55 protein-coding genes and 2 tRNA genes (2 of these 57 cut by a window edge) are annotated in these 55643 nt (G+C 62.5%); 23 read left to right on the top strand and 34 right to left on the bottom strand.

Going from position 1 to position 55643, the window contains the following annotated elements; genetic code table 11:
* Nucleotides 1-99: the final stretch of an ABC transporter ATP-binding protein gene (locus tag V6765_RS16435; protein WP_448430658.1), read on the top strand. Its footprint begins 996 nt before the window's first position; the window shows 99 of its 1095 coding nt (coding positions 997-1095); its start codon lies off the left edge, out of view; it ends in the stop codon at nucleotides 97-99.
* 23 nt (nucleotides 100-122) lie between these two features.
* On the opposite strand, the gene ampH is transcribed toward V6765_RS16435, so the two are convergent.
* Nucleotides 123-1226 carry a D-alanyl-D-alanine-carboxypeptidase/endopeptidase AmpH gene (ampH, locus tag V6765_RS16430; RefSeq protein WP_448430656.1) on the bottom strand — a complete coding sequence of 368 codons (1104 nt, stop codon included), beginning with the start codon at nucleotides 1224-1226 and terminating at the stop codon, nucleotides 123-125.
* Between the two features lie 260 nt (nucleotides 1227-1486).
* Here ampH and V6765_RS16425 point away from each other — a divergent pair, with 260 nt between their 5' ends.
* Nucleotides 1487-2347 carry an SDR family oxidoreductase gene (locus V6765_RS16425; RefSeq protein ID WP_448430654.1) on the top strand — a complete coding sequence of 287 codons (861 nt, stop codon included), beginning with the start codon at nucleotides 1487-1489 and terminating at the stop codon, nucleotides 2345-2347.
* An 8-nt stretch (nucleotides 2348-2355) separates the two neighbouring features.
* On the opposite strand, the gene V6765_RS16420 is transcribed toward V6765_RS16425, so the two are convergent.
* Nucleotides 2356-2970, bottom strand: coding sequence for a TetR/AcrR family transcriptional regulator (locus V6765_RS16420; protein ID WP_448430652.1), 615 nt, complete (start codon nucleotides 2968-2970; stop codon nucleotides 2356-2358).
* A gap of 92 nt (nucleotides 2971-3062) precedes the next feature.
* On the opposite strand from V6765_RS16420, the gene V6765_RS16415 reads away from it, so the two are divergent.
* Entirely contained in the window at nucleotides 3063-3671 is a 609-nt protein-coding gene (locus V6765_RS16415; protein ID WP_448430650.1) for an NAD(P)H-dependent oxidoreductase, read from the top strand.
* 3 nt (nucleotides 3672-3674) lie between these two features.
* On the opposite strand, the gene V6765_RS16410 is transcribed toward V6765_RS16415, so the two are convergent.
* From V6765_RS16410 to V6765_RS16380, 7 genes are all read right to left on the bottom strand, one after another.
* Nucleotides 3675-4097 carry a secondary thiamine-phosphate synthase enzyme YjbQ gene (locus V6765_RS16410; RefSeq protein ID WP_448430648.1) on the bottom strand — a complete coding sequence of 141 codons (423 nt, stop codon included), beginning with the start codon at nucleotides 4095-4097 and terminating at the stop codon, nucleotides 3675-3677.
* Nucleotides 4098-4179: 82 nt separating this feature from the next.
* Nucleotides 4180-5109 carry an electron transfer flavoprotein subunit alpha/FixB family protein gene (locus V6765_RS16405; RefSeq protein ID WP_448430646.1) on the bottom strand — a complete coding sequence of 310 codons (930 nt, stop codon included), beginning with the start codon at nucleotides 5107-5109 and terminating at the stop codon, nucleotides 4180-4182.
* A 14-nt stretch (nucleotides 5110-5123) separates the two neighbouring features.
* Nucleotides 5124-5873: an electron transfer flavoprotein subunit beta/FixA family protein gene (locus tag V6765_RS16400; RefSeq protein WP_448430644.1), complete on the bottom strand. Its 750-nt coding sequence runs from the start codon at nucleotides 5871-5873 to the stop codon at nucleotides 5124-5126.
* A 189-nt stretch (nucleotides 5874-6062) separates the two neighbouring features.
* Nucleotides 6063-6629, bottom strand: coding sequence for a cob(I)yrinic acid a,c-diamide adenosyltransferase (locus V6765_RS16395; RefSeq protein ID WP_448430642.1), 567 nt, complete (start codon nucleotides 6627-6629; stop codon nucleotides 6063-6065).
* A 93-nt stretch (nucleotides 6630-6722) separates the two neighbouring features.
* A complete protein-coding gene (locus V6765_RS16390) occupies nucleotides 6723-6920 on the bottom strand; it encodes a twin transmembrane helix small protein (protein WP_018064827.1) in 198 nt (65 codons plus the stop codon).
* 144 nt (nucleotides 6921-7064) lie between these two features.
* Nucleotides 7065-7574, bottom strand: coding sequence for an O-acetyl-ADP-ribose deacetylase (locus V6765_RS16385; protein ID WP_448430640.1), 510 nt, complete (start codon nucleotides 7572-7574; stop codon nucleotides 7065-7067).
* An 11-nt stretch (nucleotides 7575-7585) separates the two neighbouring features.
* Nucleotides 7586-8419, bottom strand: coding sequence for an SDR family oxidoreductase (locus tag V6765_RS16380; protein ID WP_448430638.1), 834 nt, complete (start codon nucleotides 8417-8419; stop codon nucleotides 7586-7588).
* Between the two features lie 80 nt (nucleotides 8420-8499).
* Here V6765_RS16380 and V6765_RS16375 point away from each other — a divergent pair, with 80 nt between their 5' ends.
* On the top strand, nucleotides 8500-9414 hold the full coding sequence (locus V6765_RS16375) for a YihY/virulence factor BrkB family protein (protein ID WP_448430636.1): 915 nt from the start codon (nucleotides 8500-8502) through the stop codon (nucleotides 9412-9414).
* On the opposite strand, the gene gluQRS is transcribed toward V6765_RS16375, so the two are convergent.
* Nucleotides 9379-10257, bottom strand: a complete 879-nt coding sequence (gluQRS, locus tag V6765_RS16370; protein ID WP_448430634.1) for a tRNA glutamyl-Q(34) synthetase GluQRS — start codon at nucleotides 10255-10257, stop codon at nucleotides 9379-9381. The two genes, V6765_RS16375 and gluQRS, sit on opposite strands and share 36 nt — an antisense overlap.
* A 41-nt stretch (nucleotides 10258-10298) precedes the next feature.
* Between gluQRS and V6765_RS16365 the strand changes: the two genes are divergently transcribed.
* Both V6765_RS16365 and V6765_RS16360 read left to right on the top strand, forming a co-directional pair.
* On the top strand, nucleotides 10299-10943 hold the full coding sequence (locus V6765_RS16365) for a DNA-3-methyladenine glycosylase family protein (protein WP_448430632.1): 645 nt from the start codon (nucleotides 10299-10301) through the stop codon (nucleotides 10941-10943).
* Nucleotides 10944-11058: 115 nt separating this feature from the next.
* Entirely contained in the window at nucleotides 11059-11616 is a 558-nt protein-coding gene (locus V6765_RS16360; protein ID WP_448430630.1) for an HNH endonuclease, read from the top strand.
* A 960-nt stretch (nucleotides 11617-12576) separates the two neighbouring features.
* On the opposite strand, the gene V6765_RS16355 is transcribed toward V6765_RS16360, so the two are convergent.
* The 3 genes from V6765_RS16355 to tesB all read right to left on the bottom strand — a co-directional run bounded on the left by V6765_RS16355 (nucleotide 12577) and on the right by tesB (nucleotide 15512).
* A complete protein-coding gene (locus V6765_RS16355) occupies nucleotides 12577-13911 on the bottom strand; it encodes an ammonium transporter (protein ID WP_448430628.1) in 1335 nt (444 codons plus the stop codon).
* Nucleotides 13912-13933: 22 nt separating this feature from the next.
* Complete coding sequence (locus V6765_RS16350) at nucleotides 13934-14284, bottom strand: P-II family nitrogen regulator (RefSeq protein ID WP_018064835.1); 351 nt, start codon at nucleotides 14282-14284, stop codon at nucleotides 13934-13936.
* Between the two features lie 331 nt (nucleotides 14285-14615).
* Nucleotides 14616-15512, bottom strand: a complete 897-nt coding sequence (gene tesB, locus V6765_RS16345) for an acyl-CoA thioesterase II (RefSeq protein WP_448430626.1) — start codon at nucleotides 15510-15512, stop codon at nucleotides 14616-14618.
* 99 nt (nucleotides 15513-15611) lie between these two features.
* Between tesB and V6765_RS16340 the strand changes: the two genes are divergently transcribed.
* Together V6765_RS16340 and V6765_RS16335 are read left to right on the top strand one after the other, a co-directional pair.
* On the top strand, nucleotides 15612-16826 hold the full coding sequence (locus V6765_RS16340) for a ubiquinone biosynthesis hydroxylase (protein WP_448430624.1): 1215 nt from the start codon (nucleotides 15612-15614) through the stop codon (nucleotides 16824-16826).
* A gap of 55 nt (nucleotides 16827-16881) precedes the next feature.
* Nucleotides 16882-17874: a KpsF/GutQ family sugar-phosphate isomerase gene (locus tag V6765_RS16335; RefSeq protein WP_448430622.1), complete on the top strand. Its 993-nt coding sequence runs from the start codon at nucleotides 16882-16884 to the stop codon at nucleotides 17872-17874.
* A gap of 6 nt (nucleotides 17875-17880) precedes the next feature.
* Here the strand turns inward: V6765_RS16335 and V6765_RS16330 are convergent, their stop codons facing one another.
* Together V6765_RS16330 and V6765_RS16325 are read right to left on the bottom strand one after the other, a co-directional pair.
* Nucleotides 17881-18384: a disulfide bond formation protein B gene (locus V6765_RS16330; RefSeq protein ID WP_448430620.1), complete on the bottom strand. Its 504-nt coding sequence runs from the start codon at nucleotides 18382-18384 to the stop codon at nucleotides 17881-17883.
* 51 nt (nucleotides 18385-18435) lie between these two features.
* Complete coding sequence (locus tag V6765_RS16325) at nucleotides 18436-19017, bottom strand: YqaA family protein (RefSeq protein ID WP_448430618.1); 582 nt, start codon at nucleotides 19015-19017, stop codon at nucleotides 18436-18438.
* A gap of 171 nt (nucleotides 19018-19188) precedes the next feature.
* Here V6765_RS16325 and V6765_RS16320 point away from each other — a divergent pair.
* Nucleotides 19189-19273, top strand: a tRNA-Leu gene (locus V6765_RS16320).
* 63 nt (nucleotides 19274-19336) lie between these two features.
* Here the strand turns inward: V6765_RS16320 and V6765_RS16315 are convergent.
* Nucleotides 19337-21064 carry a CHASE domain-containing protein gene (locus tag V6765_RS16315; protein WP_448430616.1) on the bottom strand — a complete coding sequence of 576 codons (1728 nt, stop codon included), beginning with the start codon at nucleotides 21062-21064 and terminating at the stop codon, nucleotides 19337-19339.
* 277 nt (nucleotides 21065-21341) lie between these two features.
* Here V6765_RS16315 and V6765_RS16310 point away from each other — a divergent pair, with 277 nt between their 5' ends.
* Nucleotides 21342-21542: a CsbD family protein gene (locus V6765_RS16310; RefSeq protein WP_230721127.1), complete on the top strand. Its 201-nt coding sequence runs from the start codon at nucleotides 21342-21344 to the stop codon at nucleotides 21540-21542.
* 127 nt (nucleotides 21543-21669) lie between these two features.
* Here the strand turns inward: V6765_RS16310 and V6765_RS16305 are convergent, their stop codons facing one another.
* Nucleotides 21670-21834 (bottom strand): DUF1328 domain-containing protein, encoded by a 165-nt coding sequence (locus V6765_RS16305; RefSeq protein WP_174802119.1) that lies wholly within the window; start codon nucleotides 21832-21834, stop codon nucleotides 21670-21672.
* Nucleotides 21835-21946: 112 nt separating this feature from the next.
* Complete coding sequence (locus V6765_RS16300; protein ID WP_230721128.1) at nucleotides 21947-22741, bottom strand: response regulator; 795 nt, start codon at nucleotides 22739-22741, stop codon at nucleotides 21947-21949.
* A gap of 206 nt (nucleotides 22742-22947) precedes the next feature.
* On the opposite strand from V6765_RS16300, the gene V6765_RS16295 reads away from it, so the two are divergent.
* Together V6765_RS16295 and V6765_RS16290 are read left to right on the top strand one after the other, a co-directional pair.
* Nucleotides 22948-23106, top strand: a complete 159-nt coding sequence (locus V6765_RS16295; RefSeq protein WP_230721132.1) for a NepR family anti-sigma factor — start codon at nucleotides 22948-22950, stop codon at nucleotides 23104-23106.
* Nucleotides 23107-23111: 5 nt separating this feature from the next.
* A complete protein-coding gene (locus tag V6765_RS16290; protein ID WP_330166013.1) occupies nucleotides 23112-23678 on the top strand; it encodes an RNA polymerase sigma factor in 567 nt (188 codons plus the stop codon).
* A gap of 100 nt (nucleotides 23679-23778) precedes the next feature.
* On the opposite strand, the gene galU is transcribed toward V6765_RS16290, so the two are convergent.
* The 6 genes from galU to gltB all read right to left on the bottom strand — a co-directional run bounded on the left by galU (nucleotide 23779) and on the right by gltB (nucleotide 32101).
* Nucleotides 23779-24666, bottom strand: a complete 888-nt coding sequence (gene galU / locus V6765_RS16285) for a UTP--glucose-1-phosphate uridylyltransferase GalU (protein WP_448430612.1) — start codon at nucleotides 24664-24666, stop codon at nucleotides 23779-23781.
* 152 nt (nucleotides 24667-24818) lie between these two features.
* Nucleotides 24819-26273: a glutamate synthase subunit beta gene (locus tag V6765_RS16280; RefSeq protein WP_448430610.1), complete on the bottom strand. Its 1455-nt coding sequence runs from the start codon at nucleotides 26271-26273 to the stop codon at nucleotides 24819-24821.
* Between the two features lie 13 nt (nucleotides 26274-26286).
* The gene (locus V6765_RS16275; protein ID WP_448430608.1) at nucleotides 26287-26610 is read right to left on the bottom strand and encodes a heavy metal-binding domain-containing protein; all 324 of its coding nucleotides are present in this window, start codon (nucleotides 26608-26610) and stop codon (nucleotides 26287-26289) included.
* A 37-nt stretch (nucleotides 26611-26647) separates the two neighbouring features.
* Complete coding sequence (locus V6765_RS16270; protein ID WP_448430606.1) at nucleotides 26648-27055, bottom strand: PIN domain-containing protein; 408 nt, start codon at nucleotides 27053-27055, stop codon at nucleotides 26648-26650.
* Nucleotides 27052-27318 carry an antitoxin gene (locus tag V6765_RS16265; RefSeq protein ID WP_448430604.1) on the bottom strand — a complete coding sequence of 89 codons (267 nt, stop codon included), beginning with the start codon at nucleotides 27316-27318 and terminating at the stop codon, nucleotides 27052-27054. Before V6765_RS16265 ends, V6765_RS16270 begins: the two co-directional genes overlap by 4 nt.
* A 58-nt stretch (nucleotides 27319-27376) precedes the next feature.
* Nucleotides 27377-32101 (bottom strand): glutamate synthase large subunit, encoded by a 4725-nt coding sequence (gene gltB / locus V6765_RS16260; protein ID WP_448430602.1) that lies wholly within the window; start codon nucleotides 32099-32101, stop codon nucleotides 27377-27379.
* Nucleotides 32102-32677: 576 nt separating this feature from the next.
* Between gltB and V6765_RS16255 the strand changes: the two genes are divergently transcribed.
* The 5 genes from V6765_RS16255 (at nucleotide 32678) to V6765_RS16235 (ending at nucleotide 36474) form a co-directional block, all read left to right on the top strand.
* Nucleotides 32678-33724 carry a threonine aldolase family protein gene (locus tag V6765_RS16255; RefSeq protein ID WP_448430600.1) on the top strand — a complete coding sequence of 349 codons (1047 nt, stop codon included), beginning with the start codon at nucleotides 32678-32680 and terminating at the stop codon, nucleotides 33722-33724.
* A gap of 151 nt (nucleotides 33725-33875) precedes the next feature.
* The gene (locus V6765_RS16250) at nucleotides 33876-34175 is read left to right on the top strand and encodes a BufA1 family periplasmic bufferin-type metallophore (protein WP_448430598.1); all 300 of its coding nucleotides are present in this window, start codon (nucleotides 33876-33878) and stop codon (nucleotides 34173-34175) included.
* Between the two features lie 52 nt (nucleotides 34176-34227).
* Complete coding sequence (gene bufB / locus V6765_RS16245) at nucleotides 34228-35121, top strand: MNIO family bufferin maturase (protein ID WP_448430596.1); 894 nt, start codon at nucleotides 34228-34230, stop codon at nucleotides 35119-35121.
* The gene (locus V6765_RS16240; RefSeq protein ID WP_448430594.1) at nucleotides 35114-35908 is read left to right on the top strand and encodes an HvfC/BufC family peptide modification chaperone; all 795 of its coding nucleotides are present in this window, start codon (nucleotides 35114-35116) and stop codon (nucleotides 35906-35908) included. Before bufB ends, V6765_RS16240 begins: the two co-directional genes overlap by 8 nt.
* Nucleotides 35905-36474 carry a DoxX family protein gene (locus V6765_RS16235; protein ID WP_448430592.1) on the top strand — a complete coding sequence of 190 codons (570 nt, stop codon included), beginning with the start codon at nucleotides 35905-35907 and terminating at the stop codon, nucleotides 36472-36474. Before V6765_RS16240 ends, V6765_RS16235 begins: the two co-directional genes overlap by 4 nt.
* Nucleotides 36475-36532: 58 nt before the next feature.
* On the opposite strand, the gene V6765_RS16230 is transcribed toward V6765_RS16235, so the two are convergent.
* The 3 genes from V6765_RS16230 to V6765_RS16220 all read right to left on the bottom strand — a co-directional run bounded on the left by V6765_RS16230 (nucleotide 36533) and on the right by V6765_RS16220 (nucleotide 39455).
* The gene (locus V6765_RS16230) at nucleotides 36533-37024 is read right to left on the bottom strand and encodes an Hsp20 family protein (RefSeq protein ID WP_448430590.1); all 492 of its coding nucleotides are present in this window, start codon (nucleotides 37022-37024) and stop codon (nucleotides 36533-36535) included.
* Between the two features lie 428 nt (nucleotides 37025-37452).
* Nucleotides 37453-38226 (bottom strand): histidinol-phosphatase, encoded by a 774-nt coding sequence (hisN, locus tag V6765_RS16225; RefSeq protein ID WP_448430588.1) that lies wholly within the window; start codon nucleotides 38224-38226, stop codon nucleotides 37453-37455.
* 317 nt (nucleotides 38227-38543) lie between these two features.
* The gene (locus V6765_RS16220) at nucleotides 38544-39455 is read right to left on the bottom strand and encodes an N-formylglutamate amidohydrolase (RefSeq protein ID WP_448430586.1); all 912 of its coding nucleotides are present in this window, start codon (nucleotides 39453-39455) and stop codon (nucleotides 38544-38546) included.
* 158 nt (nucleotides 39456-39613) lie between these two features.
* Here V6765_RS16220 and cpdR point away from each other — a divergent pair, with 158 nt between their 5' ends.
* From cpdR to V6765_RS16205, 3 genes are all read left to right on the top strand, one after another.
* The gene (gene cpdR / locus V6765_RS16215; protein ID WP_018064862.1) at nucleotides 39614-39976 is read left to right on the top strand and encodes a cell cycle two-component system response regulator CpdR; all 363 of its coding nucleotides are present in this window, start codon (nucleotides 39614-39616) and stop codon (nucleotides 39974-39976) included.
* A gap of 81 nt (nucleotides 39977-40057) precedes the next feature.
* Nucleotides 40058-40132: transfer RNA gene (locus tag V6765_RS16210), tRNA-Val, on the top strand.
* Between the two features lie 193 nt (nucleotides 40133-40325).
* Complete coding sequence (locus tag V6765_RS16205; protein WP_448430584.1) at nucleotides 40326-41252, top strand: ROK family protein; 927 nt, start codon at nucleotides 40326-40328, stop codon at nucleotides 41250-41252.
* On the opposite strand, the gene V6765_RS16200 is transcribed toward V6765_RS16205, so the two are convergent.
* From V6765_RS16200 to bcsN, 3 genes are all read right to left on the bottom strand, one after another.
* Nucleotides 41240-43594 (bottom strand): cellulose biosynthesis cyclic di-GMP-binding regulatory protein BcsB, encoded by a 2355-nt coding sequence (locus V6765_RS16200; RefSeq protein ID WP_448430582.1) that lies wholly within the window; start codon nucleotides 43592-43594, stop codon nucleotides 41240-41242. The two genes, V6765_RS16205 and V6765_RS16200, sit on opposite strands and share 13 nt — an antisense overlap.
* Nucleotides 43594-45783, bottom strand: a complete 2190-nt coding sequence (bcsA, locus tag V6765_RS16195) for a UDP-forming cellulose synthase catalytic subunit (protein WP_448430580.1) — start codon at nucleotides 45781-45783, stop codon at nucleotides 43594-43596. The genes V6765_RS16200 and bcsA overlap by 1 nt, the downstream gene beginning before the upstream one ends.
* A gap of 207 nt (nucleotides 45784-45990) precedes the next feature.
* A complete protein-coding gene (gene bcsN / locus V6765_RS16190; RefSeq protein ID WP_448430578.1) occupies nucleotides 45991-47202 on the bottom strand; it encodes a cellulose biosynthesis protein BcsN in 1212 nt (403 codons plus the stop codon).
* Nucleotides 47203-47609: 407 nt separating this feature from the next.
* Here bcsN and V6765_RS16185 point away from each other — a divergent pair, with 407 nt between their 5' ends.
* Nucleotides 47610-49097, top strand: coding sequence for a hypothetical protein (locus V6765_RS16185; protein ID WP_448430576.1), 1488 nt, complete (start codon nucleotides 47610-47612; stop codon nucleotides 49095-49097).
* Nucleotides 49094-50503 carry a hypothetical protein gene (locus V6765_RS16180; RefSeq protein ID WP_448430574.1) on the top strand — a complete coding sequence of 470 codons (1410 nt, stop codon included), beginning with the start codon at nucleotides 49094-49096 and terminating at the stop codon, nucleotides 50501-50503. Before V6765_RS16185 ends, V6765_RS16180 begins: the two co-directional genes overlap by 4 nt.
* A 30-nt stretch (nucleotides 50504-50533) precedes the next feature.
* On the opposite strand, the gene V6765_RS16175 is transcribed toward V6765_RS16180, so the two are convergent.
* Genes V6765_RS16175 through V6765_RS16165 form a run of 3 tightly spaced genes read right to left on the bottom strand, consistent with a single transcriptional unit; the run spans nucleotide 50534 to nucleotide 53588 of the window.
* Complete coding sequence (locus tag V6765_RS16175) at nucleotides 50534-50764, bottom strand: DUF2093 domain-containing protein (protein ID WP_347446124.1); 231 nt, start codon at nucleotides 50762-50764, stop codon at nucleotides 50534-50536.
* Between the two features lie 34 nt (nucleotides 50765-50798).
* Nucleotides 50799-52652, bottom strand: a complete 1854-nt coding sequence (mutL, locus tag V6765_RS16170; RefSeq protein WP_448430572.1) for a DNA mismatch repair endonuclease MutL — start codon at nucleotides 52650-52652, stop codon at nucleotides 50799-50801.
* Between the two features lie 51 nt (nucleotides 52653-52703).
* Nucleotides 52704-53588, bottom strand: coding sequence for an SMP-30/gluconolactonase/LRE family protein (locus tag V6765_RS16165; protein WP_448430570.1), 885 nt, complete (start codon nucleotides 53586-53588; stop codon nucleotides 52704-52706).
* Between the two features lie 649 nt (nucleotides 53589-54237).
* On the opposite strand from V6765_RS16165, the gene apbC reads away from it, so the two are divergent.
* Nucleotides 54238-55344: an iron-sulfur cluster carrier protein ApbC gene (apbC, locus tag V6765_RS16160; RefSeq protein WP_448430568.1), complete on the top strand. Its 1107-nt coding sequence runs from the start codon at nucleotides 54238-54240 to the stop codon at nucleotides 55342-55344.
* A gap of 50 nt (nucleotides 55345-55394) precedes the next feature.
* Here the strand turns inward: apbC and V6765_RS16155 are convergent, their stop codons facing one another.
* Nucleotides 55395-55643 carry the end of a GntR family transcriptional regulator gene (locus tag V6765_RS16155; protein WP_448430566.1) on the bottom strand. It continues 474 nt past the right edge of the window, so 249 of the gene's 723 nt are visible here — the last part of the coding sequence; its start codon lies off the right edge, out of view — the gene reads right to left on this strand; its stop codon occupies nucleotides 55395-55397.

Here is a 55643-nt window from a genome sequence, read left to right as displayed (position 1 = left end):
CGCCCGCTTGCGACCGGCAGCGAGATCACGCTGGTGTTCGATCCGGAAAAGGCGCATCTGTTTCCAGTGGAAAGCGAGACGCGCAAGGCTTCAGCTTGACGCACCTCGTCGGTTTGCCGCGATCAACGCGGCGCGAGCGTGCCGATCAGATCATTGACCATGTGCGCCATTTCCATGCCCGCCGCGAAATTGAACTGGTTGATGGCGATGAACACGCCAACATCGCGCGATGGCGCAAACGCCAAATAGCTGAACACGCCATTTGTGCCGCCGGCCTTCTGGATGATCAGCGGGCGGTCGCCCTCGGGCATCATGATCACCCAGCCGAGCCCCATGGCGTTCATATGGCCTGATTCATCCAGGCCGATAACCGGATTGAGGCCGTCGCGCATCAGCCAGGCCGCATGGCTGATGGCGCGGACTTCGGCGTCATCCTTTCCGAAACGGTCGAGATTCCATTGCAGATAGCGCACCATGTCATTGGCCGTGGTGTAAAGGCCCGATGCCCCCTCGCGGTTCACAATCGGTTCGCCGGGATCGATTTCGTTTCCGTTCCAGTCATAGCCGGTCATGGCGTTTTCGCCCGTGGGCCGGTCGTAACCTGTCGACGTCAGACCGATCCGGTCGAGGACCCGGGACTTGAGCAGAGCCGCATAGTCCTGCCCGCCAATGTCGGCTAGCGCCATCGCCAGCACGTCGAAGCCGACATTGGAATAGGCCATGCCGCTGCCCGGCGCGAACAGGAGGGGATTTTCGGAAAGATTGGCGGCGAAGGATTCATCGCTATATTTCTCGACGCCGTCGACGCCTGAAAGTTCGCGCGGCAAGCCGCTCGAATGGGTAGCAAGGTCGACCAGCCGGATTTCCCGGCCGTCCTTCCCGGGCAGCGCATCGACGACACCGGCATGCGGACCGACCGGCTCTGTGAGCGAAACGGCGCCATCCGCGGCAAGCGCAGCGAGGGAAAGGCCGGTAAAGGTCTTGGTCACCGACCCGACGCCGATCCTGGTGTCGCCATCCGGCTCCCGCCCGCTGCCCTTGGCGATCTCCCCGAAGCCGAAGACGGCGCTCTCGCCGCCGCGAACCGCTGCGATGACGAGGCCAGGTACGCCGGTATCGAGCTGGAAGATCTGACCCGTAAACTCGACGGCCTCATCAATTATCGGATCGCTGGCGGCCGCGGGCGTTGCCGCCAGAAGTGCGATTGCTGCAAGGGCATATCTCATTTGAGCTCCAATCTTCTGCTTTGAAAAAGTCGCGCTGTCGCAGAGGCCCCCTCCCGGACCTCCTCCTTCATCAGGCATATAAGCTTAAGCTAACACACTTCGCGAAGAAATGCCGGGAAAACCGAGCGGTACACGCCGTTTATGAAAACTCCAACACGTCTTCATATCCACGCGGGGCTGGAACAAGACGGCTGCCTTATCGCTTTAGCAGACAGACAGGCGCGGCGACCGCGTCGTAAGCTCAGGTAAAGGACAGGCACATGGCCGACACGAAAGCCCCCGTAGCACAGGTTCAGGATCACCAGCCCGGTTCGGAAGCGGAGATGCATCCGCAGCCCGACTACATGCCCCGTTACCCCGGTTCGGGCCGGCTGAAGGACAAGGTCGCCATCATAACCGGCGGCGATTCCGGCATCGGGCGGGCGACTGCGGTGCTCTACGCCCGCGAGGGCGCCAGGCTCGCGATCCACTACAAGGACGAGCACGAGGCGGAAGACGCCGAAAAGACGCTGAAAGCCGTTGAGGAGGAAGGCGGCGAGGCGTTTCTGTTCGCCGGCGACATCGGGGACGTCGCGACGTCGGAAAAGCTCGTCGACAAGACGATCGAGCGTTTCGGGAAGCTCGATGTCGTCGTCAACAATGCCGCCGAGCAGCACGTGCAGGAAGATATCGCCGATATTACGGAGGAGCAGCTCGAGCGCACATTCAGGACCAATATTTTCGGCGCCTTCCACCTGCTGAAATATGCCCGCCCGCACCTCAAATCCGGTGCATCGATCATCATCGTGACATCGGTCACGGCGTTCCGGGGCCAGCCGCTGCTGCTCGACTATTCCTCGACCAAGGGTGCCCTGCTAGCGCTGATCCGGGCGCTGTCGGGCAATCTCGCCTCCGAAAACATCCGCGTCAACGGCGTCGCCCCCGGCCCGATCTGGACACCGCTCATTCCCGCTTCCTTTCCAAAGGACAAGGTTGCGGAGTTCGGCAAGGATTCGCCGCTCGGCCGCCCCGGCCAGCCGAACGAGGTGGCGCCGAGCCTCTTGTTCCTGGCCTGCGAGGATTCCTCCTACATCACCGGCCAGGTGCTGCATCCGAATGGCGGCGACCTCGTCGGCGGCTGAGCGCGTCCCTACGACGCCGGGCCTTTCAGCCAGGCGGTCAACTGGCTTTCGAGAAGCGCGATACACTCGGCGCGTGAGCCGATGCGCGCGCATGCCCTGTAAATGGCGGCGGTCGTGACGAAGGCGGAAACGCCGGAGGCGAGCGCAGCGACATCCAGATCAGTTCTCAGCGCAAACGGTCCCCCGCCATGTTCGCGCCAATGCGACAGAAATGAAAACAACCGGTTTTCCAGCGCCTCGAGACTCGCCGAAAACGGCTCCGAGACGTTGGAAGACGTCGCGCCGGAATAATCCAGATAGATTTGCAGAACCGCGCGATCCGCGCTCAGCAGATCGACCAGCGCCATGCTTCGATCAAGGAGTTCGGCAAGCCGGGATTTGCCGTCTGCCCTTTCCAGCTCCCAGTCATCGACAATCGCCTGCAGGCGCTCCGCCACCACGTGGGATAACAGCCCGCTCTTGTCCGCGAAATGCGCGAAAAGGGAGCCCTTCGCGACGCCCGACTGACGGGCAATGGCATCCATCGAGACCGCATCGAACGGCCTTCCTTCCGTCAGTTGCCTTGCCGCTTCGAGAATGCGCGCTTTGGTCTCGTGGGTTCGCTTCTGTGGTTTTCTGCTCATGCCAATAAAATGACCGTGGTCATTTTTCTGTTGAATCGTACCGATGATAACCCCTATATAAAGTGACCACGGTCATTTTTTAGGAGTCCCCCATGAAAAATCAGTCGGCAGCGCCTGCGCATAAACGCATTGTCATCCTCAACGGCCACCCGGCTCGTCAAAGTCTCTCGAGCATGATTGCCCATCGCTATGAGATGAGCGCCCGTCAGTCCGGCCACCACGTTGAACGCTTCGATCTCGCGGCGATGCAGTTCAACAGCGATTTCGGCCAGTCGAGCTACAGGAACGCCCCCAAGCTGGAGCCGGATCTCGAACGCTTCTGGCAGGCCCTTGCGCAGTCCGATCATTTCGTCGTCGCGCATCCATTGTGGTGGGGCGGGATGCCCGCAAAGCTGAAAGGTCTGTTCGATCGCGTGCTGCTGCCCGGCAAGGCGTTCGCGCCGAAAAAGGGGGCGAGCCTGCCGGAAAAGCTGCTGAAGGGCAAAAGCGCCCGCGTCTTCATCACATCGGATACGCCGTCCTGGTACCTTCGCCTGTTCCTCGGCGCCGGCATCGTCAAACAGGTGAAACGTCAGATTCTGGGCTATGTCGGCTTCGCGCCCGTGCATGTGACGAACCTCGCCGTCGTGCGAAGCGCCAGCCCGAAGCAACGCGAACGATGGCTCGACAGGGTGGGCGCTCTGGCGGGCAAGGCCCGATAGGCTTCACGGAGAAAGATGCAGCACCAGCTCGCGACGATGGGGGCGGTCGCGGTGTTCGAACAGGTAGATGCCCTGCCACGTGCCAAGCGCCAGCCGCCCGTCGAAAACCGGGATGGAAACCGAAACCTGCGTCAGCGCCGATTTGATATGGGCCGGCATATCGTCCGGGCCTTCAAGGCGGTGGACGAGATAGTCCATCGACGGATCATCGGCCGGCGGCGCGATCCGCGAGAAATAGGCCTTCAGGTCGCGTTTGACATCGGGGTCGGCGTTTTCCTGGATCAGCAGCGAGCACGAGGTATGCCGAACGAACACCGTCAGCAGAGCTTCGTTCATCGCCTCGTTGCGCACAAAGCGTTCGGCCTCTTCGGTGAACTCGTAGAGGCCCTGGCCGCTTGTCTCGATGGTCAGGCTGGTCTGGGGCATGATTTCCTCCGCGTTTTCGCAACGGGCGGGCCGCGTCGAAATCCCCGGCCCTGAGGCCGGGGATCAATCGCAATATTGCGCCTCAAAGCGCCTTTTCAAGCTCCGGCAGAACCGTGAACAGATCGCCGACAATGCCGTAATCGGCAACCTGGAAGATCGGCGCTTCCTCGTCCTTGTTGATCGCGACGATCACCTTCGAATCCTTCATGCCGGCCAGATGCTGGATCGCGCCGGAAATGCCGCAGGCGATGTAGAGATCGGGGGCGACCACCTTGCCGGTCTGGCCGACCTGCCAGTCGTTCGGCGCAAAACCGGCATCGACGGCGGCGCGCGAGGCGCCGACGGCCGCACCCAGCTTGTCGGCGACCGGCAGGATCACCTCCTGGAATTTTTCCGAGGAGCCAAGCGCGCGACCACCGGAAATGATGATCTTCGCGGACGTCAGCTCCGGCCGTTCGGAGGCCGAGATCGCATTTTCGACGAAGCTCGACAGACCCGGATCGGCGGCGGCAGACGCCGTCTCGACCGGCGCGGAGCCCGTCATTTCGGCGGCGGAGAAGCTTGCCGTGCGCACCGTGATCACCTTCTTGGCGTCATGCGACTTCACCGTTTCAATGGCGTTGCCGGCATAGGTCGGGCGCTTGAACGTGTCGGGGGCGATGACCTCGATGATCTCGGAAACCTGCATCACGTCGAGAAGCGCCGCCACGCGCGGCATCACATTCTTGCCGATCGCGGTCGCGGCCGCGATGATCACGTCATAGCCGCCGGCGAGATCAAGGATCGTGGCCGCAAGCGGCTCGGCGAGAGCCTCGGCCAGCGCGTCGCTTTCGGCGATAAGCACCTTGGAGACGCCGGCGATCTTCGCCGCATCTTCAGCGGCGGCAGCACAGCCCTTGCCCGCCACCAGCACGTGAATGTCGCCGCCGATCGCGGCAGCGGCGGTGGCGGCTTTCGCGGTCTGTTCGGAAACGGCATTGCCGTCATGTTCGGCGAGAAGAAGTATGGTCATGTTCAAGGCTCCCCTTACAATACGCCGGCTTCGTTTTTCAGCTTGTCCACCAGTTCGGCGGCGGACGCGACCTTGATCCCGGCCTTGCGCGCGGCGGGCTCCTCGGTCTTCAGCACTTCCAGCCGGCGGGCGCAATCGACGCCGTAATCGGCGGGCGTCTTCTTGTCGAGCGGCTTCTTCTTGGCCTTCATGATGTTCGGCAGCGAGGCATAGCGCGGTTCGTTGAGGCGCAGGTCCGTCGTGACGATCGCCGGCAGCTTGACCGAAATCGTCTGCAAACCGCCGTCGATTTCGCGGGTCACTTTCGCATCGCCCTCGCCGAGTTCCAGCTTGGAGGCGAAGGTTGCCTGGCTCCAGCCGAGCAGCGCGGCCAGCATCTGGCCGGTCTGGTTGCTGTCGTCATCGATCGCCTGCTTGCCGAGGATGATGAGCTGCGGCGCTTCTTCCTCGGCCACCTTCTTCAGCAGCTTGGCGACCGCCAGCGGCTCGACGGTCTCGTCGGTGGCGATCAGGATCGCGCGGTCGGCGCCCATGGCAAGCGCGGTGCGCAGCGTCTCTTCCGCCTTGGCCGGACCGATCGAGACGGCGACGACTTCTTCCGCCTTGCCGGCTTCCTTCAGACGCAAGGCCTCTTCCACCGCGATTTCATCGAAGGGATTCATCGACATCTTGACGTTGGCGAGCTCGACGCCGGTGCCATCGGGCTTGACGCGGATCTTGACGTTGTAATCGACAACCCGCTTGACCGGGACCAGAATTTTCATGTTCAACCTCCAAACTCACGGCCGTTACCGGCCGAACGCGCAAAATCTTATCTCCGGAACCACCGCCGGCCTCATGCAGGGGACCATGCTGCCATTCAGGCATGATCGCTTGCCAATCGGCGACATGGATAGTTTGTTTTCCCGTCTTTCGCAAAAAAACTTCGCCGCAATTTGACCTCGGCCGCGCAATCAGCGGTTCTTTCCCGGCACCCACAACACATCGCGCTCTCCCTGGCCATTGGCATGGCGGCCAGCGACGAACAGCAGATCGGAAAGTCGGTTGATATATTGAAGCGCCGGCTTCGAGACGGCTTCCGTCTCGGCAAGTCCGGTCATCGCTCGCTCCGCGCGCCGGCAGACCGTGCGCGCCATGTGCAGATGCGCCGCAAGCGCGCTGCCCCCCGGCAGGATGAACGAGGTCAGCGGCGAAAGCGCATCGTTCAGCCGGTCGATCTCGGCCTCAAGCCACGCCACCTGGGCATCGACGATCCTGAGCGGCTCATAGCCAAGCGCTTCGCCTGTCTCCGGCGTTGCCAGATCGGCGCCGAGATCGAACAGGTCGTTCTGGATGCGGGCAAGCGCCGCGTCATAATCGCCGGCCTCCTGCAGCCGGGCAAGGCCGATCGCGGCGTTGGTCTCGTCAACATCGCCGATCGCCGCCATCCGGACATCCGCCTTCTTGCGGCGCGGCCCGCTTGCAAGTCCGGTGGTGCCGTCATCGCCGGTACGGGTGTAGATCTTGTTGAGTTTGACCATGATTGTGTCGCAGTTCTTTCAGTCAGCCGCTATTGAGCGAACCCGGTTGCAAAAGGCAAGACCATACAACGTATTTTCAGCCTGCCGGCGAAATCAATGACCGGATTGCATCAACCAGAGCGTGATCATGATCAGGATGATGGCAAGCGCCTGGAACGCGACGCGGGCCTGCATCATCTTGTTGGAATGCTGCGGACTGCCGCCGAGCATCATGTTGATGAGCCCGCGCGCCAGAAAGAACACCACCAGCAGCATCACGATGACAGTGGCGAAAACGAATACCGTGGACATTTTCTCTCCCGGAGCGTGGCCGCCTCACATCAAGGCGCTCGCCCGCTCCATCTCTTTGTCTTGCCGCATTCCGATGCTGACAGCGGAATGCTTCGGAAATCGGCGCCATCAGACGACAAAACAGCCGCGCTTGCAAGGCCCGGCTCAGTGCGCCTCGAACGCATCGCTGAGCAGGCGCGCGGCATCCGCACTGAAGGCAACCAGAAAGACCATCTCGATTTCCGGCAGGTCTTGAAGCCCGCTGGAAACCGTCTCGACAGCAATACGCGCGGCGCGGTCAGCCGGAAAGCCGTAGACGCCGGTGGAAATCGCCGGAAAAGCGATCGTCCGGCAGGCATGCGCGGCGGCCAGTTCCAGCGAATTCCGGTAGCAAAGCCGCAGCTTTTCAGCCTCGCCATCACCGCCGCCGCGCCAGACGGGGCCGACCGTGTGGATCACGTAACGGGCCCTCAGATCGTAACCTCCGGTGATCTTGGCTTCGCCCGTTGCGCACCCGCCGAGCGTCCGGCATTCATCCAGGAGCCCTGGCCCTGCCGCGCGGTGGATCGCGCCATCCACCCCGCCGCCGCCGAGCAGCGAAGAATTGGCGGCGTTGACGATCGCATCGACGTCGTAAGCCGTGATATCGCCCTGTTCTACGGTGATCCTTCCCATATCGTCCTGCCTCAGCTCAACCGTCCCATCAACCGATAGAACCAGTCGGAGGGCATGATGCGCTTCAGGATCATGCCCTGCTTCGCCGGCGTGGTGACGGGATAATGCGGGCGCGGCCTTTTGGCCGTCAGCGCCTTAAGCAAAACGGCATGGACGGCATCCGGTTCCAGCCGGCTCTTGTTCTCGGGCCCGGTTCCATTCAGGCGAGCAAGCTGTTTCCTGTACTCCGCCGCGTGATGCGAGCCCTCGAGATCGATATTCTCGTGGATATGCTTCAGCGCATTGGCGGTGAAGCGCGAGGCGATCGGCCCCGGCTCGATCAGGCTCACGAAAATGCCAGTGCCCTCCAGCTCCATGCGCAAGGTCAGCGACATCGCCTCCAGCGCATATTTCGAGGCCGAATACGGGCCGCGATAGCGATAGGGCAACAGACCGAGAATGGAGGAGCACTGCACGATGCGGCCATGACCCTGAGCCCGCATGAACGGGAGGACCTGCCGCGTCAGCTCGTGCCAGCCGAAGAAATTGGCCTCGAACTGGGCGCGCAGCACGTCGGTCGAGACATCCTCCACCGCCCCCGGCTGGCCATAGGCGCCATTATTGAACAGCGCATCGATGCGCCCGCCGGTGCGCTCCGCCACCGCCTCCACAAGGGCGGTGATCGAGGCCTGATCGGTATAATCGAGATAAAGGGCCTCGAGGCCATCGGCTTCAAGGGCGGCGATATCCTCCGGCTTGCGCGCCGTGGCGAACACCCGCCAGCCATCCTTTGCCAGCGCGCGGGCGCACCAGGCGCCGATGCCGCTGGAACAGCCGGTGACGATAATCGTGGATTGCTCGGCCAATGAGATACTCCGGTACACGAACGCGTTGTCTTTCCTATATAAGGAACGCGAGCCGACCGCGAAACGCCTTTGGAGCAAGAATGAGAAAGCCGATCCGCACGACCTTCAAGGTGGCCTATGACGCGCTCTACCACTTCAGCGAGGACGACGGCTGGGCGATGGCGAGCCATGTGGCGCTCTCGACATTGCTTGCATTGTTTCCCTTCCTGATCTTCGGCACCACGCTGGCGGGCTTTCTCGGCGCCGACCAGTTCGCCGATATCGCGATCAACACCATTGTCGGCGCCTGGCCGAAGGAGATCGCCGAGCCCGTTTCCAACCAGATCCGCCAGGTGTTGACCGTGCCGCGCGGCGGGCTGCTGACGGTATCGGTGCTGGCCGCCGCCTATTTCGCCTCCAACGGCGTGGAAGCCGTCAGGCTTTCGCTGAACCGCGCCTATCGCGTGGAGGAAACCCGGACATGGTGGTGGCTCAGGATCAAGAGCCTTGGTTTCGTGCTTCTGGCCTCGATCATCTTCGCCTTCCTCAGCATCATGTTCGTGGTGGTGCCGCTGGCGCTGCACTTCGCCGAGCGCTGGTTCCCCTGGCTTGAGACCGGGCTGACGGCGCTTGCCAATGCCCGCCTCGTCGGCACATTCCTGCTGCTGATGTTCGGTCTGGTGATTGCCCACCTGTTTCTGGCCGCCGGCCGTCGCCGGCTTGTCGATGTGCTTCCCGGCATCATCCTGACGCTGGTGTTCTGGGCGATCTTCGCATCCGGCTTCGCCTATTATCTCGGCACCTTCGCGCAATACAGCGCCACCTATGCCGGGCTTGCGACGCCGATGATCCTGCTGGTGTTTCTCTATTCGATCGGCGTGATCCTGCTTCTGGGCGCGGAGGTGAACGCCGCTCTCTTGAAATACAAGGTGATCAAGCACGCGCCATGGAGCCGCCACCGCTCGCGCCGGGCCAAGCATTCAGATCCCGAGAAGGACGCGAATATCAGCCACTGAGCGCCCTTCCGCGCGCAACTGCCTGAGCGCGGTATCGCCGTTCGATTTGGAAAGCTTGCGCCCGTCGGGGCCCAGAATCAGTCGGTGGTGGTGATAGACCGGCGCGGGAAGCCCCAGAAGTTCCTGCAGCAGGCGGTGGATCGCGGTGGCGTGATAGAGATCGAGACCGCGCACCACATGGGTGATGCCCTGCGCCGCATCATCGGTAACCACCGAGAGATGATAGCTCGACGGCGCATCCGAGCGCGACAGCACCACATCGCCCCAAGCCGCGGGATCAGCCGGGATATCGACGATCCCGCCATCCCTCTCCTCGCGCCAGCAGAGCGGCTTGCCGATGCGGGCGACCGCCGCCTCCATGTCGAGCCGCCAGGCATGGCGCCTGCCGGCGGCGAGCAGCGCCTGGCGCTCTTCCTCACTGCGCAGCCGGTCGACGGCCGGATAGAGCGGCGCACCGTCGGGATCGCGCGGCCAGTCGCTTCCGTCCGCCTCATAGGCCTCGACCTGCCGGCGCACCTCGCCGCGGGTCATGAAAGCCGGATAGGCAAGGCCCGCGACAATCAGCCGGTCGAGCATGGCCTGATAATCGGCAAAATGCTCCGACTGGCGAAAGGTCGGGGCCTCGAAGGCGATGCCGAGCCAATCGAGGTCCTCGATCAGCGCCGCCTCGAGCTCGGGCGTGGCGCGGGTCTGATCGATATCCTCAATCCTGAGGAGCAGCCTGCCGCCCGCAGCCTCTGCCCTCCGCTGATTTTCAAAGGCAGACAGAGCGTGGCCGAGATGCAGGTAGCCGTTCGGGCTCGGCGCAAAGCGGAAAACGGGTCGATCCTGATCTGGTTTCATGCGATGAACTATCCGGTTTTTCAACAAAAGGGGTAAGGCGGATGGAGCGGCTGCGCAATGGCGACGATCTTGACAAGGCGCGCGCGGCTCTTTGCGAAAACGCTCCCCTGCTTGCCGAACTGGCCAAAACCCTCCCCGAAATCCCGCTCCGCCTGCTGCCCTCGGGCTTTGCCGGGCTTGCGGAAGTGGTGGCAGGCCAAATGATCTCCAAACAGGCGGCCGCCGCGATCTTCGCAAGGCTTCGCGCCGCCTGCGACCCGCTGACGGCCGAGACCTACCTGGCGCTTTCGCCCGAGGCCCATGCCGGCATCGGCCTGACGCGCGCCAAGCAGGCGACGCTCGGCGGCATCGCAACGGCGATTGCCGGCGGCAAACTCGATCTTGCGGCGATTGACGCCCTGCCGGCCGACGAGGCGATGGCGCTTCTGACGGCCTATCGCGGCATCGGCCTCTGGACGGCGGAAGTCTATCTGATGTTCTGCGCCGGCCATGTCGACATCTTCCCGGCCGGCGATCTGGCGCTGCGCATTGCCGCGGCCGACGCGCTCGGCCTCGACGAACGGCCCGATGCGGCGACGCTGCGCGCGCTTGCGCGGGGGTGGGAACCCTATCGTTCCGTGGCCGCCCGGATTCTCTGGGCGCATTACGCGCAGATGACAAAAAGAGACGTCCTGCCGGTGGGATAAGGCTTCTGCGGTATTTTGCAGTCGAAACACAAGAGGCGATTAATCAGGCTTCACAATACTGTAACAACGAGCCTAATATACAGGAGACAGATGCCGAATCGATCAGGAGAGCAACTTGACGATTGCAGTCTCGCCTCAGGCCTTGCCGGCGCTCGTTCTGAATGCCGACTACAGGCCGCTGAGTTATTACCCCTTGTCGCTCTGGTCCTGGCAGGACGCGATCAAGGCCGTATTCCTCGACCGTGTCAACATCATCGCCGAGTATGATCAGGCCGTGTCCTCGCCCAGCTTCTCCATGCGGTTGCCGAGCGTCGTCTGCCTGAAAACCTATATCAAACCCTCGCGCCACCCGGCCTTCACCCGCTTCAACGTGTTCCTGCGCGACCGCTTCCAGTGCCAGTATTGCGGAAGCCGCGAGGAACTGACCTTCGACCACGTGATCCCGCGCTGTCGCGGCGGCGAGACCACGTGGGAAAACGTTGTCGCGGCCTGCTCGCCCTGCAATCTGAAAAAGGGATCAAGGCTGCCGAAACAGGCCGGCATGATCCCTTATCACAAACCCTTCCAGCCCACGGTGCAGGACCTGCACAATAACGGCCGCCAGTTTCCCCCGAACTATCTGCATGAAAGCTGGCTGGACTATCTCTACTGGGACAGCGAACTGGAACCGTGACAAGGCGCCTTGCGCTCCGGTGTATCCGGATTCAGAGGCCTCCAGCCATATTCTGACTCGCCGGAGGATCAGATTCGGCTGCGCTCAGCGTTTCGTCAAAGCCGAAACCGAAAAGCTGCATCGAGAGCACAGCAATCACGAGCAGCAATGCCGCCCAAAACGGAATGCGATTGTAGAACGGCGTGGGCCTAAAGCAATAGGAGCAGGTTTTTGTTCCAAACCGTAGCGGGTGGTGGCAGGAACAGTTGAAGAGTCTGAGATTTTTCACAGTCAGTCCAATTCTTGTGGTGTTTACCGAGTCGGTCTGAGCCGACTTCCCTCGCTCCCGGTTTTGGCATTTCACGTAACTGGCGGTTGCCACAAAAACAATATCGATTTCGTCGTGACACCCAAGATGTAAACGTTCACCCCAAATTGTTTATCCGAAGTGAACGAATTCTGGGCGGTCAAAGTTCCCCGTTTAACGGGAAGTTCCGATGAAATACCGCCCCCGCGATCAAAAGAGAGGCTAGAAAAGTCGCAACGACTCCATGATAGCGCTATCAACAATTCCAGTCCGCTTCTCGATGGTTCATTTCTATCTACGTAAAAGTCCCCAGTCAATCTCTAGATGCAACATTATATTTCGCTCCCATGGCGCGCATCACAACGTCCCGGACAACACTCGGCGAAACGAATGGCGGGTTGAAGGTCGCTGACAGAGTCCCTTTTCTGCCTCCTCCGTCATGCAGACCCTGAGCCGACGCACAGAGCGTCCTATGGTGAAGTTTACAAACAGTCTGTCCCAACGACTTGCGCTTGCTGGTTTCGGAACGAAGATCGGTATGAATGCAGAAAACGAGGCGGCCGCCTGATGGGCCCGAGATTTGTCAACAAAACAAAACCCGCCGAACGGGCCGGCGGGTTCTGCAATGCATCCTGAAATCGTCCGGGGCCGCCGCGCGGCGGCCCCGGCTGGGATTACATGAATTCCGGATAGGCTTCGACGCCGACCTCGGACTTGTCGAGACCCATCTCTTCTTCCTCCGGCGAGACACGGATGCCCATGATAGCCTTGAGGATGAACCAGATGACGAACGACGCGATGAAGGTGAAGGCGCCGATGGCGACGATACCGACGATCTGGGTGCCGAACGACGTGCCGTCATTGGTCAGCGGGACGATGAAGGTGCCCCAGATACCGGCAACAAGATGGACCGGGATGGCGCCGACGACATCGTCGATCTTCAGCTTGTCGAGCAGCGGCACGACGACGATGACGATCACGCCGCCGATGCCGCCGATGAACAGAGCCGCCGGAACGGACGGGGTCAGCGGTTCGGCCGTGATCGAGACCAGACCGGCAAGCGCGCCGTTCAGGACCATGGTGACGTCGACCTTCTTGTAGACGATCTGCAGCAGGATCATCGTGACAACCGCGCCGGCCGCAGCGGCCAGGTTGGTGTTGACGAAGATCTTGGAGACATCGCCTGCATCCGCGATCGAGCCGATGGCAAGCTGCGAAGCGCCGTTGAAGCCGAACCAGCCGAGCCACAGGATGAAGGTACCGAGAACGGCGAGCGGGATGTTGGAACCCGGCATCGGATGAACCGAACCGTCAGCGGCATATTTGCCCGTACGTGCTCCGAGAACAAGCGCGCCGGCAAGAGCGGCCCAGCCGCCGACCGAGTGAACCAGCGTCGAACCGGCGAAGTCGGAGAAGCCCATTTCAGAGAGCCAGCCGCCGCCCCACTGCCACGAACCGGTGATCGGGTAGAGAATACCGGTCAGGATGACGGTGAAGATGATGAACGGCCAGAACTTGATGCGCTCTGCAACCGTACCGGACACGATCGAGGCCGTGGTGGCGCAGAACACCATCTGGAAGAACCAGTCGGAGGCCACGGAATAGCCGGCCGCGCCGTCATCCATGCCGGGGCCCGGGAAGACGTAAGGGCCGAACGAACCCATGAAGCCGCCGTCAACGCCGGTATACATGAGGTTGTAGCCGGTGAACCAGAACATGATGCCGCCGACGGAATAGAGGGCGATGTTCTTCAGGCCCTGCATCGAGGCGTTCTTCTTGCGCACCAGACCCATTTCCAGCATGGCGAAGCCCGCGGCCATCCACATGACCAGGAAGCCGCCGATGAGGAACAGCAAGGTGTTGAAGATCACGACCGTATCAGCGGCGGGCGCGCCCGAGGCCACTTCAACCACGGCCTCTGCGGCCTCTTCCTGAGCGAAGGCAGGAAAGGCGGCGGTCGCTGCGGCAAGGGCAGCAAAACCCGCAATATATTTGAGTTTGGAAGACATAGACTGATTACCCCCTGCTGATTTACAGCGCTTCGGAATCGGTTTCGCCGGTGCGGATGCGCACGGCCTGTTCGATGGAATAGACAAAGATCTTGCCGTCGCCGATCTGTCCGGTCTTGGCGGAGGAGGCGATCGCCTCGACAGCCTTTTCGACAACATCGGCGGCGACCGCGACTTCGATCTTCAGCTTGGGAAGAAAGCTGACGGCATATTCGGTACCGCGATAGATCTCGGTGTGCCCCTTCTGCCGGCCGTAACCTTTCACTTCGGTCACGGTCAGGCCCTGAATGCCGACGGCGGTGAGGGCCTCACGCACCTCATCCAGCTTGAACGGCTTTATGATGGCCATCACAATTTTCATCTGGTTTCCCATCCTTTGTTACCCGCAGCTTCGAAAAGCCGGTTCTCCTTACCGCCCTCGAATAGAAATTCGTCAGCGGCCTATCGCAGACATACAAAGTCCGTGCCAGTTTGAAGCCGACGCCACAAACTATTGATATAAATGGGATATTTTCAGGACGCGACGTGCGGCGAAACGCCCGCCACAAAGTTGCGGCGATTCCGTGCGTTATTTTTGGCAATTGCCTTTTTTTTATGCAAATGCCGGAATGGAGATCAGCCGCGCCGCTTCAGGCCGTCAGCCGGAAGGTCCGGCATGCGCGCAATATGGGCATTTTACCCACTCCGGCGTCGATCGCGCCCGGTCACGGCTTGTTGTAAAACGGCCGCGCGCGATCGCGTATGCGGATCAGGCCTTCCTGGGCGACGAAGGCGACCAGCGTGCCGTCGCGGCTGAAGATGCGGCCATAGGCAAAACCACGGCTGCCGCTCGCCGAAGGGCTCTCCTGCGAATAGAGCAGCCAGTCCTCGATATCGAACGGCCGATGAAACCAGACCGCATGATCAAGGCTTGCCGCCTGGACATGGTCTGAAAAGACCGAGCTCTGATGCGGATAGAGCGTGGCGTCCAGCAGGGTCATGTCCGACATATAGGCCAGGAAGGCCGCCTGATAGTCGCGCCCGTGCGGCGAAGGGCCGTTGGCCCGGATCCAGATATTCTGCCGGCCGCCGGGCTTCTTGCGCCAGAGAAAATTTTCCAGATCGACGGGACGGATCTCGATCGGCCGCTCGCGCATCCAGTAATTGCGCACCGGCGCGGGCGCGTTCTTCGAATCATTGATGATGTCGCTCGAGGCCAGTTCCTCGGGAGACGGCACATCCGGCATGGCATCCTGATGCTGAAAGCCTTCCTCTTCCGTTTGAAACGAGGCGGTCATGATGAAAATCGGCTGGCCGTGCTGGATCGCGCGCACGCTGCGCGTTGAAAAACTCCGTCCGTCGCGCAGCCGCTCGACCTGGAAGATGATCGGCACCTCGGTATCGCCGGGACGCATGAAATAGCCGTGGAGCGAATGAACGAGATGCCCCGCCGGCGCCGTTCTTTGGGTCGCCACCAGCGACTGGGCGACGACCTGTCCGCCGAACACGCGCTGCCACGTGGTGGCAGGGCTCTGGCCGCGATAGAGGTTCTCCTCGAGCCGTTCGAGATCAAGCAGAGCGGCGAGCGCCTTGCCGCCTTGGTCATTGCCGGGCTGTGACATTTGAACGCGGTCCCTATATATCCCATGAGTAACGCAATGGCCTATAACAGCTTTGCTGAACAGGAGCGAGATATGGCGGCACGCAAGAAGGAGCGAGATATGAAGGATATTGTCATCGTCGGCGGCGGCTATGTCGGGCTCTCGGTCGCGGTCGCGGTCAAGAAGGCGGCGCCCCATCTCGAAATCGAGCTGATGGAGGCGGCGCCGGCGCATGTGTGGGAAAAGGACGAGCGCGCCTCGGCGATTATCGCCGCCGCAATCAACATGCTGAAGACGCTGGAACTGTGGAACGAGATCAAGGACCACGCCCAGCCAATCAACGAGATGATCGTCACCGATTCGGAAACCGGCGAGCCGGTCAAGCCGGTGTTCCTCACCTTCGGCGAAGGCGGCGAGACCGGCGACCCCTTTGCCTATATGATCCCCAATGTCGCGATGGTCAGGGCGCTGCGCGGGGCGGCTGACACGCTCGGCATCACGATCCGCCACGACGCCGCCGTGACCGATTTTTCGGCCGAGGGCGGACATGCGAAACTTACCCTCGCCAGCGGCGAGGAGATCGCGACGCGGCTGGTGGTTGCCTGTGACGGCGTACGCTCAAGGCTGCGCGACATGGCCGGGATCAAGACAGTCAAATTCGACTATGGCCAGTCCGGCATCGTCACCACAGTGGCCCATGAACGTCCGCATAACGGCCGGGCAGAAGAGCATTTCCTGCCGGCGGGCCCCTTCGCCATTCTGCCGCTCACCGGCAACCGCTCCTCGCTGGTCTGGACAGAGCGCACGGAAGACGCCCAGCGCCTTGTCGACAGCGACGACATGGTGTTCGAGGCCGAGCTGGAGCGCCGCTTCGGGCATCATCTCGGCAAACTCACGCTGGCCGGCGGCAGGCGCGCCTTTCCGCTGGGTCTCACGCTGTCGCGGTCGTTCATCGCGCCGCGGCTGGCGCTGGCGGGCGATGCGGCCCACGGCATCCACCCGATTTCGGGCCAGGGCCTCAATCTCGGCTTCAAGGATGTCGCGGCTTTGGCCCAGACCATCGTCGAGGCGGATCGCAACGGTCTCGATATCGGCGCGCTCGACACGCTGGAGCGTTATCAGCGCTGGCGGCGGTTCGACACGGTGCGCATGGGCATGACCACCGATGTGCTGAACCGGCTGTTTTCCAACGATATCGGCCCGCTGCGCATGGCGCGCGATTTCGGCCTCGGCGTCGTCGACCGCATGCCCCGGCTGAAACGCTACTTCATCGAGGAAGCCTCGGGCCGTTCCGCCCGGAACCTGCCGAAACTGCTGGCCGGCGAGCCGCTCTGAGCGCGCCTTCAGCCATAGTATTGATTGCACCGAGCAAAGGCGCTAACAGCGTGTCATGACTGACGTGGATGAAAATCAATTGGGCGAGGCGGCGCTTTCGGGGCTGAGGACGCTCGAGTTTGAACGCAAGGGGCTGGAAGCCCTGTCGGCGGCGCTCGGCAACGGGTTGGCGGAGCCGTTCGAAAAGGCGGTGGCGCTGCTCAGGCAGACGGCGGGCCATGTGATCGTCTCCGGCGTCGGCAAGAGCGGCCATGTCGGCACCAAGATCGCCGCCACCTTCGCCTCCACCGGCACACCGGCCTTCTTCGTGCATCCGGCGGAAGCCAATCACGGCGATATGGGCATGATCTCCCAGAAGGATGCCGTGCTGGCTTTGTCTTGGAGCGGGGAAAGCAGCGAGCTGACCGCCCTTGTCGCCTATACGCGGCGGTTTGCCATCCCGCTGATCGCGATCACCTCCGGCCGCCAATCCTCGCTGGCGCTGGCAGCCGATATCTTGCTCGACCTGCCCAAGGCGGAGGAGGCCTGTCCGCACGGTCTGGCCCCCACGACCTCCACCACCATGCAGCTCGCGCTGGGCGATGCGCTGGCGATCGCGCTTCTGGAGGCGCGCGGCTTTTCCGCTGTCGACTTCAAGATCTATCATCCTGGCGGCAAGCTCGGGGCGCTGCTCTCCCATGTCGCCGATATCATGCATGTCGGCGAGGAGGTGCCGCTGGTGCCGGCCGGCACGCCGCTGCCGGAGGCGATCATGGTACTCTCGCAGCGCCGTTTCGGCTGCGTCGGCGTGCTGACAGAAGACGGGCGGCTTGCCGGCATCATCACCGATGGCGATCTCGCCCGCAATCTTGCCCGCGACATGAGCAAGCTCGCGGTGGAAGACGTGATGACCGCGGCGCCAAAAACTGTCGGCAAGACCATGCTGGTCTCCGCCGCGATGGCGCTGTTGCAAAAGCACAATATTTCCGCGCTGATGGTGGTCGATGAGAACAACCGCCCGCTCGGCATCGTTCACTTCCACGATTTCCTGCGGATCGGCGCGGCCTGAAGCTGATTACCTTCCGCGCGCGCCCCAGAGCGCGATTGCCGCAATCACCAGACTTGCGACCACGTTCCAGCCGGCAAAGGACAGGCCGAGCACGCGCAGCGCCGCCTCGTCGCATTTCGGGCCGGTGACGCTGTTGAGATCGCCGAGCAGGTCCATGGCGTTGGTGGTCACACCTGCCATCGAGCCCGAGCAATCGGAAGGCCCGGCCCACCAGTGCCATTCGACGCCGGCGTGATAGACCCCCATCACCATGCCCCAGACCATCAGCCCGGCAATGGCGAGAAGCGCCAGCCTCGCGACAAGGCGCGGCAGGCCGAAGCGCCAGGCGAGGAGGCCGAGAATGCCGACCGGTACGCCGATATAATAGGGATTGCGCTCAAGAAGGCAGAGGTGGCAGGGGATATAGCCGCCGAGATGCTCGAAGCCGAGCGCCGTCCCGACCGTGACGGCCATGGCGAGCGTCGACAGCGTCAGGCCGATCGGAATGCGGGAGAAAGAACGCGCGGTCATGAAACCCTCATAGCGCGCGGCCCGGCCAGCGTCCATGCGCGCGAAATTGATCTAGAAAACATATTTAACCAGGTAGAACCCGCCCGCCAGAAGGATGACGAATAAGGTGAAAAGAAGACCGAGATATTTCTCGATGAAATCGCGGATCGGCGGGCCGTAGCGATTGAGCAGCCAGGCAATCAGGAAAAACCGGAACGACCGCCCGATCACACTGACCAGCAGGAAGATGCCGAAGTTGAGGCCCGTCGCACCCGAAAACAGCGTCAGCACCTTGTAGGGAAAGGGCGTGATGGCGGCAAACAGCACGCCCCAGCCGCCCCAGGTGTTGTACCATTCGGCCACCCGGTCGAACGAATCCTGCTTGCCGTAGAAATCGAGGATCGGCCGGGCGACCTGCTCGAACAGGAACATGCCGATCAGATAGCCGGCGATCGCGCCGAGGATCGAGGCAATCGTGCAGATCAGCGCGATCCGGAACCATTTTGCCGGCCGCGCGATCACCATCGGGATCAGCAGCACATCCGGTGGGATCGGAAAGAACGAGCTTTCGGCGAATGATATCCCGAAAAGAACGCGTTCGGCATTGCGGTTGGCGGCGAGCGAAAGCGTCCAGTTATAAAGTCTGCGCAGCATGGATCGTCCGGGGTTGATTTGTGTCGCCGGAGAATGCTGTCTCCGGCCCGCCATGTCCATCACTCAAGAGCCGCACGGCGCAAATTTGTGCAGGCCCGGCGCCAGAAGCGTGTTGACGCCCGGCCCGATCTCCTTATATTCCGCCATGCCTGCCTCAAGACGAGGCATAGGGCCCCTTTGGCGGAACTGGTAGACGCGCCTGACTCAAAATCAGGTTCCGAAAGGAGTGCTGGTTCGATTCCGGCAAGGGGCACCATCTTTCTCAAACATCGCCGTTCGTTGATCAGAGACGCTGCCTCTATTGGTCCGGCGCAGCGGATCACTCGCCCTTCTTTTCCGCCAGCCGAGCGCGGCGGGTGCGACGCCAGCGGGAGCGGCGCGATGTTGCCTTTCTGGTGGCGGGGTTCGGGAAGGTGATCTCGATTTTCAGACCGTCCTCGCCATATTGCCGGTCGATCGTGCCGTTCAACTCGCCGATGATGTTGGCGTCGATCAGCCGCGTGCCGAAGCCCTTGCGTTCCGGCGGCGCGACGGGTCCGGCGCCGGTTTCCGCCCAGATCAGCTTCAGCTTGCGCTCGGCGCCTGTGCCCTGAAAGCTCCACGAGACCTTCAGTCCCGCGCCGTCGCCCGACAGGCCGCCATATTTGAGCGCGTTGGTGGCCAGTTCATGGAAGGTGAGGCTGAAGGCCTGGGTCGCCTTCTCGTCGATCTCCGCATTCGGGCCGTAGACCTCGTAATGCGACTCGCCATTGCCGAACACCTGCTCCAGTTCCTTGTTCAGCAGTTCCTTCAGGTCGGCCCGCTGCCAGCGCGAACGGGTCAGCACGTCCTGCGCCGTCGACATGGCCTGCAGCCTGGCGGAATAGGATTCCACGAACTGCTCGAGATTTTCCGAATGGTGGGCCGTCTGGCGAGCGATCGCGAGCATCCGGGCGATCGAATTCTTGATCCGGTGCTTCATCTCCTGCAGCATCAGCTCGCGTTCCTGCAGGGATTTCTCGGTCACGCGCTGAACCTCGCGGGCCGCGGCCAGCGCCTTGATCTGCCACTGCGCGGCAAGGGCCAGCGCGACTGCCAGAAGCAGGGCCACGCAGCCGACGACGAAGGGCGTGATATCGAAGGCGGCCTTTTCGAATGCCGCGCTCGGCGTCATCTCCAGCACCCACGTCCTGCCGGCAATATCGACTTCGCGGGACGAGGTCAGCGCGCTGCGCTCCAAAGCGGCATCATAGGTCGCGGATTCGAACAGCGGAATTTCGGGCGTATCCTTGTCGTAGGCGTGGATGGCCACGGGCAGCGCCGGCGAGGCGTTCATCACCGCGCGATAGAGATCGCCGGCGCGAAACGGCGCGTAGATGAAGCCGGAAAGCGGCAAATTGCCGTCCGCATTGTTCTCGCCGCGGTCCATCTTGAAGGGCAAATAGAGCAGAAAGCCGGCCTGCTTGTTGTCGGTGATTTCCTGCACCAACTCCACCGGCCCGCTGGCGCGCGGCGTATCGGTGGCAAAGGCCTTGGCCATGGCGTCGCGGCGCACGGGTTCGCTGTACATGTCGTAGCCGATGGCAGCGCGATTGCGCTCATTGTCCGGCTCGATCATCACGATCGCGGCGCGATAATCCTGGTCGGTCTCGGGCCAGATCGGGTGGTCCTCGCCATAGGCGCGGCTGATCATGTCCTCGGCGCGGCCCTCGTTTCCGGCATAGACCATCCGGGCGAAGCCGATGCCCTGGATGCCGTCATAGCGCCCTTCGGTATCGAGACCGCCCACATAGGTGCGGAAGGCGGCGCGGTCGATATTGCCGTCGGTCGCCTCGAAGAACGCCTTGGTCGCCTCCAGGAGCGACATGTGCTGGTAGAAACGGTTGACGATCCGGTCGGCGGCGTCGCCCGCCACCATCTCGAACTTGGCGCGGCGCTCGACCTCGGACGCCCGATAGATCGAGAACGACATGCCGAGGCCGATAATGGCGACCACCAGAAACACCAGCGCGGGTAGGATGCGGCTGATGGTCGAAACAGTGCCGTTGTCTGCCTTGTCGAATCGCATGTTTTCTTCACAGCCCGGCCGGCACGGGCCGGCCAATTTCACTCATACGCGCCAGAAAAGTGAAACGACTTCGGTTGTTTGCGTAAATGTGCCGAAAGAAGCACGGGACCGATGAAGCATTTGTTTCATTTTACTTCTGCGCACCGGCACTCAGTGCCTGCGTTCGTACATTCCTGTTTTTGGGAGGGTTGTCAATCTTCGTCCGAAGGATGGAACACCCAGAACGGGTGAAGCGTTTATCAAACATAGAAAAAGCTAAGCTGAAAGGAGCAGGCTTATGAATTGGGACCGTATCGAAGGCAACTGGAAACAGTTCACCGGCGAAGTGCAGGCCCGCTGGGGCAAGCTGACCAATGATGACCTCGATGTCGTCGCCGGCAACCGCGAAAAGCTCGTGGGCAAGATCCAGGAACGCTACGGCAAGGAGCGCGACGAAGCCGAACGCGATGTCGACAACTGGATGAACAGTTCAAACTGATAACGCGACTGAAAAGTTTTCGGGCGGGAGCGCTGAGGCGCTCCCGCCCTTTTTTTTATGTCCGGACAGGACGACAAAAAACGGACCGCCATCAGGCGGCCCGCCTTTGGGGGAGGAAACTCTGTTGTTAGCGGCTGCGCGCGAAGTTCACGATGACCGCGACGGCGAAGAACAGCAGAAACAGAAAGAACAGAATCTGCGCAATACCTGCTGAAGCGCCGGCGATGCCGCCGAAACCAAGCGCGGCAGCGATCAGGGCTATCACCAGGAAAACAACGGCATAGTAAAGCATGGACATTCTCCTTGTGTTTGTAGAAGGAAAACGCCCAGGCGCCATTGGAGTTCCGGTTTCCAAAGAAAAAGGGCGGCCGCAGCCGCCCTCATGCTTACCGAAATTTTAAGGCTCAAGCCGCCTGTTCGTGATGTTCCTGGAAGAACAGCGCCTGGCTGATCAGCGCCTTCACCATATCGGGATTGAAGGGCTTGGTGACCAGAAAGGTCGGCTCCGGACGCTCGCCGGTCAAAAGCCGCTCCGGGAAGGCGGTGATGAAGATCACCGGCAGCGATTCGGCGGCCAGAATATCGTTGACCGCGTCGATGCCCGAGCTGCCGTCGGCGAGCTGGATATCCGCGAGCACCATGCGCGGGCGCGAGGATTTGAACAGGTCCACGGCTTCGGCGTGGGTGCGCGCGATGCCGGTGACGCGGTGGCCCAGACTTTCCACCATCTGCTCGATATCCATGGCGATCAGCGGTTCATCCTCGATGATCATGATATCGGTCGCCACCTGACGCGCGATTTCCGAGGACGCCTCGTCGATGAGGTTGGAAACGCTGTCGCTCTCGACGTCCAGAATCTGGGCCGTTTCCTCATGGGAGAAGTTTTCGAGCGAGATCAGCAGGAAGGCCTGGCGGGGCTTGGCCGGCAGCGCCATGAGGTTGGCCGCGGCGCGCTTTTCCCAGGAAAAGGGCGATTCGATTTCCTCGATTTCGATCGTTGTGGAACTGAAAAGCTGAGAGAAGAGTTTATAGAGCGAGACTTTATCGTCGCCGTCCTCCGGAAAGAGCGAAACGTCTTCAATCAGCGTTTCGAGTACGGCGGCAACATAGGCGTCGCCCGATGTCTGGGAGCCGGTAACGGCACGTGCGTAACGCCTGAGGTAGGGAAGATGGGCGGCGATACGTGTTGAAAGCGACATGTCTGGTAGTCTCCTGCCTCGATAGGTCGTTGCGGGTATCTCTTTTAGAGCATTCCTCAAGAAGCAAGAATGCGGGAGACGAAAAAAAGTTCCCGAAGAGCGGAACATTTTATTTTGGACCGCGTTTTCGGCTTGAATGGAATTGGTGGAATGGAACGAGGCGAAAACTGGTGAAGAACAATAGCGACCTTGAACAAGGTTCGAACATGCCCGGTACGGCCAAGAGCCCCGAAGAGGCGATCAGCAGACGCCTCAAGGCCCTCTACAATGCTGTCGAACAGGAGGAAATCCCGGATCGGTTTCTCGATCTTCTCGAGCGTCTGGACGCGGCCGAGGCTGCATCCACGCCCAGAAAAAAGGGGTAACCGCCGTGGCAACAGTCGAAGATACGAGTTTCAAGCGGGATATGCTGAAGACGGTGCCCAGCCTGCGCGCCTTCGCCGTCTCGCTGTGCGGGCATCAGGACCTCGCCGACGATCTGGTTCAGGATACGATCATGAAGGCCTGGGCCAAGCAGGACAGCTTTGCCGAGGGCACCAATATCAAGGCCTGGCTGTTCACCATCTTGCGCAACGAGTTCTACAGCCAGATGCGCAAGAGCGGTCGCGAAATCCAGGATTCCGACAATGTCTTCACCGAGCGGCTTTCCACCCATCCCGCGCAATATGGCGCGATGGACCTTCGGGACTTCCGCGAAGCGCTGAACAAGCTGCCGAGCGACCAGCGCGAGGCGATCATTCTGGTCGGCGCCTCGGGTTTTTCCTATGAAGAGGCAGCCGAAATCTGCCATTGCGCGATCGGCACGATCAAGAGCCGCATTGCCCGCGCCCGCGGCAAGCTGCAGGAGCTGCTGGACATTACCGGCGAAACCGAATTCGGCCCGGACGCCAATTCCGCAAGCGTTGTCAGCCGCGCATTCGTCTCGCGTCCGGGCTGAGACGCGGCCAGCGCAAACCCTATAGTGCCAAGGGCCGGTCACTGACCGGCCCTTTCAATTTTCGTAACTCTGTCGTTCGGCCTTCAACCGGCGCTTCGGACTATTTCAGCGCCGAAATCAGCGCCTTCAACTCGTTTTCCACCTTCGGACGAATATCGTCGCGTTTCAGGGCGAGCGCCACATTGGCGATGATGAAGCCTTCCTTGGAGCCGCAGTCGAAGGTCTGGCCGTCAAACTTGTAGCCGTAGAAGTCCTGTTCTTTGGCGAGCGTCAGCATGCCGTCGGTAAGCTGGATTTCGTTGCCCGCGCCGCGTTCGGTCTTGCCCAGGATCGGGAAGATTTCCGGCTGCAGGATGTAGCGGCCATTGATGAAATAATTAGACGGCGCAGTGCCCTTCTCCGGCTTCTCCACCATCTCCGTGATCTTGAAGCCGCTGCCCACCGCCTCGCCGACGCCGACGATGCCGTATTTATGCGCCTGTTCGGGATCGCACTCCTCGACGGAGACGACATTGCCGCCGGCGACTTCGTAGACATCCATCATGCCCTTGAGACACGGGGTCTCGGCATCCATCACCATGTCCGGCAGGATCAGGGCAAAGGGATCCTGGCCGACGATCTCACGCGCGCACCAGACCGCGTGGCCGAGCCCGTGCGGCTCCTGCTGGCGGGTGAAGGTGGAGGTGCCGGCGGTCGGCAGAAGGCTCGAAAGCAGGCTCAGCTCGGCATTCTTGTTGCGGGCCTTCAGCGTCGATTCCAACTCGTACTGGATATCGAAATAATCCTCGATGACGTTCTTGTTGCGGCCGGTGACGAACACGAAATGCTCGATCCCCGCCTCGATCGCCTCGTCGACCACATACTGGATGATCGGCTTGTCGACGACCGGCAACATTTCCTTCGGCACCACCTTGGTGGCGGGAAGAAACCGCGTCCCAAGCCCCGCGACCGGAAGCACTGCCTTGCGAACCTTCTTATGCTGAGCCAAGCCCCTCTCCTTTATAGACAATCATCGAAAATGAATGAACTCTGGCAATATTGTTCAGGTCTAGCAAGAGACAAGGGGCAGCGCAATCAAGCCGCCGCCCCTTGAAGGAATTTATCAAAAAAGGGCAGCCCGCCGGGAGCGGCCCCGTGGCATCACCGCGGCAGCAGGGTCTCGCCCATCAGTGCCTCATCGATGGCGCGCGCCGCCTGGCGTCCCTCGCGGATCGCCCAGACCACCAGCGACTGGCCGCGGCGCACGTCGCCCGCCGTCCAGAACTTGTCGACCGAGGTCTTGTAGTCGCTGTCGCTGGCAACGACGTTGACCGAGCCGCGGCTGTCGGTATTGAGCGTCAGCCGGCCTTCGAGATCGGCCAGAACGCCGCTCTTGAACGGTCCCCTGAAGCCGATCGCGATAAAGGCGAGATCGGCCTTGATGACGAATTCCGTGCCGGGAATCGGCTTGCGCTTCTCGTCCACATGGCAGCACTTCACGCCGGTGAGCACGCCATCCTCGCCGACAAATTCCAGCGTCGCGACCTGGAACTCGCGCACAGCGCCTTCCGCCTGCGAGGACGAGGTGCGCATCTTGGTGGCCCAGAACGGCCAGACGGCGAGCTTGTCTTCCTTTTCCGGCGGCTGCGGGCGGATGTCGAGCTGGGTGACCTTGACGGCGCCCTGGCGGAAGGCCGTGCCGACGCAGTCCGACGCCGTGTCGCCGCCGCCGACGACGACGACATGCTTGCCGCCGGCGAGGATAGGCTCGGACGGCCAGCCGGTGCTGTCGATATTCTCGCGGCCGACGCGGCGGTTCTGCTGCACCAGGAAGGGCATCGCGTCGTGCACGCCATGCAGATCGCCGCCGCCGATGCCGGAAGCGCGCGGCGTTTCCGAGCCGCCGCAGTAGAGCACGGCGTCGTAATCGGCAAGAAGCTGGTCGACCGTCACATCGACGCCGACATTGACGCCGCAGTGAAACTCCACGCCCTCGCCGCGCATCTGCTCGACGCGGCGATCGATGAAGTTCTTCTCCATCTTGAAATCGGGAATGCCATAACGCAGCAGGCCGCCGGGCTTGGATTCGCGCTCATAGAGGTGAACCTCATGGCCGGCGCGGCCAAGCTGCTGGGCGGCCGACATGCCGGCCGGACCGGAGCCGATGACCGCCACCTTCTTGCCGGTCTTCACCGTTGCCGGCTGCGGCACGATATAGCCCAGCTCATAGGCCTTGTCGGCAATCGCCTGCTCGACCGTCTTGATCGCGACCGGGATATCCTCGAGGTTCAGCGTGCAGGCTTCCTCGCAGGGCGCGGGGCAGACGCGGCCGGTGAATTCCGGGAAATTATTGGTCGAATGGAGGTTGGCAATCGCCTCTTTCCAGTTGCCGTTATAGACGAGGTCGTTCCAGTCCGGGATCTGGTTATGGATCGGACAGCCGGTCGGGCCATGGCAATAGGGAATGCCGCAGTCCATGCAGCGGGCCGCCTGCTTCTGCACCTCGGGGTCCGACATCGGGATCGTGAATTCGCGGAAATGACGGATCCGATCGGAGGCCGGCTGATACTTGGCGACCTGCCGGTCGATTTCCATGAAACCTGTAACTTTACCCATGATTTTCCCTGAATTACTCGATGACGACCGCAGTGCCGGAAACCGATACCATCAGCATGGTTCCGCGATCGGAGGTAATGTTTTCATAGTCGAGATCGACCCCGATGACGGCATTGGCGCCAAGCCGTTCCGCCTGATGTTCCATTTCCGCATAGGCGGTCTCGCGCGCCTCGCGCAGCGAGGCTTCATAGGCCGCCGAACGCCCGCCGACGATATCGCGGATACCGGCCATGAAATCGCGGAAGATATTGGTGCCGAGAATGGTCTCGCCGGTGACGATGCCTTTATAGGCCACGATTTTGTGACCTTCGAGCATATTCGTGGTGGAAATCAGCATTGCGACACCTCAGTTACCAAATGCCCGATCGGGCGGCTCAATCGTCTTCCAGTTCCCAGTTCTCGACCTTGAGGCCGGGAACCCGCGTGTATTCTCTTTCGTTCGCCGTCACCACCACCGTATCGAGCGCAAGCGCGTGGGCGGCGATCAGCATGTCCATCTGGCCGATCGGCGTGCCGGCCCTTTCAAGCGCCAGCCGAAGCTCGGCATATTTCCACTCTGCCGGGCTTTCCCATGGCAGGATATCCAGACTGCCAACCAGCGTCTCGACATCCCGCTTGAGCCGCTCGGAGCCCCGTCTCAGATAACCGAACCGAAGCTCGGCCACCACGACGATACTGGTGCATAGCGCGCCCGCATCTTCCTCGAACAATCTCCGACCGACCGGTCCGGCCGGAAATTTCAGCGCATGCGATATCGCGTTTGTATCCAGCAGATACTTCAAAGATCGACGTCCCGCGGCGGCAGGTCTTCGATCTCTGGCAACCATTCATCTTCCGGCAGTGGCGGTTGAGCACGAAGCCATTCAATAACCTCCCGTGGCGTCATCTTCTTCTTTACCGGCTCGATCGTGATCAGGCCGCTCTCTTCCTGTCTGATGATGACCTCGTCGCCTTCCAGCTCGAACTCGCTTGGAATTCGCACGGCGCGGCTGCGGCCGTTCATGAAAATACGGGACTTTCTTTCCTTGGTGATACGGTTGGACATTTCAGCCTCCACACCTGTGATATGACATCGGCATATCACAGGCATTTCGCAGCAACAATCACTCCGCCGCCACGCCCATGCGCATGCGCTCCATCTCTTCCAGAGCGCGGCGATATTCGACAGGCATGACCTTGCGGAACATCGGGCGGTAATGCGCCCAGTCGTCCAGGATCGCCTTGGCGCGAGCCGAGCCGGTGTAGAGCAGGTGGTTGGTGATCAGCCGCACGAGGCGCTCCTCGTCATGGCGGGTCATGTCGCCGGAAACGTCGACGCGGCCCTTGTGCATGATGTCGCCGCCATGATGGTGCAGCTTTTCGAGCATGTCGTCTTCTTCAGGCACCGGCTCCAGCATGACCATGGCCATGTTGCAGCGGTCGGCAAAGCCGCCGTCCTCATCGAGCACATAGGCGACGCCGCCCGACATGCCGGCCGCGAAGTTGCGGCCCGTCTGGCCGAGCACGACGACGATGCCGCCGGTCATGTATTCGCAGCCATGGTCGCCGACGCCCTCGACGACGGCGGCGGCACCCGAGTTGCGCACGGCAAACCGCTCGCCGGCCACGCCGTGGAAATAGCATTCGCCCGAGGTCGCGCCGTAAAGCACGGTATTGCCGACGATGATCGATTCCTCCGGCACGATCGGCGTGTTTTCCGGCGGACGGATAATGATCTTGCCGCCCGAAAGCCCCTTGCCGACATAGTCGTTGCCGTCGCCGACGAGATCAAAGGTCACGCCGTTTGCGAGGAACGCGCCGAAGGACTGGCCGGCCGTGCCCGTCAGCTTGACCGTGATCGTGTCTTCCTTCAGGCCCTTCTCGTTCCAGCGCTTGGCGACCTCGCCCGAAAGCATCGCGCCGGCGGAGCGGTCGACGTTCTTGATCTCGGTCTCGATCGTGACCTTTTCCTTGTTCTCCAGCGCGGGCATCGCTTCCGCGATCAGCTTGCGGTCGAGAATATCGTCGATCGGGTGCTTCTGGCGCTCGGTCCAGTAGGTCGCTTCCTTGGGCGCATCGACCTTGTGGAAGATCCTCGAGAAATCGAGACCCTTCGACTTCCAGTGCGCGATCGCCTCGTCCTTGTCGAGATATTCGACAGCGCCGATGACGTCGTTGAGGCTGGTGAAGCCGAGTTCGGCGAGCAGCTCGCGCAGCTCTTCGGCCACGAAGAAGAAGTAGTTGACGACGTGTTCCGGCGCGCCCTTGAAGCGCTTGCGCAGAACCGGATCCTGGGTAGCAACGCCCACCGGGCAGGTGTTGAGGTGGCACTTGCGCATCATGATACAGCCGGCCGCAATCAGCGGCGCGGTGGAGAAGCCGAATTCATCGGCCCCCAGCATCGCGCCGATCAGCACGTCGCGGCCGGTCTTCAGCCCGCCATCGACCTGCAGCGCGATGCGCGAGCGAAGCCCGTTCAGCACCAGCGTCTGCTGGGTTTCGGCAAGGCCGATTTCCCAGGGGCTGCCGGCATGCTTCAGCGAGGTAAGCGGCGACGCGCCGGTCCCGCCGTCGAAGCCCGAAACGGTGATGTGGTCGGCGCGCGCCTTGGCAACGCCGGCTGCAACCGTGCCGACGCCCACTTCCGACACCAGCTTGACCGAGACATCAGACGTCGGATTGACGTTCTTCAGGTCGTAGATCAGCTGCGCCAGATCCTCGATCGAATAGATATCGTGGTGCGGCGGCGGCGAAATCAGGCCGACGCCCGGCGTCGAGTGGCGGGTCTTGGCGATGGTCGCGTCGACCTTGTGGCCGGGCAGCTGGCCGCCCTCGCCGGGCTTGGCGCCCTGCGCCACCTTGATCTGCAGCATATCGGCATTGACAAGATATTCGGCGGTGACGCCGAACCGGCCGGACGCGATCTGCTTGATCGCCGAACGCTCACGCGGATAGGAGCCATCGGGAAGCTTCAGATAGCGGTCGCTCTCCTCGCCGCCCTCGCCGGTGTTCGACTTGCCGCCGATCTGGTTCATGGCAATCGCGAGTGTGGTGTGGGCCTCGCGCGAGATCGAGCCGAACGACATCGCGCCGGTCGAGAACCGCTTCACGATTTCCGAAGCCGGCTCGACATTTTCAAGCGGCACCGGCTTGCGGCCGATCTCGCTGGCATTCTTGATGCGGAACAGGCCGCGGATCGTGTTCATGCGCAGCGCGGTGGCGTTTTCCATCTTCGCGAAGGCATCGTAGCGGTCGCGCGCATTGCCGCGCACGGCGTGCTGCAACTCGGCCACCGCATCCGGCGTCCAGGCATGGGCCTCGCCGCGCATGCGGTAGGCATATTCGCCGCCGATATCGAGCGTGGAAGCCAGCACCGGATCCTTGCCGAAGGCGGAGCCGTGACGCGCGACGGTTTCTTCCGCCACCTCGGTCAGGCCAACGCCCTCGATCATCGAGGCGGTCCCGAAGAAGAATTTCTCCACGAATTCCGAAGACAGGCCGATCGCATCGAAGATCTGCGCGCCGCAATAGGACTGATAGGTCGAAATGCCCATCTTCGACATGACCTTGAGCATGCCCTTGCCGACCGCCTTGATGAAGCGATAGACCACCTCGCCGGCATCGACCTCCTGCGGGAACAGGCCCTTGGCATGCATGTCGGCGAGCGTGTCGAAGGCGAGATAGGGGTTGATCGCCTCCGCGCCGTAACCGGCAAGACAGCAGAAATGATGGATTTCGCGCGGTTCGCCCGATTCCACCACGAGGCCGACGGAGGTGCGAAGCCCCTTGCGGATCAGGTGGTGATGGACGGCGGCGGTCGCCAAGAGCGCCGGGATCGCGATCCGGTCCGGGCCAATCTGGCGGTCGGAGAGCACGATGATGTTGTAGCCTCCGCGCACGGCAGCTTCAGCGCGCTCGCACAGCCGGTCGATCATCGCCGGCATGCCTTCGGCGCCCTGTTCGACTCCGTAGGTGATGTCGAGGGTCTTCGTGTCGAAACGGTCCTCGGTATGGCCGATGGAGCGGATCTTTTCGAGATCGCCATTGGTCAGGATCGGCTGGCGCACTTCCAGGCGCTTTTCACGCGAAGCGCCCTCATGATCGAGGATGTTCGGACGCGGGCCGATGAACGAGACCAGGCTCATCACCAGTTCCTCGCGAATCGGATCGATCGGCGGGTTGGTGACCTGGGCGAAGTTCTGCTTGAAATAGGTGTAGAGCAGCTTCGACTTGTCCGACATCGCCGAAATCGGCGTATCGGTGCCCATCGAGCCGATCGCTTCCTGGCCGGTGGTCGCCATCGGCGACATCAGGATCTTGGTGTCTTCCTGGGTGTAGCCGAAGGCCTGCTGGCGATCGAGCAGCGACACGTCGCGGCGCAGCGCCCGCGGCTCGACCGGGTTCAGGTCCTCAAGGATCAACTGGGTGCGGCCGAGCCAGTCCTGATAGGGGTGCATGCCGGCGAGCTCGGACTTGATCTCTTCGTCGGAGATGATCCGGCCCTTTTCCATGTCGATCAACAGCATCTTGCCGGGCTGGAGGCGCCACTTGGCAACGATGTTTTCCTCTTCCACCGGCAACACGCCCGCTTCCGAGGCCATGATGATCCGGTCATCCTTGGTGATCAGATAACGCGCCGGACGCAGGCCGTTGCGGTCGAGCGTCGCGCCGATCTGGCGGCCGTCGGTAAACGCGACGGCGGCGGGGCCGTCCCACGGCTCCATCAGCGAGGCGTGGTATTCGTAGAATGCCTTGCGCTCCGGGCTCATCGACATGTTGCCGGCCCAGGCTTCCGGGATCAGCATCATCACGGCATGCGCCATGGAATAGCCGCCCTGCACCAGGAATTCGAGCGCATTGTCGAAACAGGCGGTATCCGACTGGCCCTCATAGGAGATCGGCCACAGCTTGGTGATATCGTCGCCGAACAGCGGCGAGGACACCGAGGCCTGACGGGCCGCCATCCAGTTCACATTGCCGCGCAGCGTGTTGATCTCGCCGTTATGGGCGACCATGCGATAGGGATGCGACAGCTTCCAGGACGGGAAGGTGTTGGTCGAAAACCGCTGGTGGACGAGGGCGACGGCCGATTCGAAGCGCGGATCGGCAAGATCCTTGTAATAGGCGCCGACCTGATAGGCAAGGAACATACCCTTGTAGACGATGGTCGAGGACGACATCGACACGGCATAGAAATCCTCGGTCGCCTCCGGGCTTTCGGAGAAGATCGTGTTGGAGATCACCTTGCGCAGCACGAACAGGCGGCGTTCGAATTCCTGCTGCGAATGGGCGCGCTGGCCGGCGCCGATGAAGACCTGCAGGTGATAGGGTTCGGTGGCGGCGATATCGGGCGCCTTCGACAGCGAGGAATTGTCGACCGGCACTTCGCGGAAGCCGAGGAAGGTCTGCCCCTCATCGACGATCACCTTTTCGATGATCGCCTTGTAATGGGCAATCCGGGCCTCGTCGCGCGGCAGGAAGAAATAGCCGACGGCATACTCGCCGACCTTCGGCAGGGTCACGCCCTGCTCTGCCATCTCCTCGCGGAAGAATCGGTCGGGGATCTGCATCAGCATGCCCGCGCCATCGCCCATCAGCGGATCGGCGCCGACAGCGCCGCGATGGGTGAGGTTTTCCAGGATGAACAGGCCGTCGCGCACGATCTGGTGCGACTTCTCGCCCTTCATATGGGCGATGAAGCCGACGCCGCAGGCATCGTGTTCGTTGCGGGGATCGTAAAGACCCTGACGTTTGGGGCGACGACCGGTAGCTGCTTTGGCTTCGGTCGCCACGGAGGCAAGCTCAGTGACCGGTGCACCATCAAGCGCTATGGGCGTCATCTTCGTCATTCAAGATCTCCTAAAATCCTGCCGGATGCAGGCGAAGCCGGGGCACACAGGCGAGCCGGGACGATCGTCCCTCTCCGGCCTGCCATCAATTTCACTTAAGTCCGAAGCGGAAACCATGAACAACCGTCATGGAAAACCGACCGGCCGTGTCCTGACTGATAAGACGCGGAAGCTTCCCGTCGTCCGAAAAGGCCATTATAGACCCAAAGCGGTATGACGTCAGCCCCTCGGCGGCAATCGTGCCAGACACAAAAATAGGACAGCATAACTGTCCTATCTGCACTTCATGCCAGAAACAACATAAACTGGCAAGCAAAATCACACCGCAGCGCCCTGAGAGGCGAGCGAAAATTACCGAAAGCCCCGGGCCTGCGCAATAAAGTTACCTAATCGGACGGGCATTCGTAATTCGTGAAAGAAAGAGGCCATTTTCGGGCAGATTCCACGCCTTGCGCCAGCATTCGCGCAATCTTTCCGCCGACCTTCCCACACGCAGCTTTTTCGGTGGCCGCCCTTTACAAAGCCCGCCCTCTGCCCCGATATCCGCAGCATCACGAGATTTGAGGTTTTTCCGCCATGTTCTTTGCTTCCGACAACTGGTCCGGCGCCCACCCCGCAATCGGCGCGGCGCTCACGCGCGAGCAGACCGGCTACGCCAATGCCTATGGCACCAGCGCGCTCGACCGCAAGATCGAGGCGAAGTTCAACGAAGTGTTCGAGCGCGAGGTCGCGGTGTTCTTCGTCGGCACCGGCACGGCGGCGAATTCCCTGGCGCTCTCCTCCGTCGGTCGGCCGGGCGGCGTGGTGTTCTGCCACAAGGATGCCCACATCGCCAATGACGAGGGCGGCGCGCCGGAATATTTCACCGGCGGCGGCAGGCTTGCCACGGTGTCCGGCGAAAACGGCAGAATGAGCCCGGCGGCGCTCCGGCGCATGATCGGCCGCTTCCCTGCCGATTTCATCCATCACGGCCAGCCGATGGCGGTATCACTGACCCAGTCCACCGAGGTCGGCACGGTCTATGCGCTGGACGAGATCGACGCGATCACCGCCGAGGCGAAGGCCCACGGCCTGCCTGTCCACATGGACGGCGCGCGTTTTGCCAATGCGCTGGCCGCCCTTGACGCATCGCCCGCCGAGATGACCTGGAAGCGCGGCGTCGACATTCTCTCCTTCGGCGGCACCAAGAATGGCTGCTGGTGCGCCGAGGCGATCGTGTTCATGAACCCCGATCAGGCGCGCGACATGCCGTTCATCCGCAAGCGCGCAGCCCACCTGTTTTCCAAGACCCGGTTCATCTCCGCCCAGTTCGATGCCTATCTCGAAGATGGGCTCTGGCTCGAGCTCGCCAGCCATTCCAACGCCATGGCCGAGCGGATGCGCCAGGCCTTCCGCGCGGCCAAGACCGCCCGGCTTGCCTGGGAGACCGCCACCAACGAGGTGTTCATCATCCTGCCCGAGGAAGCGGCGGAGGCCGCCCGCAAGGCCGGCGCCCAGTTCCACAACTGGCCGACGCCCGCCGACCAGCCGGACCTGATCGGCGAAGGCGAGGCCCTGATCCGCTGCGTCACCAGTTTCTCGACCGAGGAACAGGAAATCGACAGGTTCGTGTCGTTCCTGTAATCGTTTCCCCGCCGCTCACGCCCTCATCACGGACCGGTCATCCGTCGTGACGAATGAATGACGCGCCATTGATTTCCAGTTGAAGCCTCTCTTTGCCACACTTCATCACGCAAGGCCGACCTTGCTTACAACCGATGAAGAGGAGAGCTTCATGTCCAATACCAGAAAGATCAGCGCCGCCACGCTTGCCGGTGCTCTTGCCGTTGCCGCAGGCGCCATCGCCACCACGACCCCGGCCCAGGCTGCCAATGTCAAATGCTATGGCGTCGCCATGGCCGGCCAGAACGATTGCGCCGCTGGCCCCGGCACCACCTGCGCCGGCACCTCCAAGGTCGATTACCAGGGCAATGCCTGGAAATATGTCGAAGAAGGCACCTGCACCGAGATGATGCTGCCCGGCGACCGCATGGGCTCGCTGGACGCGCTCGACCGCGACCTGCCGGCCATGTGAGCCCCGCCGCCGGCGCACCCCCGCGCCGGCGGTATTGTTCCCGGAGGCGACGATGAACGAGCTATCCAGAAAATTCGAAAGCCACGGCGCCATTCCCGCCCGCGCCGGCGCCGGCTTCAAGACCGCCCATGCCGATGCCATTCTCGATGACGCCTATCGCGTCGGGTTTCTGGAGGTGCATGCGGAAAACTACATGGGCGAAGGCGGCCACCCGCATCGTGTCCTCACCCGCATGCGCGCCGATTTTCCGCTGTCGGTCCACGGCGTCGGCATGTCGATCGGCGCCCCTGGCGGGCTCGATCCGGCGCATCTTGCCCGGCTGAAGCAAGTGGTGGAGCGCTACGAGCCTGGCCTCGTGTCCGAGCATCTCGCATGGTCCACCCATGAGAGCGCCTATTACAACGATCTACTGCCGCTGCCCTATACCGAGGAAACGCTGGCGCTGGTCGCCGATCATGTCGATGCGGTCCAGACCGCCATCGGGCGGAAGATCCTGCTCGAAAATCCCTCCACCTATGTCGCCTTTGCCGAAAGCGCGATCCCCGAGACCGAATTCCTCGGCGAGATCGCCCGGCGCAGCGGCTGCGGCCTGCTGCTCGACGTCAATAATGTGCACGTCTCGGCCATCAATAACGGTTACGACGCCATAAGCTATCTGAAGGCCTATCCGCTGGAGCGGGTTGGCGAGATCCATCTCGCCGGTCATGCCGAGGACAGCGACGACAACGGCGCGCCCCTTCTGATCGACGCTCATGACCGGCCGGTCGCCCATGCCGTCTGGGGGCTTTATGAATTTGTTCTGAAACAGGCCGGCCCGCTGCCGACGCTGATCGAGTGGGACAATGACGTGCCCGACTGGCCGGTGCTGAAGCGCGAGGCGATGATCGCTGACGCAATGCTCGCCGACCATGCCGGCCGTTCCCTGCTGGGGGCCCGCCATGGCTGAGCCGGCAAAGACGCAAGCCACGGCGAACGGTTTTCCGGCGTTTGCCGCAAGCCTGATACGGCCCGACGCCGCTGTTCCCGACGGCGTGGTAAACCCGTTCGGCGGGCGGGCCGACAAACGCTACGCGGTCTACCGCAACAATGTGGCGATGAGCCTGAAAGGGGCACTTGGCGACATCTTTCCTGTGACGCGGCAAGTCGCCGGCCCGCGCTTCTTCGATGCGATGGCGCTGGAATTTCTGTCGGAAAACCCGCCACGCTCGCCGATTCTTGCCGAATATGGCCGCGACTTCCCGGATTTCGTGGCGGATTTCGAACCCGCCCGACGCCTGTTCTTCCTGCCTGACCTTGCAAGGCTGGAGCGAGCCTGGCTCGATGCCTATCACGCCGCCGACCGCCCGCCGATTGCGCCCGAAACGCTTCTGTCGCGCGCGCCGGAGGCGTTGATGGCGACGCGGCTTTCGCCCCATCCCGCCGCCCGGCTTCTGGAGCTCGGCTCGGCCGCAACCAGCATCTTTCTAAAGACAAAGGCCGGAGAAAGCCTCAAGGGCCTCGATCCCGCCCCTGCCGAAACCGCCTTGATCACCCGCCCGCATTACGATGTCGCCGTCCATCGCATAACGACCGGTGACGCCGCCTTCCTGAGAGCGCTGCTTGACGGTGAGCCGATCGATGAAGCCGCCGAGCGCGCAGATGCGGCCGATGACGGCTTCGATCTCTCGTCAGCCTTTACACTGGCGCTCACCACCGGCGCATTCGCCGCGATAAGCCCGGAGGATGCCCTTTGACGAACCTTCCCCATCGCCTTTGCCGGCTTTACAGCGGCACCGCCAAAGCCCTCGAGCGGGCCCTGGCCTTCTGGCTGCCCGGACTGCTCGCCCGCTTCGTCTTTGCCGCCACGCTCTGGTTCTATTTCCTGAATTCGGCGCTGACCAAGGTCGGGCCCGGCCTTGCCGGCTTCTTCATGGTGCGCGACAGCGCCTATTACCAGATCGCGCTGCCCGCCGTGGAGGCCGCCGGCGGCGACATTTCCCAGGTGCCGTTCCTCTGGCATCTGGTGGTCTATCTCGGAACCTATGCCGAATTTCTGCTGCCTCTGATGGTGGTGCTCGGACTGCTGACGAGGCTCGCAGCGCTTGGCATGGCGATCTTCATCGCCGTCCAGACCGTGGTGGACGTCACCGTCCATCAGGTCGGGCCCGAGACCATCGGCGCGCTGTTCGACCGCTTCCCGGATGCCGTTATCCTCGACCAGCGCCTGTTATGGCTGTTTCCGCTCGCCTATCTGGTGATCCACGGGTCGGGCCTGATTTCCGTGGACGGCTTGGCGGGCCGCGTCCTTTGCAGGCGATAGACACAAAAACGGCGCCCCTCGTGTGAGGAGCGCCGCCCGTTCATCTCAACCGCGCTGATCAGGCGGCGGTTTTCTCACTGTTCTTGCCGACATCGGCAGAGATCATCCTGGTCTGGTCGCCATCGCGGGTTTCGATCGCGATCCGGCGCGGCTTCATGGCTTCGGGGATGTTGCGCAGAAGCTCCACGTGCAGGATGCCGTTCTTCAGGCTTGCGCCGCGCACTTCCATGTGGTCGGCGAGCTGGAACCGGCGTTCGAAGGCGCGCTTGGCAATGCCGCGATAGAGATATTCGCGACCGTCATTGGCTTCTTCCTCGGCCTTTTCGCCACGCACCGTCAGCACGTTGGCATGGGCTTCGATCGAAAGCTCGTTTTCGCCGAAACCGGCGACGGCCATGGTGATCTGGTAGTTGTTCTCACCGGTGCGCTCAATATTGTAGGGCGGATAGGTGGGGGCCTGTTCGGGCTGTCCTACGGTATCGAGCAGGTTGAAAAGCCTGTCAAAACCGACAGTGGAACGATAAAGGGGCGAAAAATCGACGTTACGCATGTTGTCCTCCTTTGAGCGACGAGTTTGCGATGAATTCCCTGCAATCCCGAAACCGGCGGTTGCGGAGAACGGTTACGGACCCGAGCTTCGGCGTCCGACGCGATTTATCTGGGATTTTGCAGATATTATTTCAAGAGTTTCGCCACCCGCAAACGTCACTCAACTCCAAACACGCTATCCGCGATTGCAGAGAACGCCAACTCGCCTTATGGATGAACGGGAAATGAATGCCGTATTGCAGCTCCGTTCAGGGGAAATGGGGCATTCGTTTCCTCGCCGGGAACTACGGCGCACCCGTCCCGGCACCGTTGTCGCTCTTGACCCAGCGGCGGCGGGGAACCTTGGCCGGAACCGAGCCGCTTTTACCCCTGTTCAAGCGGATGGTTCCGGTCCTTTTTTTCGGTAATTCCGCAATCAGGGCCGGCAATTCAGGCGTTGAGCACCGCAAGCGCCGCCGCGTGCAGCGCCGGCGTTGCCGCGGCAACGATGTCCCCGCCATCTTCCGCCCGACCGCCTTCAACCGTCGTGACCACGCCGCCCGCCTGCTCGATGATCGGGATCAGGGCGCCGATGTCATAAGGCTTGAGGTCGCTTTCCACCACCAGATCGACAAAACCCGCCGCCAGAAGGCAATAGGCATAACAATCCGTGCCGTAGCGGGCGAGACGCACGCGCGCCTCGAGCCGGTCATAGCCTGCCTGAAGGTGGTCGGCGATGATGCGCGGCGAGGTGGTGAACATCACCGCGTCTTCAAGCGCCTCGCATCGCCGCGTCTTCAGAATACGCGGCCCGCCCGGACCGGCATAATGGCTCTGCCCGCCATCGGCGAAATAGCGCTCGCCGGTAAAGGGCTGGTCCATCAGGCCCATCAGCGCCCGGCCATTACGATAGAAGCCTACCAGCGTTCCCCAAACCGGCACGCCGGAGATAAAGGCCCGCGTACCATCGATCGGATCGATGACCCAGACATGTTCACGCTCCAGCCCCTCCGCGCCATGTTCCTCGCCGAGAATGCCGTGATCCGGATAGTGTTCGCCGATCAGCGACCGGATCGCCTGCTCGGCCGCCCGGTCGCCTTCGGTGACCGGATCGAAACCGCCGGCCAGCTTGTTGTCGACATCGAGCCCGGAGCGAAACCGCGGCAGGGTTTCGGCGGCGGCGGCGGCGGCAAGCGTCTCGAAGAATTTGCGGTCGGGCAGCATGTCATGTCCTTCGGTTCGGTATTGGTCTTTATTCGCGCGTATCGCCCGAATTCGCGCGTCCCGCCACAGTCTGATGGAAAGAAAATGGATATGGATCGGGAAAACGGCTTTGCCGGGAAGAAAACCCGCGTAAAAAATAGGCTCTACGCGTAAAAATTAGACATTGGTCGATGATGCGCAAATATCAGGCAAATTTGCTTGACAGTCATCAACCCGTCATCTAAGGTTCAATTACAGTCTTTCGACTGTGAATACCCTCCTTGGGTGTTTCCTCCCTAGACTTAACCGCGCCACAAGCGCGGTTTTTTTTGACAGGCTCATTCCGCCGCAAGGCCGGGCGCCTCCCCCTCTTCCCTCAAAAACGCCGCGAACTCGCCGATGAACAGGTTGATCGCCTGCTTGACCGCGACGAATTCCGGCTTCTTCTGCAGGCTCGCCTCATCGGCGTAGAGCCGGCGCGAGACCTCGATCTGCAGCGCATGGCAATCGGCCGCCGGGCGTCCGTAATGCTCGGTGATGAAGCCGCCGGCATAGGGCTTGTTGTAGGCGGTCGAAAAACCCATGCCTTCCAGGATCGAGATCGCGGCATAGGCGATCGCCGCCGAGGCGCTGGTGCCGTAGCGGTCGCCGATGATGAAATCCGGCCGCCGGCGATGCCCGCCGACCGACACCGTGCCGGGCATCGAATGGCAGTCGATCAGCACCGCGCGGCCGAAATTGCGCCGCGTCTCCTGCAACAGCGCCTTGAGGCTCTGGTGATAGGGCCGGTAGATCCACTCGATGCGCGACAGCCCCTCCGCCACGTCGAGCGGCGCGTCATAGATCGGCATGTTCTCCGCCACGATCTTCGGTATGGTGCCGAGCCCGCCGATAACCCGCGGCGAAACCGCGTTGATATGGGCGGGCAGTGGACCGGAAAACATCCGCGGGTCCAGTTCGAACGGCTCCCGATTGACGTCGAGGAAGGCGCGCGGAAAGAACGCCCGCTGCAACGGCGCGCCGAAAGCGGGCGCGGCCGAAAACAGCTCGTCGACATAAAGATCCTCGGAGCGGCGAATCTGCTGCGCATCGAGCCGCGAGGCGGCGAGGAATTCGCGGGTGTAGACCCGGCCCGAATGCGGCGAGTTGAAGACCAGCGGCAGCGTCTGCTCCTCGGGGCGGATCACCTCGAAGAACACGTTCCGGCCGTCCCCGTCCTCCCGCCCTTCCTGTCTGCTGCCTTCTGTCACCTGCGCTCCTTCGGTGCCTCGATGGATGAAATCTAGGACGCCCGGCCCCTCCTGCCAAGCCGCCGTGGAAGCGCTTCAAAACTTTGGGGCCGTATTTATTGCTTGTTTACGACAGAGGGTCTATCAGACCGTTAAGATGCGCCGATGTGGTTGAGCTGATGCTGATGAAAATCCTGCTTGCGGAAGATGACGATGACATGCGCCGTTTTTTGGTGAAGGCGCTGGAAAAGGCGGGCTATCAGGTCGCCGCCTTCGACAATGGCGCAAGCGCCTATGACCGGCTGCGCGAGGAGCCGTTCTCGCTGCTTCTGACCGACATCGTCATGCCGGAAATGGACGGGATCGAACTGGCGCGCCGCGCCACCGAGCTCGACCCCGATCTCAAGGTGATCTTCATCACCGGTTTCGCCGCCGTGGCGCTGAATGCCGATTCGCAGGCCCCGAAGGATGCCAAGGTGCTTTCCAAGCCGTTCCACCTGCGCGATCTGGTCGACGAAGTCGAAAAGGTGCTGGCCGCCTGACAAGCCCGAAGCCCCTGTCAAAAAAGCTTCAGAAATAAGTTGACGCCGCCGCCAAAGTTTGGAATACACCGCGCCACGGATGGGCGTGTAGCTCAGCGGGAGAGCACTACGTTGACATCGTAGGGGTCACAAGTTCGATCCTTGTCACGCCCACCATCCCATTCACGGAATTTGAAGGGCTTTCGCAATGCGGAAGCCTTTTCGCGTTCTGGACGCCCGGTCCAGGCGAACAAACCTACCTCTCCTTAGCCGCATTTCGCGCATTCCAGGCGATTCCCCCTGGCGGCGAAATGCGATAGGTCTTTTCGGGCCGCCGCCCATTCATCCCGGAGCGCGGCGGACTGAGGGAATGGACATGGCATTTTGCGTTTTGAGTTTCGATATCGGCGGCACGTCGATCCGGGCGGCGACGGCGGTTGATGGCGGCGCGCCGGGTGCGGTTTCGCGTTATGATACGCCGGCGCATGATCGCGAGGCCTTTCTCGCGCGCCTCGCCGGCATTGCAGCGGACCTTTCGCAAAAGCCCGACGCGATCGCGATTTCGCTTGCCGGCGTTGTCGATCCCGAGACCGGGCGGATGATCGTCGCCAACATTCCAGCGATCCACGACACCGATCTTGCCGCCGATCTTCAGGCCCGCACCGGCATTCCCGTCATTGTCGCCAATGACGCGGATTGCTTTGCCGTGGCCGAGACCGTGTTCGGCGCGGGGCGCGGCCACGAGATCGTGTTCGGCATCATTCTCGGCACCGGCGTCGGCGGCGGACTGGTCTCCGGCGGACGGCTGATCAACGCCGGCGGCGGCTTTGCCGGCGAATGGGGCCACGGGCCGATCGCGCCGACCATGGCGGGCGGCATCGCGATACCGCATTTTGCCTGCGGCTGCGGCCTTTCAGGCTGCCTCGACACCGTTGCCGGCGCCCGCGGCATTGAGCGGCTGCATGCCCATCTTCACGGCGCGTCCCTCGATTCGAGGGCCATTCTAGAGGCGTGGCGGGCGGGCGAGGTTGCGGCGACCCGCACCGTCAGCGTCTATCTCGATCTCATCGCGGGGCCGCTCGCGGTCTGCGTCAACCTGACCGGCGCCACCATCGTGCCGGCCGGCGGCGGACTTGCCGGCGCGCACGATCTGCTCGCTGCGATCGACGAGGCGGTGCGACCGCTCACGCTGTGGAAGTTCGACCGCCCGCTGGTGGTGCCGGCGGCAAGCGGGGCCGAGCCCGGTCTAGCCGGCGCCGCGGCCATCGCCTTTCAAAAGCAGGCTCAGTCCTCGTAGCGACCGAAGCGGGTCAGCATCGCCTTGGTGGCGATCCCGAGCAGCACCGAGAAGATCACCAGCGCCAGCGAGAACGACATCGTGTTGGTGGAGAACCAGTTGGTCAGCACAAGACGGATATTGCTGATCGAAAACGGCGTATCGAAGATGAAGTCGGTCGCGCCGATGCCGACATTGTCGATCACCCCGGTATTGCGGTTATAGGTCGTGACCCTTCCCTGGACGGCGTCCCAGTGCTGGCGCTTCATCAGCGCGGCCATGCCGTTGGACAGGTTTTCCTGGGAGGGCGCAGAGATCATCGTCCAGGCCCCGTCGCCGTCCGGACTCGGCTCCTGCGCGACGATCATCGAGACCGAGTTCGGCGGCAGATAGTCGGAATCCGGGCGCGGCAGGAAGCGCAGCGTCTCGAAGGAAAGGTCGTAATTGCGCTTGAGATATTTCTCGACCTCGAAAATCCAGTTGTACCACCCGGCCGTCACCTGCTCGTCCCACTCTTCGATCGTGGTTTCGGGGGCTTCGTTGTAATTGGCCTCGCCGCCGACCTGCTGGGTCCACACGCTGCGGCTGGTCTGCGAGATCTGGGTCTGCCGGAGCGCCTGCGCCGGCAATTGCCCAATGGAGCCGAGGAAAATTGCGTCGCCCTCGCCCACATCCTCGATCGAATGCACCACGTCCACCGGAATCTGTTCGCGCGCGGCATTGGCAAGCTTGGCGACGAAATCGGATGCGGAGGCAAGCGTATCCGGGCTGAGCGTATCGATATAGAGCGGAATGCGCGCCTTGTCGCGCGAATACGGGAAACCCGTGCCGCTCGTCGCCCAAAGATCCGGCACCTGCGCGACGCGACCGAAATTCGGCATCACGAATTCGGTGGTGTCGAACACGGCGAAGCGCGGCGTATCGTCGGCAGTCGCGCCCGGCAGGCAGGCGGCATCTTCCTTGGTCAAAAGCGCGGCTTCCAGCACGATCTTGTTCACGCCCGGCTTCATGTGGCGCATGGTGAAACGCACCGGCGTGCGCCGGAGCACCGCGCCATTGACGGTGCTGATCGGCCATGTTGCGGCAAGCTGATCGTTGACGAACACGTGCAGGCGGCTGCCCGGCAGCACGATCGGCCCATAGGCGGCGTCGAGCATCAGCCGGGCCTCGCCATAGGCATCGGCGTAGAAATCGGCAGGCAGGCCGATGGTGAATTCGGCGCGGAACACGCGGCCCGAAAATTCCTGGGTCGGAATGCCGAGCTGCTCGAAGGTCAGCGTCTTGCGACCGGTCAGGAGCTGGGTGTCCTGCTTGCGCCAGGAATGGGTGGAATAGGCCTCGTCCTTCATCGCGGCGCTGCGGGCGGCAGGCGCGGTGATGCCGTCGATCAGCGGACCGATGCGCTGCCAGGACGGCGCGACCAGAACCAGCACGCTCTGGCCGAGCGCGTTGGTGCCGATGAAGCGCGCCGATTGCGCCGTGCCAATATCCGGCAGCGCATCGCCAAGCAGCGGGCGAAGCTCATCCGGCGTGCCTACATAGACCGGCAGCACGCCGGAGGCGAATTTCACCGGCTCGGAGGTGGAATAGGTGAAATAGGTGTTCGGCATGTCCGCCAGCAGAGCGAGGCCCTGCGCCAGCTCCAGCAGCGGATCGCCCGCGATCGTATCGGCAAGGCCAGGTGCTACGATATGAAACTGGGTTCGCCCGATCGCATCGACGCCGACCGCGCGGATATCGCCGATCGAGGAAAGCTCGGCCGTCGCCGGATCGCCGAAGATCAGGAAGGTCCGTTCCGGGTCGATGTCGGTCCAAAGATCATAGGTCGAATCGAGATCGCAATCGGTGCGGTGGCGGAGCTTGTATTTGATCGAGAACTGGTTGTAGCCCGGCTTCAGGACGCCCGCCGGCACCTCGAAACGCAGATCGGATTGGCGCTCGGACGAATCGAGCGGCGGTGCTGCGATTTCGACATTGTTGAATGCGATCGACAGCTTAGAATATTCCGGCGCCACGAAGATCGAATTCTGATAGCCGATATTGAACTGCGAGGCCGATTTCGCCTGTGCCTCGGTCAGATAGACCGACCAGGCCCGCTCACCGTTTTCGCCCTCGAGCCGCATCTGGTCGGCCGGCACGATATAACGGAAAAACGGCACCGTTTCGGCAACCGGCTCGGGTGTGGCGGCGGGCGAAGTCGGCGTAGGCGGGGCGGAAGGCGCGCGCGGAAGCGGGCCGGAGCCGTCGCTGCCCATGTCAAAAGGCGCGACGGTGCCCGACGCGGCGGGCGGCGTTGTCGTCTGTGCCGAGACGAGGGGAACGCCGGCCAGGATAAATGCCAGAAAAAGCAGGATCCGTTTCATCAGCTCTTGCCCTTCGCCCGTGCGGCGCCGCCGCCCGTGTTCGGCTGATACTTCCCGATGAAATAGCTCATGCCGCGGCCCATCTGTCGCACCGACATCTTGATGAACCAGAATGTGCCGGCAAGCGTGCCCGGGTCATTCTTGCGCGATTGGAGAAGCTGTTGCCAGCGCTCCGAATTGGCGAACATGAGATCGGAAATCACCGAGAAATGCAAGCTCGAGACGGGCGCGTAACGGCAGCCGACCATGGCGAGTTCGCCGAGCGAGCGGGCGTGGCGGATCATCACCGGCACCTCGCCGGCATCGCCGCCGCGATGCGGCTCGACCCGGAGCAGCGCATGGGTGCCGGGGCGCAGGCGGTCGAGATCGCGCACTTGCACCTGAAGACCCGCGCCGTCGGTCGAGACATCCTCGATCGTACCGCGATAGACGCTGTCGCCGATCACCAGCTCGCAGCGGCGCGACATCTTGATGCGCCGCGCCTTCTGGCGTTCGCCGGCTTCCGAGACGACGCCGAGCGCAGCGGCAGTCAGGAACAGGTTGAGGAAGTTCCAGCCGCCCACCACCCAGGTGACGCCCGCCAGATAGGGCTCTGCATAGAGCCGGTAGACCATCATCACGCTGGCGGCGACGAATATGAAGAAAATGATGAAGAACGGCCGGCTGATTTCGGAAAGTCGGCTGTGCTCGATCGACTCGTCCTTCGCCGTCACCTTGAAGGACGGCTTCTTGGGATTGATGATGGCCGAAACCACCGCCGGCATCAGGTGAACGGTCTGGATGTATTCGTAGAGTTCGGAAATCCAGGGCCAGCGGAACTGGCCGAACAGATAGTTCTGGATCAGCATGTTCACGATCAGATAGGACAGCGTATAGGCCAGGAACTCGCCGCCGGAGGCATCGAAGATCTGCAGGCCAAAGAACAGGTAGCACAGCGGCGCGATCATGAACGAGGCGCGTGCGAAGGGAAACAGCCAGAACAGGTTCGACGACATGTAGCAAAGCCGCTGCGGCAGGCTCAGCCCGCGCAGGAGCAGCGGAAACTTGAACCGCAGGATCTGCATCATGCCCTGCCCCCAACGGCTGCGCTGACCGATGAACGAGGAGAAGGTCGCCGGCTGAAGGCCTGCAATCAGCGGGCGGTCGACATAGACGCTGTTCCACCCGTTAGAGTGCAGTTCGACGGCGGTTTCGCAGTCCTCGGTGATCGAAACGCCGGAAAAGCCGTTCACGGAGTTCAGCGCCTCGCGGCGCAGCACCGCGGCGGAGCCGCAGAAGAACGAGGCGTTCCACTTGTCGAGGCCGCGCTGGATGATGCCGTAGAACATCTCGTTCTCGCTCGGCATCATCTCATAGGTTCTGAGATTGCGCTCCAGCGGATCGGGATTGATGAAGAAATGAGGCGTCTGGACCAGGAAGAGCCTGGGGTCTTCCATGAAGTAGCCGACCGTTTCCTCAAGGAAGTCGTTGGCGGGCGCGTGGTCGGCATCGAACACCACGATCAGGTCGCCGGTGGTGTACTGAAGCGCGTGGTTCATGTTGCCCGCCTTGGCGTGCTCGTTGCGCGGGCGGGTAATGTAGCCGACGCCGAGCTCGGCGCAGATCTGCCTCAGCTCGCGATGACGCGTCTGGGCAAGGCTCGCCTCCACCAGGTTCTTGGAGTTGCGCTTCTGCTCGGTCCCGCCATCGTCGAGCAGGTAGACCTTGAGCTTTTCCGCCGGATAGTCCATGGCCTTGGCTGCGGCGAGCGTATGCGCAAGCATCGTCGAGTCCTCGTTATAGGACGGGACGTAGACATCGACATAGGGCAGGTCACCCTCGAGCTTGCCCCAGCGCGGGCGCACCGGAAGCGGCAGCGCGACCACGAACAGGCTGAGCGCCAGCATGCCCACCGAAAACATCTCGGCGCAGTAAAGCAACACGCCTGGAATGAAGTTCTGCAGTTCGGTGATCGGCGGAAGCGTGCTGGTGGTGCGCCAGAACACATAGCGCAACACAATGGATGTCCCGAAAGCCAGCGCGATCAGCCGCCAATTGCCCTCGGCATGCATCTGCTTGAGGACCAACATCACGGCCACGGCAACAAAGCTCACGACGATCTGCGTGCGCAGGTCGATCGGGAGCGTGACGAGGCCGAGGATAAAGATCGCTGTAATAATCCAGGCAATGGTAATTGCGATCTTGCGCATTAAACAGGTCCTTACGAACGGAGTATTCCGGACTTATACGCAAGAAAACTAAAAATTGTCTTGCGCGGATATAGTTTTTTTCCGGTATCGCCCGGTGCAGCGGCCCGTGCCGTCAATGCATATCCGCCCTATCCGTCTGATTTTTAGCAATTTTGTGGTCCGATGGCGATATCCGCCCGAACTGATCGCGCAATCCGCCGCCCGACACTACTCGCAGCTTACCGTCGTTGAACCCGGCAGCAGGCGGCATGGCGGCGCCGGGATTGAGCGAGTGGCAGAAGCGGGAGCTCCGAAGTTGGCCGCAGCCGGGCTGGCCGGCGCTGTCGCCGACGCGGCGGCGGCCGGACGCGCGGGCACCGGAATGCTGGACGAAGCCGGGGCAGAGGCCGGCGCGCCGATCGTGGGCGAGACGGACGCCGGCGCGGCGCTTGTCGATGTCGCGGGCGTCTGACGGCCTGGCGTCGGGATGGTCGAGGCCGGCGCGCCGGCGGCGGGCAGGCCGGGCGTATAGGCCCCGGGCATGGCGGGCGTGCCGACGTAACCGGCCGACGGCAGGCTTCCCGGCGGCAGGCGCACGACATCGACATTGATCTCGTCGCCTGTAGAGATTGGACGCGTCGTCACGCGGGTCACCGGCGCGGTGCTGGCGTTCGAGGATTTCAGCACCTTCTCGGTGTCGGCGACGCGTTCGGGCCGCGGGTCATAGGCCTTGCGCGGATAGGTCGGTGCGCCAGTCTCGCCCAGAAGCGGCGGCGGACCGGCCTGCTCGCCATAGGGGTTCCAGCCGAAGGCATCGACCGCGGCGGCAATGGTATAGCCGTACATGATCCCGAGTAGGTCATCCTCCGAGGCCCCGGCCTCGCAGAAGCGCACCCGCACCTGGATCGTGCCGGCCTGGCCGAAAGCCGCGAGGCTATCCTGCCCCGGCCTGATCTGCTGCCAGCCATACATGCACAGATCGTCGCCCCTGCCATGGCCGAAGGCATAGCCGAACGGGCCGTAATTGTTCTGCACGTAATAGGGCGAGCGAACCATGCGCACGCCCGGCAGTCGCTCACGCATCTCCTCATCGATGCGGCGGTCGGTAATCGACTGGTAGGACAGGCTGTTGCCATTCATCCGCGCATAGTTGCGGGTGCCGAAGAAGACGGCGTGGATCGCGTTCTGGCCGGGCGTGCGCGCATCGGTGCGCAGCATGATCTGCTGGTCGATCGCGTTGGAAAACTGCTCCTCGAGAACCGAGACGATCGCCGGGCCGCCGGGCGGCGGCATGATCACGGCCTCTTCCGGCAGAAGATTGCGCACCGAAGACGTATACGGCAGCAGATTGCCGGCGCAGCTTGCCAGAAGGCCCGCGGCGACAAGGCCCAAAGCCGCGCGGCAGCGGGACCTGATCTGACGGGCAACGGCAATTGACATCTTTGAGCACACCTTGGTTTGTCGCCGCCGGGGCGGCATAAAGCCCGGACCGGTCTTTTATATTCCGCATTCATATTTTTCAGAGTTTGGTAAATAAAGAACTAACGCGGGGCGGTGGCGATGCATCGGAAAATTAACGGATTCTCAAAAACTTCGGCGACATTCGTCCCGTTTTTAATATTTCTTAACGACAATACGTGTTTGTAGTGAATCACATTACGTTCGCCGCAAGCCGGACACAGGGGACCCGACATGCAAAGCCGCGCAAATTCCGCTGCACCCAAGGATGAAGGCTTCCCCGTCCCCTATCACGAAAGCGCCGATGCTGGCGGTGAACACACGGGTAATAATGCGGGCACAGCCGGTTCCGGTATCAGGAACCGCCGCTCGGCCGGAGTATGGATGCCATGAAGCTGACTTATGTTGCACTGACGGCAGGCGCGATCGCCATGATCGGTGCAATCGGCATGGGCAGCATGGGCGCGCCCGGCCGCAAGCTTCCGGTTTCCACCGCGCTGGCCGAGCCGACCGAGGCGTTCAGCCAGGCCTATGAGCAAATCGTCAACGATGACGCGCCGGCGCCCGCGCCTGCGGCCGAACCGCGCTTTTCGGCGGTGACCGAGGCCCAGGCCCAGGAGCCCTCCACCAATCTGCGCAATCTGCCCGACAACCCAACGCCGCCGCAGACCAACGCGTCAACCTCCCAACCGGCCCAGCAGACTGCTGAACAGCCGACGCAGGAACCGGAACGCTCCCCGGTCGATGAAAGCGCGCTGCGTTATTTCGCCCAGCAGGGCGATCTGGAACGCCTTCAGGCGGAAATTTCGCGGCTGCGCTCGCTTTATCCCAACTGGACGCCGCCGGCCAATCCGCTGGCGATCGAGGACGGCGAGGACGAGCAGCTCAACGCGATGTGGCAGGCCTATGCGCGCGGCAATTACGCCGAGGTCCGCCAGTTGATCCAGACCCGCCAGACGGAAGAGCCCGACTGGTTGCCGCCGGCCGACCTGATCGACCGCCTGCAGATCGCCGAAAACCGGACCGCGCTGATCCAGGCGTCGGAGGACGGCGAATACGAGAAGGTCATCGATCTCGCCTCGCAATCGCCAAGCATCCTGACCTGCGCGGAAATCAATGTCCTGTGGCTGGTGAGCGAAGCCTTCGCCAAGACCGACAAGCTCAACCGCGCGATGGACAGCTACACCTATATCATGAAGAACTGCGACAATACGCAGGAGCGCCTCGCCACGTTGCAGAAGGCGCTGGCCGTCATGCCCTATGAGGACATGAAGACGCTGATCAGCTTCGAGCGTCCCGACGAGCAGGACATGCCCGAATTTCAGGAGATCAGCGAAAACCTGCTGCGCGACCGCTTCGCCGAAGCCGGCGACGACGAAACCATCGTCATCTCCCCCGAAGATCTCGCAGCGATGGAGAAACTCGCCAACACCTCCAATTCCGCCAATGATGCGGAGCTGCTTGGCTGGTATTTCCTGATCCGCGGCAGCGAAAACGCCGCCGAACCCTGGTTCCGCAAGGCTCGCGAGGAAGGCGACTCGGCCACGATCTCGCAGGGACTGGCGCTGATCCTAATCGAACTGGACAAGGCCGAAGAGGCCGAATCGGTGATGTATCCCTGGCGCAACGACAGTAATGAAGCGCTCGACACCTATCTCAACGCCGTGGTCCGGATGCTCGGCCGGATTCCGCGCAAGGATTATCCCACCGATGTCCTGAGCCGCATGGCCGAGGTCATTACCGAAGCCAAGAGCATGACCGCCGCCCAGCAGTTCGGCTGGTACTCCAAGGATTCAACCAGCCGCTGGCGGCGCTGCAATGGTTCGAGGCAGCGCTTTCCTGGCAGCCCTGGTATGAGCCGGCTGCCTATGGCGTGACGCTGACGCTCAACGACATGAACTACAAGCCCGGCGTCTACCTGATGCAGAAGATCTGGGCGCCCTATTCCGAGCGCATCGCCTGGCTGAACGATCCCAACGCGCCGGTGACCACGCTTGAAAACATGATGGCGACCGTGTTCGAACTGACGGTGCTGAAGGAAGCGAACGGAAAAAGCCGCACCGTGGCCGTGCCGATCGCCGAGATCGACCTCGCCACCGGCCAGCAGACCCCGATCGGCGCAACCGCCATGCCCTCGTCGCCCGGACAGCCGCAGAACGCCGTGGCCCTGACGGCGCCCGTCGCGTCGCCCGGCGCGCTCGGACTCGGCGCGGAGGCCGATACCGCGCCCGCCAATTACGTGCCGGACTACTACCAGTATTACTATGGCGGCGGCGCAGGCGCGCAAACGGCGCTGCCCGGAAGTCCCGAAAGCCGCGTTCAGGCGCTGGAACGGCTCAGCATTCCGCGCTCGATGATCCGCACCGATCCGGTGACCGGCGTGCAGACCGTGACCGTGCTGAACACCGCGCTTCAACCGGAGGCGAACCGCTATCAGGCCTCCGCGGCCCAGATCCAGGCGGCGTTCTACACCACGGGTCAACCTTCGGACAAAACCGAGATCTACCGGTTCGACGAACAGGCCTACGCCAATCGCGACTATCTGCGCCAGTTCCAGATCGCCTATTATCTGAACGTCGTCGGCGCCGCCGATACGAGCGGAGACCAGATCATGGTTTCCAGGCTTCCCGCCGGCACCCAGTTGCCCGAGGGCACGGCGATACCGATCGCCGACGCCGAACCCGCCGTGGTGCGCACATCGAGCTCGACATCGTCGTCGACCCGGCGCGTGGCCTCCAGCGGCACGTCTTCCTCCTCCGGCTCGAGCTGCTGGAACGGTCGTTCCGCCGAAAACCTGTCGCCGGATGCGGCGCTGCGCCATGGCTGGTGCCTGATGGACCTGCAGCGGCCGACCGAAGCCGCCCGCGCCTTCGAGACCGCGCTCGGCTCGTCCTCGGCGAAAAACCGCGAGGAAGCCGCCTATGGCCAGAGCCTTGCCTATATGCGCCTCGGCCTGACCAACAAGGCCGCCGTCGCAGCCTCCCAGGAGCCGCTGAGCCGCGAACGCCAGCTCAACCTGCAGGTCGATATCCTCTCGGCGCGCGCGATCGCCGCCTATCAGGGCGGACATTACCAGGATGCGCTGCTGCTCCTGAACCAGCGCAACCAGCTGGCGCCGGAAGAAACAGGCCTGATGGTGATCAAGGGCTATGCCTATTACAATCTCGGCCGCTACACCGATGCCCATCAGGTGTTCAGCGCGCTTGCCGAAATGGGCAACCCCAAGGGCATGGCAGGCCTGGCTCTTGTCCGCAACCAGCTCGGCCTGCCGGGCAGCAACTGACGACGCGACCGTACTTGGGTGAAAAGAGCTCTACGGCTTGTCCGTCGGCAGCGCGCCGGCGCGCTTCTCCGCCTCGAAGGAGGCGTGCGCATCGACATAGGCTTCCTGCCGGGCGACGCTCCAGTAGCGCAGTTCCTCCAGCGGAATGTGCTTGCCCGTGACGGCGCAGACCACGTAACTGCCGGGGGTCACGACCTCGAAATTGGCGTCGAGATAGCGGATCCGCGCCGCCCCCTTGCCGCTTCCATCAAAGATATTCACCGCTTGATCTCCAGTTCCGAATGCCGTTTCGCCATCAGCGCCCGAACAGGCGCTCGATATCGGCGAGCTTCAGTTCGATATAGGTCGGCCGGCCGTGATTGCACTGGCCGGAACCCGGCGTGGTCTCCATCTGTCTGAGGAGAGCATTCATTTCGTCGACGCGCAAGCGCCTGCCGGACCGCACCGAACCGTGGCAGGCCATGGTCGCCGCCACGCTTTCGAGCTTTGCGCGCAGACCATCGGCGGTTTCCCACTCGCCAGCCTCATCGGCAAGCTGGCGGATCAGCGCCGCGGCATCGACCTCGCCGAGCAGCGCCGGGGTTTCGCGCACGGCGAGCGCGCCGGGGCCGAAGCGCTCATAGACAAGACCGAGCCGTGCCAGTTCGTCGGCAAACGGCATCAGCCGGTCGCAGTCTTCCTCCGGCATGTCGACGATTTCCGGGATCAGCAGCATCTGCGAGGGCAGTCTATCTTTAGAAAAGGCTGTCCGAAGCGCCTCATAGACGAGGCGCTCATGGGCGGCGTGCTGGTCGACGATGACGAGGCCGGTATCGGTCTGGGCGACGATATAGTTTTCATGCACCTGCGCCCGCGCCGCGCCGAGCGGATGGTCCGGCGACGGCTGGACGGCCGGGCCCGGCTCCTCGCCGCGCGCCGATGGCGTCGCAAAGCCCGCAAAGCCGGCCGGAGCTTCAGCGAAGCCGGGCGCCGTCTCACCGAAGCGCGGCACGGCCTCTTCCCGGAAACCCTCCGGTCGATAGGGCGATTGTTGCGGCGACCATTGGGCATTGGTGGCCCGCTCATAATCGCCCCTGTAGAACCGTGACGCGGCGGCAGGCTCGGGCGAGAAACGCGGCGTGAACGCCCTCAGCATGGCATCCGCGCCGGTGGAGGAGGCCCGGTCGCCCGCCCGCGTCAGCGCCTCGCGGATCGCGCCTACGATCAGCCCGCGCACCAGGGCCGGATCGCGAAACCGGACATCGGCCTTGGCCGGATGGACATTGACGTCGACCAGCGCCGGATCGAGCGAGAACCACAGAACGGCCACCGGATAGCGCCCCTTCGGCACCGTCTCGGCATAGGCCGCGCGGATCGCGCCGAGAAGCAGCCGGTCCTGCACCGGACGACCGTTGACGAAGGCATAGAGATGGCCGGAATTGCCGCGGTTGAAGGTCGGCACGCCGGCAAAGCCGGAGAGCGTCACATCCTCGCGCACGGCATCGATCTCGATCGCGTTCGAGCGGAAATCGCGGCCGAGCACCTGGGCGATGCGCGCCAGCCGGTCGTCGCCGGTCGCCGGCAGTTCCAGCGTGGAACGATCCGAGCCCGACAGCACGAAACGCGTCGCCGGGAAGGCCAGCGCCATGCGCTTGACCACCTCGGTAATCGCGCCGGCCTCGGCGCGCTCGGTTTTGAGGAATTTCAGCCGCGCCGGCGTTGCGAAGAAAAGGTCGCGCACCTCGACGATCGTACCGGCATTGACCGGGGCCGGCTCCGGCTCGCCGGAGCGCCCGCCTTCCAGCGCGATGCGATAGCCCTCGCCCGCCTCGCGCGTGCGGCTTGAAATCGAAAGCCGCGCCACCGAGCCGATCGAGGGCAGCGCCTCGCCGCGAAAGCCGAGCGTGCGGATATCGGTGAGATCGGCGGTGATCTTGGAGGTGCAATGCCGTTTGACCGCGAGCGCCAGATCCTCACGGCTCATGCCGGAGCCATTATCCGTGACCCGCAGCAGCGCCTTGCCGCCGCCGGCCGTCGCGATCTCGATCCGGGTCGCCCCGGCATCGAGCGCGTTTTCGACAAGTTCCTTGGCGGCGCTCGCCGGCCGTTCGATGACCTCGCCGGCGGCGATCTGGTTGATGACGGTTTCGGAAAGCTGTCTGATGCTCATGGCGCAGTCATAACAGATTCGCCCCGTCGCGCCACGGCATTTGGCGCGCGCTCAGCGCCCGGCGCGATAGGCCGGATCGAAGCGCGGCTTCGCGCCCGTCACCAGCGCGAACGTGTTGCCGGCATTGGGCTCCTCCTCGGCGCGCGTGCCCTGCGAAGCGCTCGTCACCATCATCCAGCCGCCATCGCGACCGATAAAGGCCGGGCAGGTCGGCTGGCGGGCGGGAAGCTGATAGCGCGCCTTCAGCTTGCCAGCGGGATCGAACTGGTCGAGCACGCCGGCGCCATAACGGGCGTTCCAGATATTGCCATCGCCGTCGCAGACCGCGCCGTCCATGCCGCCGGTCATATGCGCGGTGTCGATGAACACACTGGCCGGGCCCGTCGGCAGGCCGGTTTCCGGCGCGATCGGAACGGACATCAACTGGTTGACGTCGGTGTCGACATAATAGCCGGTCGCCCCGTCCGGCGAAAAGCAGATCGCGTTCGGGATGGTGATCTTGTCGAACAGTTTGGTCACCACGCCTTCCAGCACATGGTAGATCGCGCCGGCCCCCTTTTCGGCGTTTTTGCCCATGGTCGACACCCAGAAGGCGCCGGAGGCATGAACCCGGGCGTCATTGGAGCGGGTGACGGCGTTATCCGCCTCGATCGCCACATGCAGCGACAACGCGCCGGTGGAGGTGTCGCGGAAATAGAGCCCGGTCTCGGTGGAGATCACCTGGCGGTGCTCATCCACCACCGCTAAAGCGCTTGCCATCTCCGGAAGCTGAATGATCCGGCGCTCGCGGCTGGACGCGTTCAGCAGGTGCAGCTTGCTGGCATTGATGTCGAACCACCAGATCATGTCGGTGTCTTGGTCATAGCCCGGCCCCTCGCCAAGCGACATCCGGTCCGTCACCAAGATCCTGCCCTCGAATACGGTCTCTGTGATCATTGTCTCTCCCGATGCCCCTCATTTCTTTTTTATGTTGCCGCCGCGCGTATCACGGAAATTCCCGGCCTTTCCAGAGGAAAGACAAGGCTTGGCGATAAATCAAGCGCTCAGTTTGGCCGCATGCCGGGATGGAAGCCCCCCGCCGGCACTTCGACTCGCTTTTTTCAAGTCTGCGGCGGAAGCCGGCAAAAGCGGGGCGGAGGCTTAAAAAATAAGCGGAGTCAATAATTTGTGCAGTGCAGCAAATCGAACAGAATCCGATCTCGCACTACATTGAGTCTAAATCATTGTTCCAGCCGTAAAAAAGCTGCTTGCAAAGGCAAACCGAATAGTCCATCTTCTCGACAGTTCCAGAGGGGATGAAAACAAATACGCGCCCAAGAGCGCGGACTTAAGACAATAGAAACGCCGGCGCCTTGAACCTTCGGGTTCCTTCAAAAGCGCCGGCGTTTCTATCGTTTTGCTTGGACCATCCCTGGCACTGTTCTGTCGCGAGACTTGCTGCCGCCCTTTGTCCGGCTACTCCGGATGTCGCCCCCTTGCCAAAAACCATTGCGCCGAAAGGCCGGATTCCGGCTTTGCCCCGGCTTTGCCATTGGCGCGTGCGGCATTTCCCATTATCTAGGGCTTACACCCAAGGATCAGTTTCATGACCGAAATCACCAGCCAGCAGGTTCTCAGAAGCCTTGAAGCCGTCAACCTTCCCGATGGCAAACCGCTTGCCTTCAGCGGGCTTGTCTCCGACATATTCGTGACCGACGGAAAAATCTATTTTTCGCTGACCGTGCCGGGCGGAGACGCAAAAGCCTTTGAACCCGTGCGACAGGCCGCGGCCAAGGCGGCCGAATCCATCCCCGGCTCCCGCCAGGCCTTCGTGACGCTGACGGCCGACAAGCCGGCGAGCTCGCAAAAGCCCGGCCCGTCCGAGCCGCCCAAAAAACTGGAACAGCCCGCCAAGCCGGATATCCCGGGAATCGGCTCGATCATCGCGGTCGCCTCCGGCAAGGGCGGTGTCGGCAAGTCCACCACCTCGGTCAATCTGGCGCTTGGCCTTGCCGCCGAAGGACTGAAGGTCGGCCTGCTCGACGCCGATATTTACGGGCCGTCCATTCCGAGACTGTTCGGCTTGTCCGGCCGGCCGATGCAGGGCCCGGGGCGCACCATCATGCCGATGGAGAAATTCGGCTTGAAGGTGATGTCGATCGGCTTTCTGGTCGATGAGGGCACCGCCGTGATCTGGCGCGGACCGATGGTGCAGTCGGCGCTGATGCAGATGCTGCGCGAGGTTGCCTGGGGCGAGCTCGACGTGCTGGTGGTCGACATGCCGCCCGGCACCGGCGACGCCCAGCTCACCATGGCCCAGCAGGTGCCGCTCGCCGGCAGCGTGGTGGTCTCGACCCCGCAGGACCTGGCCCTGATCGACGCCCGCAAGGCGATCGCCATGTTCAACAAGGTCTCGGTGCCCGTGCTCGGCATCGTCGAGAACATGAGCACCTTCATCTGCCCCGATTGCGGCGCGACCCACAATATCTTCGGCCATGGCGGCGCGAAAGCCGAGGCAGAGAAGATCGGCGTGCCGTTTCTGGGCGAAGTGCCGCTGGCAATGGACATCCGCGAAAAATCGGATGCCGGCACGCCGGTCGTCGTCGATCAGCCCGATGGACCGCATGCGGCGGCCTACCGGTCGATCGCCAGGGCCGTACATGAAGGTCTCAACGCCCGCACCCGCTCAGCGCCGTCGATCGTTTTCGAATAGCGCCAGCTCGACGTCTGACAGAGGTCAGGCCCGACAGACCGGATTCAGCCTCAATAGAGACTGGCCTCATTTCGGAGCTGAAACCGGGCGGGGTCGTAGATCGCGTGCGCGAGGAGTATCAGCTCATCATCCCGGCTGAACACTTCCGATTCAATCGTCAGTGCCGGGGAAAGCGCCGAAATGCCGATGGCATCGGCGGCCGCCGGCGGGCAGGCGATTGCGCTGACATTCTGCACAACCCGCTCGACCGGCCGGTCATAGATTTCCGCGACCAGGCCCGAGACCGAGGCAAGACCGTG

Source organism: Martelella sp. FOR1707 (genome assembly GCF_053484265.1).
Note: the sequence above shows the minus strand (reverse complement) of the source record. Positions and strands in the feature narration are given on the sequence as shown.

What these genes read in the sequence shown, in the direction of transcription:
- V6765_RS16185 (WP_448430576.1), top strand. Translation starts at nt 47,610, where the DNA reads ATGAAGCTGACTTATGTTGCACTGACGGCAGGCGCGATCGCCATGATC.
- bcsN (WP_448430578.1), bottom strand. Translation starts at nt 47,202, where the DNA reads ATGTCAATTGCCGTTGCCCGTCAGATCAGGTCCCGCTGCCGCGCGGCT.
- V6765_RS16400 (WP_448430644.1), bottom strand. Translation starts at nt 5,873, where the DNA reads ATGAAAATTCTGGTCCCGGTCAAGCGGGTTGTCGATTACAACGTCAAG.
- V6765_RS16280 (WP_448430610.1), bottom strand. Translation starts at nt 26,273, where the DNA reads ATGGGTAAAGTTACAGGTTTCATGGAAATCGACCGGCAGGTCGCCAAG.
- V6765_RS16405 (WP_448430646.1), bottom strand. Translation starts at nt 5,109, where the DNA reads ATGACCATACTTCTTCTCGCCGAACATGACGGCAATGCCGTTTCCGAA.
- V6765_RS16410 (WP_448430648.1), bottom strand. Translation starts at nt 4,097, where the DNA reads ATGCCCCAGACCAGCCTGACCATCGAGACAAGCGGCCAGGGCCTCTAC.
- gltB (WP_448430602.1), bottom strand. Translation starts at nt 32,101, where the DNA reads ATGACGAAGATGACGCCCATAGCGCTTGATGGTGCACCGGTCACTGAG.
- V6765_RS16300 (WP_230721128.1), bottom strand. Translation starts at nt 22,741, where the DNA reads ATGTCGCTTTCAACACGTATCGCCGCCCATCTTCCCTACCTCAGGCGT.
- V6765_RS16375 (WP_448430636.1), top strand. Translation starts at nt 8,500, where the DNA reads ATGAGAAAGCCGATCCGCACGACCTTCAAGGTGGCCTATGACGCGCTC.
- bufB (WP_448430596.1), top strand. Translation starts at nt 34,228, where the DNA reads ATGAACGAGCTATCCAGAAAATTCGAAAGCCACGGCGCCATTCCCGCC.
- V6765_RS16240 (WP_448430594.1), top strand. Translation starts at nt 35,114, where the DNA reads ATGGCTGAGCCGGCAAAGACGCAAGCCACGGCGAACGGTTTTCCGGCG.
- V6765_RS16255 (WP_448430600.1), top strand. Translation starts at nt 32,678, where the DNA reads ATGTTCTTTGCTTCCGACAACTGGTCCGGCGCCCACCCCGCAATCGGC.
- V6765_RS16275 (WP_448430608.1), bottom strand. Translation starts at nt 26,610, where the DNA reads ATGCTGATTTCCACCACGAATATGCTCGAAGGTCACAAAATCGTGGCC.
- V6765_RS16165 (WP_448430570.1), bottom strand. Translation starts at nt 53,588, where the DNA reads ATGATCACAGAGACCGTATTCGAGGGCAGGATCTTGGTGACGGACCGG.
- V6765_RS16425 (WP_448430654.1), top strand. Translation starts at nt 1,487, where the DNA reads ATGGCCGACACGAAAGCCCCCGTAGCACAGGTTCAGGATCACCAGCCC.
- hisN (WP_448430588.1), bottom strand. Translation starts at nt 38,226, where the DNA reads ATGCTGCCCGACCGCAAATTCTTCGAGACGCTTGCCGCCGCCGCCGCC.
- V6765_RS16250 (WP_448430598.1), top strand. Translation starts at nt 33,876, where the DNA reads ATGTCCAATACCAGAAAGATCAGCGCCGCCACGCTTGCCGGTGCTCTT.
- bcsA (WP_448430580.1), bottom strand. Translation starts at nt 45,783, where the DNA reads ATGCGCAAGATCGCAATTACCATTGCCTGGATTATTACAGCGATCTTT.
- V6765_RS16420 (WP_448430652.1), bottom strand. Translation starts at nt 2,970, where the DNA reads ATGAGCAGAAAACCACAGAAGCGAACCCACGAGACCAAAGCGCGCATT.
- apbC (WP_448430568.1), top strand. Translation starts at nt 54,238, where the DNA reads ATGACCGAAATCACCAGCCAGCAGGTTCTCAGAAGCCTTGAAGCCGTC.
- V6765_RS16315 (WP_448430616.1), bottom strand. Translation starts at nt 21,064, where the DNA reads ATGCGATTCGACAAGGCAGACAACGGCACTGTTTCGACCATCAGCCGC.
- tesB (WP_448430626.1), bottom strand. Translation starts at nt 15,512, where the DNA reads ATGTCACAGCCCGGCAATGACCAAGGCGGCAAGGCGCTCGCCGCTCTG.
- V6765_RS16295 (WP_230721132.1), top strand. Translation starts at nt 22,948, where the DNA reads ATGCCCGGTACGGCCAAGAGCCCCGAAGAGGCGATCAGCAGACGCCTC.
- V6765_RS16305 (WP_174802119.1), bottom strand. Translation starts at nt 21,834, where the DNA reads ATGCTTTACTATGCCGTTGTTTTCCTGGTGATAGCCCTGATCGCTGCC.
- V6765_RS16415 (WP_448430650.1), top strand. Translation starts at nt 3,063, where the DNA reads ATGAAAAATCAGTCGGCAGCGCCTGCGCATAAACGCATTGTCATCCTC.
- V6765_RS16340 (WP_448430624.1), top strand. Translation starts at nt 15,612, where the DNA reads ATGAAGGATATTGTCATCGTCGGCGGCGGCTATGTCGGGCTCTCGGTC.
- mutL (WP_448430572.1), bottom strand. Translation starts at nt 52,652, where the DNA reads ATGAGCATCAGACAGCTTTCCGAAACCGTCATCAACCAGATCGCCGCC.
- V6765_RS16325 (WP_448430618.1), bottom strand. Translation starts at nt 19,017, where the DNA reads ATGCTGCGCAGACTTTATAACTGGACGCTTTCGCTCGCCGCCAACCGC.
- V6765_RS16230 (WP_448430590.1), bottom strand. Translation starts at nt 37,024, where the DNA reads ATGCGTAACGTCGATTTTTCGCCCCTTTATCGTTCCACTGTCGGTTTT.
- V6765_RS16385 (WP_448430640.1), bottom strand. Translation starts at nt 7,574, where the DNA reads ATGGGAAGGATCACCGTAGAACAGGGCGATATCACGGCTTACGACGTC.
- V6765_RS16395 (WP_448430642.1), bottom strand. Translation starts at nt 6,629, where the DNA reads ATGGTCAAACTCAACAAGATCTACACCCGTACCGGCGATGACGGCACC.
- V6765_RS16200 (WP_448430582.1), bottom strand. Translation starts at nt 43,594, where the DNA reads ATGAAACGGATCCTGCTTTTTCTGGCATTTATCCTGGCCGGCGTTCCC.
- gluQRS (WP_448430634.1), bottom strand. Translation starts at nt 10,257, where the DNA reads ATGAAACCAGATCAGGATCGACCCGTTTTCCGCTTTGCGCCGAGCCCG.
- V6765_RS16390 (WP_018064827.1), bottom strand. Translation starts at nt 6,920, where the DNA reads ATGTCCACGGTATTCGTTTTCGCCACTGTCATCGTGATGCTGCTGGTG.
- V6765_RS16310 (WP_230721127.1), top strand. Translation starts at nt 21,342, where the DNA reads ATGAATTGGGACCGTATCGAAGGCAACTGGAAACAGTTCACCGGCGAA.
- V6765_RS16265 (WP_448430604.1), bottom strand. Translation starts at nt 27,318, where the DNA reads ATGTCCAACCGTATCACCAAGGAAAGAAAGTCCCGTATTTTCATGAAC.
- V6765_RS16350 (WP_018064835.1), bottom strand. Translation starts at nt 14,284, where the DNA reads ATGGGAAACCAGATGAAAATTGTGATGGCCATCATAAAGCCGTTCAAG.
- V6765_RS16355 (WP_448430628.1), bottom strand. Translation starts at nt 13,911, where the DNA reads ATGTCTTCCAAACTCAAATATATTGCGGGTTTTGCTGCCCTTGCCGCA.
- ampH (WP_448430656.1), bottom strand. Translation starts at nt 1,226, where the DNA reads ATGAGATATGCCCTTGCAGCAATCGCACTTCTGGCGGCAACGCCCGCG.
- V6765_RS16365 (WP_448430632.1), top strand. Translation starts at nt 10,299, where the DNA reads ATGGAGCGGCTGCGCAATGGCGACGATCTTGACAAGGCGCGCGCGGCT.
- V6765_RS16330 (WP_448430620.1), bottom strand. Translation starts at nt 18,384, where the DNA reads ATGACCGCGCGTTCTTTCTCCCGCATTCCGATCGGCCTGACGCTGTCG.
- V6765_RS16205 (WP_448430584.1), top strand. Translation starts at nt 40,326, where the DNA reads ATGGACATGGCATTTTGCGTTTTGAGTTTCGATATCGGCGGCACGTCG.
- cpdR (WP_018064862.1), top strand. Translation starts at nt 39,614, where the DNA reads ATGCTGATGAAAATCCTGCTTGCGGAAGATGACGATGACATGCGCCGT.
- V6765_RS16335 (WP_448430622.1), top strand. Translation starts at nt 16,882, where the DNA reads ATGACTGACGTGGATGAAAATCAATTGGGCGAGGCGGCGCTTTCGGGG.